General features: G+C 22.8%; 78 protein-coding genes (1 of these 78 only partly in view). 29 read left to right on the forward strand and 49 right to left on the reverse strand.

The features are described from left to right. Positions 1–367: 367 nt before the first annotated feature. The 3 genes from AAHM89_RS09575 to AAHM89_RS09585 form a co-directional block, all read right to left on the reverse strand. On the reverse strand, positions 368–1,543 hold the full coding sequence (locus tag AAHM89_RS09575) for a hypothetical protein (RefSeq protein WP_342266191.1): 1,176 nt from the start codon (positions 1,541–1,543) through the stop codon (positions 368–370). Positions 1,544–1,560: 17 nt separating this feature from the next. Continuing rightward, positions 1,561–3,549 (reverse strand): hypothetical protein, encoded by a 1,989-nt coding sequence (locus AAHM89_RS09580; RefSeq protein ID WP_342266192.1) that lies wholly within the window; start codon positions 3,547–3,549, stop codon positions 1,561–1,563. Positions 3,550–3,999: 450 nt separating this feature from the next. Beyond that, complete coding sequence (locus AAHM89_RS09585) at positions 4,000–4,284, reverse strand: HNH endonuclease signature motif containing protein (RefSeq protein ID WP_252319983.1); 285 nt, start codon at positions 4,282–4,284, stop codon at positions 4,000–4,002. Between the two features lie 450 nt (positions 4,285–4,734). Here AAHM89_RS09585 and AAHM89_RS09590 point away from each other — a divergent pair, with 450 nt between their 5' ends. The 12 genes from AAHM89_RS09590 to AAHM89_RS09645 all read left to right on the forward strand — a co-directional run bounded on the left by AAHM89_RS09590 (position 4,735) and on the right by AAHM89_RS09645 (position 9,884). Next, a complete protein-coding gene (locus AAHM89_RS09590; protein ID WP_342266193.1) occupies positions 4,735–4,962 on the forward strand; it encodes a hypothetical protein in 228 nt (75 codons plus the stop codon). 18 nt (positions 4,963–4,980) lie between these two features. Beyond that, the gene (locus tag AAHM89_RS09595) at positions 4,981–5,103 is read left to right on the forward strand and encodes a hypothetical protein (protein WP_342266084.1); all 123 of its coding nucleotides are present in this window, start codon (positions 4,981–4,983) and stop codon (positions 5,101–5,103) included. Then, positions 5,096–5,746 (forward strand): PD-(D/E)XK nuclease family protein, encoded by a 651-nt coding sequence (locus AAHM89_RS09600; RefSeq protein ID WP_342266194.1) that lies wholly within the window; start codon positions 5,096–5,098, stop codon positions 5,744–5,746. The genes AAHM89_RS09595 and AAHM89_RS09600 overlap by 8 nt, the downstream gene beginning before the upstream one ends. Further along, the gene (locus tag AAHM89_RS09605) at positions 5,739–6,029 is read left to right on the forward strand and encodes a hypothetical protein (RefSeq protein WP_342266195.1); all 291 of its coding nucleotides are present in this window, start codon (positions 5,739–5,741) and stop codon (positions 6,027–6,029) included. Before AAHM89_RS09600 ends, AAHM89_RS09605 begins: the two co-directional genes overlap by 8 nt. Positions 6,030–6,124: 95 nt before the next feature. Next, positions 6,125–6,313 (forward strand): hypothetical protein, encoded by a 189-nt coding sequence (locus AAHM89_RS09610; protein WP_342266196.1) that lies wholly within the window; start codon positions 6,125–6,127, stop codon positions 6,311–6,313. A gap of 9 nt (positions 6,314–6,322) precedes the next feature. Then, a complete protein-coding gene (locus tag AAHM89_RS09615; RefSeq protein ID WP_255495922.1) occupies positions 6,323–6,451 on the forward strand; it encodes a hypothetical protein in 129 nt (42 codons plus the stop codon). A gap of 151 nt (positions 6,452–6,602) precedes the next feature. Then, positions 6,603–7,025 (forward strand): transposase family protein, encoded by a 423-nt coding sequence (locus AAHM89_RS09620; RefSeq protein WP_339045912.1) that lies wholly within the window; start codon positions 6,603–6,605, stop codon positions 7,023–7,025. A 23-nt stretch (positions 7,026–7,048) separates the two neighbouring features. Further along, positions 7,049–7,456 (forward strand): transposase family protein, encoded by a 408-nt coding sequence (locus AAHM89_RS09625; protein ID WP_339045908.1) that lies wholly within the window; start codon positions 7,049–7,051, stop codon positions 7,454–7,456. A gap of 196 nt (positions 7,457–7,652) precedes the next feature. Beyond that, entirely contained in the window at positions 7,653–8,429 is a 777-nt protein-coding gene (locus AAHM89_RS09630) for a RecT family recombinase (protein ID WP_342266197.1), read from the forward strand. 16 nt (positions 8,430–8,445) lie between these two features. Beyond that, positions 8,446–8,616 (forward strand): hypothetical protein, encoded by a 171-nt coding sequence (locus tag AAHM89_RS09635; RefSeq protein WP_342266198.1) that lies wholly within the window; start codon positions 8,446–8,448, stop codon positions 8,614–8,616. Positions 8,617–8,798: 182 nt separating this feature from the next. After that, positions 8,799–9,056: a hypothetical protein gene (locus AAHM89_RS09640; protein WP_342265893.1), complete on the forward strand. Its 258-nt coding sequence runs from the start codon at positions 8,799–8,801 to the stop codon at positions 9,054–9,056. A gap of 3 nt (positions 9,057–9,059) precedes the next feature. Further along, positions 9,060–9,884, forward strand: coding sequence for a hypothetical protein (locus tag AAHM89_RS09645; protein WP_342266199.1), 825 nt, complete (start codon positions 9,060–9,062; stop codon positions 9,882–9,884). 37 nt (positions 9,885–9,921) lie between these two features. Here AAHM89_RS09645 and AAHM89_RS09650 read toward each other — a convergent pair whose 3' ends face one another. The 14 genes from AAHM89_RS09650 to AAHM89_RS09715 form a co-directional block, all read right to left on the reverse strand. Further along, the gene (locus AAHM89_RS09650; protein ID WP_342265895.1) at positions 9,922–10,128 is read right to left on the reverse strand and encodes a hypothetical protein; all 207 of its coding nucleotides are present in this window, start codon (positions 10,126–10,128) and stop codon (positions 9,922–9,924) included. A gap of 17 nt (positions 10,129–10,145) precedes the next feature. Beyond that, positions 10,146–10,268, reverse strand: coding sequence for a hypothetical protein (locus AAHM89_RS09655; RefSeq protein WP_338973392.1), 123 nt, complete (start codon positions 10,266–10,268; stop codon positions 10,146–10,148). 4 nt (positions 10,269–10,272) lie between these two features. Further along, positions 10,273–12,027: a hypothetical protein gene (locus AAHM89_RS09660; protein WP_342266200.1), complete on the reverse strand. Its 1,755-nt coding sequence runs from the start codon at positions 12,025–12,027 to the stop codon at positions 10,273–10,275. After that, positions 12,011–12,787: a hypothetical protein gene (locus tag AAHM89_RS09665; protein ID WP_342266201.1), complete on the reverse strand. Its 777-nt coding sequence runs from the start codon at positions 12,785–12,787 to the stop codon at positions 12,011–12,013. Before AAHM89_RS09665 ends, AAHM89_RS09660 begins: the two co-directional genes overlap by 17 nt. A 5-nt stretch (positions 12,788–12,792) precedes the next feature. Then, entirely contained in the window at positions 12,793–13,170 is a 378-nt protein-coding gene (locus AAHM89_RS09670) for a hypothetical protein (RefSeq protein ID WP_342266202.1), read from the reverse strand. 179 nt (positions 13,171–13,349) lie between these two features. Beyond that, a complete protein-coding gene (locus AAHM89_RS09675) occupies positions 13,350–13,982 on the reverse strand; it encodes a hypothetical protein (RefSeq protein ID WP_342266203.1) in 633 nt (210 codons plus the stop codon). A 20-nt stretch (positions 13,983–14,002) separates the two neighbouring features. Continuing rightward, positions 14,003–14,188: a hypothetical protein gene (locus AAHM89_RS09680; RefSeq protein ID WP_342266204.1), complete on the reverse strand. Its 186-nt coding sequence runs from the start codon at positions 14,186–14,188 to the stop codon at positions 14,003–14,005. A gap of 1 nt (position 14,189) precedes the next feature. Continuing rightward, positions 14,190–14,702: a hypothetical protein gene (locus AAHM89_RS09685; protein ID WP_342266205.1), complete on the reverse strand. Its 513-nt coding sequence runs from the start codon at positions 14,700–14,702 to the stop codon at positions 14,190–14,192. Positions 14,703–14,718: 16 nt separating this feature from the next. Further along, positions 14,719–17,586, reverse strand: a complete 2,868-nt coding sequence (locus AAHM89_RS09690) for a hypothetical protein (RefSeq protein WP_342266206.1) — start codon at positions 17,584–17,586, stop codon at positions 14,719–14,721. Next, complete coding sequence (locus tag AAHM89_RS09695) at positions 17,549–18,874, reverse strand: hypothetical protein (protein ID WP_342266207.1); 1,326 nt, start codon at positions 18,872–18,874, stop codon at positions 17,549–17,551. The genes AAHM89_RS09690 and AAHM89_RS09695 overlap by 38 nt, the downstream gene beginning before the upstream one ends. A 3-nt stretch (positions 18,875–18,877) precedes the next feature. After that, positions 18,878–19,078: a hypothetical protein gene (locus AAHM89_RS09700; RefSeq protein ID WP_342266208.1), complete on the reverse strand. Its 201-nt coding sequence runs from the start codon at positions 19,076–19,078 to the stop codon at positions 18,878–18,880. Positions 19,079–19,141: 63 nt separating this feature from the next. Continuing rightward, positions 19,142–20,230: a phage terminase large subunit gene (locus AAHM89_RS09705; protein WP_342266209.1), complete on the reverse strand. Its 1,089-nt coding sequence runs from the start codon at positions 20,228–20,230 to the stop codon at positions 19,142–19,144. After that, positions 20,224–20,619, reverse strand: coding sequence for a terminase small subunit (locus AAHM89_RS09710; protein ID WP_174480004.1), 396 nt, complete (start codon positions 20,617–20,619; stop codon positions 20,224–20,226). Before AAHM89_RS09710 ends, AAHM89_RS09705 begins: the two co-directional genes overlap by 7 nt. A 163-nt stretch (positions 20,620–20,782) precedes the next feature. Beyond that, complete coding sequence (locus AAHM89_RS09715) at positions 20,783–21,043, reverse strand: hypothetical protein (protein WP_338958565.1); 261 nt, start codon at positions 21,041–21,043, stop codon at positions 20,783–20,785. Positions 21,044–21,262: 219 nt separating this feature from the next. Between AAHM89_RS09715 and AAHM89_RS09720 the strand changes: the two genes are divergently transcribed. The 4 genes from AAHM89_RS09720 (at position 21,263) to AAHM89_RS09735 (ending at position 23,598) form a co-directional block, all read left to right on the forward strand. After that, on the forward strand, positions 21,263–21,556 hold the full coding sequence (locus AAHM89_RS09720; RefSeq protein ID WP_342266210.1) for a UPF0236 family transposase-like protein: 294 nt from the start codon (positions 21,263–21,265) through the stop codon (positions 21,554–21,556). 87 nt (positions 21,557–21,643) lie between these two features. Beyond that, a complete protein-coding gene (locus tag AAHM89_RS09725; protein WP_339046404.1) occupies positions 21,644–22,081 on the forward strand; it encodes a transposase family protein in 438 nt (145 codons plus the stop codon). 7 nt (positions 22,082–22,088) lie between these two features. Next, a complete protein-coding gene (locus AAHM89_RS09730) occupies positions 22,089–22,496 on the forward strand; it encodes a transposase family protein (protein WP_339045908.1) in 408 nt (135 codons plus the stop codon). Between the two features lie 196 nt (positions 22,497–22,692). After that, positions 22,693–23,598: a hypothetical protein gene (locus tag AAHM89_RS09735; protein ID WP_342266211.1), complete on the forward strand. Its 906-nt coding sequence runs from the start codon at positions 22,693–22,695 to the stop codon at positions 23,596–23,598. Positions 23,599–23,714: 116 nt separating this feature from the next. Here AAHM89_RS09735 and AAHM89_RS09740 read toward each other — a convergent pair whose 3' ends face one another. The 3 genes from AAHM89_RS09740 to AAHM89_RS09750 form a co-directional block, all read right to left on the reverse strand. Further along, positions 23,715–23,936: a hypothetical protein gene (locus AAHM89_RS09740; RefSeq protein WP_342266212.1), complete on the reverse strand. Its 222-nt coding sequence runs from the start codon at positions 23,934–23,936 to the stop codon at positions 23,715–23,717. Positions 23,937–24,209: 273 nt separating this feature from the next. Beyond that, entirely contained in the window at positions 24,210–24,605 is a 396-nt protein-coding gene (locus AAHM89_RS09745) for a hypothetical protein (RefSeq protein WP_342266213.1), read from the reverse strand. Beyond that, positions 24,556–24,795: a hypothetical protein gene (locus AAHM89_RS09750; protein WP_342266214.1), complete on the reverse strand. Its 240-nt coding sequence runs from the start codon at positions 24,793–24,795 to the stop codon at positions 24,556–24,558. Before AAHM89_RS09750 ends, AAHM89_RS09745 begins: the two co-directional genes overlap by 50 nt. Before the next feature lie 96 nt (positions 24,796–24,891). On the opposite strand from AAHM89_RS09750, the gene AAHM89_RS09755 reads away from it, so the two are divergent. After that, positions 24,892–25,314, forward strand: a complete 423-nt coding sequence (locus AAHM89_RS09755; protein ID WP_339045912.1) for a transposase family protein — start codon at positions 24,892–24,894, stop codon at positions 25,312–25,314. Between the two features lie 23 nt (positions 25,315–25,337). After that, positions 25,338–25,745 carry a transposase family protein gene (locus AAHM89_RS09760; RefSeq protein ID WP_339045908.1) on the forward strand — a complete coding sequence of 136 codons (408 nt, stop codon included), beginning with the start codon at positions 25,338–25,340 and terminating at the stop codon, positions 25,743–25,745. A 187-nt stretch (positions 25,746–25,932) separates the two neighbouring features. Here the strand turns inward: AAHM89_RS09760 and AAHM89_RS09765 are convergent, their stop codons facing one another. Genes AAHM89_RS09765 through AAHM89_RS09780 form a run of 4 tightly spaced genes read right to left on the reverse strand, consistent with a single transcriptional unit; the run spans position 25,933 to position 27,570 of the window. Next, positions 25,933–26,517 (reverse strand): hypothetical protein, encoded by a 585-nt coding sequence (locus AAHM89_RS09765; RefSeq protein ID WP_342266215.1) that lies wholly within the window; start codon positions 26,515–26,517, stop codon positions 25,933–25,935. After that, positions 26,505–26,798, reverse strand: coding sequence for a hypothetical protein (locus tag AAHM89_RS09770; RefSeq protein WP_342266216.1), 294 nt, complete (start codon positions 26,796–26,798; stop codon positions 26,505–26,507). The genes AAHM89_RS09765 and AAHM89_RS09770 overlap by 13 nt, the downstream gene beginning before the upstream one ends. 2 nt (positions 26,799–26,800) lie before the next feature. Next, positions 26,801–27,265 carry a hypothetical protein gene (locus AAHM89_RS09775; protein ID WP_342266217.1) on the reverse strand — a complete coding sequence of 155 codons (465 nt, stop codon included), beginning with the start codon at positions 27,263–27,265 and terminating at the stop codon, positions 26,801–26,803. A 2-nt stretch (positions 27,266–27,267) separates the two neighbouring features. Next, entirely contained in the window at positions 27,268–27,570 is a 303-nt protein-coding gene (locus AAHM89_RS09780; RefSeq protein WP_342266218.1) for a hypothetical protein, read from the reverse strand. Between the two features lie 228 nt (positions 27,571–27,798). On the opposite strand from AAHM89_RS09780, the gene AAHM89_RS09785 reads away from it, so the two are divergent. Further along, a complete protein-coding gene (locus AAHM89_RS09785; RefSeq protein WP_342265776.1) occupies positions 27,799–28,776 on the forward strand; it encodes an IS3 family transposase in 978 nt (325 codons plus the stop codon). A 4-nt stretch (positions 28,777–28,780) separates the two neighbouring features. Here the strand turns inward: AAHM89_RS09785 and AAHM89_RS09790 are convergent, their stop codons facing one another. From AAHM89_RS09790 to AAHM89_RS09820, 7 genes are all read right to left on the reverse strand, one after another. After that, positions 28,781–29,401 carry a transposase family protein gene (locus AAHM89_RS09790; RefSeq protein WP_342266219.1) on the reverse strand — a complete coding sequence of 207 codons (621 nt, stop codon included), beginning with the start codon at positions 29,399–29,401 and terminating at the stop codon, positions 28,781–28,783. Positions 29,402–29,555: 154 nt separating this feature from the next. Beyond that, a complete protein-coding gene (locus AAHM89_RS09795) occupies positions 29,556–30,560 on the reverse strand; it encodes an NAD(P)-dependent oxidoreductase (RefSeq protein WP_342266220.1) in 1,005 nt (334 codons plus the stop codon). A gap of 29 nt (positions 30,561–30,589) precedes the next feature. Next, positions 30,590–31,801 carry an AEC family transporter gene (locus tag AAHM89_RS09800; protein WP_342266221.1) on the reverse strand — a complete coding sequence of 404 codons (1,212 nt, stop codon included), beginning with the start codon at positions 31,799–31,801 and terminating at the stop codon, positions 30,590–30,592. 182 nt (positions 31,802–31,983) lie between these two features. Continuing rightward, the gene (locus AAHM89_RS09805; RefSeq protein ID WP_342266222.1) at positions 31,984–33,255 is read right to left on the reverse strand and encodes a hypothetical protein; all 1,272 of its coding nucleotides are present in this window, start codon (positions 33,253–33,255) and stop codon (positions 31,984–31,986) included. A 174-nt stretch (positions 33,256–33,429) separates the two neighbouring features. Further along, the gene (locus AAHM89_RS09810) at positions 33,430–33,747 is read right to left on the reverse strand and encodes a hypothetical protein (protein ID WP_342266223.1); all 318 of its coding nucleotides are present in this window, start codon (positions 33,745–33,747) and stop codon (positions 33,430–33,432) included. A gap of 555 nt (positions 33,748–34,302) precedes the next feature. Continuing rightward, on the reverse strand, positions 34,303–34,560 hold the full coding sequence (locus AAHM89_RS09815; RefSeq protein WP_339047950.1) for a transposase: 258 nt from the start codon (positions 34,558–34,560) through the stop codon (positions 34,303–34,305). Between the two features lie 23 nt (positions 34,561–34,583). Next, positions 34,584–35,006 (reverse strand): transposase family protein, encoded by a 423-nt coding sequence (locus tag AAHM89_RS09820; RefSeq protein WP_339045912.1) that lies wholly within the window; start codon positions 35,004–35,006, stop codon positions 34,584–34,586. A 487-nt stretch (positions 35,007–35,493) separates the two neighbouring features. Between AAHM89_RS09820 and AAHM89_RS09825 the strand changes: the two genes are divergently transcribed. The 3 genes from AAHM89_RS09825 (at position 35,494) to AAHM89_RS09835 (ending at position 39,528) form a co-directional block, all read left to right on the forward strand. After that, a complete protein-coding gene (locus AAHM89_RS09825; protein WP_342266224.1) occupies positions 35,494–37,038 on the forward strand; it encodes a hypothetical protein in 1,545 nt (514 codons plus the stop codon). Between the two features lie 91 nt (positions 37,039–37,129). After that, positions 37,130–38,140 (forward strand): hypothetical protein, encoded by a 1,011-nt coding sequence (locus AAHM89_RS09830; protein ID WP_342266225.1) that lies wholly within the window; start codon positions 37,130–37,132, stop codon positions 38,138–38,140. 26 nt (positions 38,141–38,166) lie between these two features. Then, positions 38,167–39,528, forward strand: coding sequence for a Sapep family Mn(2+)-dependent dipeptidase (locus AAHM89_RS09835; RefSeq protein WP_342266226.1), 1,362 nt, complete (start codon positions 38,167–38,169; stop codon positions 39,526–39,528). Between the two features lie 52 nt (positions 39,529–39,580). Here AAHM89_RS09835 and AAHM89_RS09840 read toward each other — a convergent pair whose 3' ends face one another. Beyond that, positions 39,581–40,738, reverse strand: a complete 1,158-nt coding sequence (locus AAHM89_RS09840; RefSeq protein WP_342266227.1) for a hypothetical protein — start codon at positions 40,736–40,738, stop codon at positions 39,581–39,583. Between the two features lie 239 nt (positions 40,739–40,977). Here AAHM89_RS09840 and mnmA point away from each other — a divergent pair, with 239 nt between their 5' ends. Together mnmA and AAHM89_RS09850 are read left to right on the forward strand one after the other, a co-directional pair. Then, on the forward strand, positions 40,978–42,093 hold the full coding sequence (gene mnmA / locus AAHM89_RS09845; RefSeq protein ID WP_342266228.1) for a tRNA 2-thiouridine(34) synthase MnmA: 1,116 nt from the start codon (positions 40,978–40,980) through the stop codon (positions 42,091–42,093). 297 nt (positions 42,094–42,390) lie between these two features. Further along, the gene (locus AAHM89_RS09850; protein ID WP_338957197.1) at positions 42,391–42,663 is read left to right on the forward strand and encodes a hypothetical protein; all 273 of its coding nucleotides are present in this window, start codon (positions 42,391–42,393) and stop codon (positions 42,661–42,663) included. Between the two features lie 73 nt (positions 42,664–42,736). Here the strand turns inward: AAHM89_RS09850 and AAHM89_RS09855 are convergent, their stop codons facing one another. After that, positions 42,737–43,201, reverse strand: coding sequence for a hypothetical protein (locus tag AAHM89_RS09855; RefSeq protein WP_338979743.1), 465 nt, complete (start codon positions 43,199–43,201; stop codon positions 42,737–42,739). 186 nt (positions 43,202–43,387) lie between these two features. Beyond that, positions 43,388–44,266 carry a hypothetical protein gene (locus tag AAHM89_RS09860; RefSeq protein ID WP_342266229.1) on the reverse strand — a complete coding sequence of 293 codons (879 nt, stop codon included), beginning with the start codon at positions 44,264–44,266 and terminating at the stop codon, positions 43,388–43,390. A gap of 298 nt (positions 44,267–44,564) precedes the next feature. Here AAHM89_RS09860 and AAHM89_RS09865 point away from each other — a divergent pair, with 298 nt between their 5' ends. The 3 genes from AAHM89_RS09865 to AAHM89_RS09875 all read left to right on the forward strand — a co-directional run bounded on the left by AAHM89_RS09865 (position 44,565) and on the right by AAHM89_RS09875 (position 46,184). After that, positions 44,565–44,906: a transposase family protein gene (locus tag AAHM89_RS09865; RefSeq protein WP_339046214.1), complete on the forward strand. Its 342-nt coding sequence runs from the start codon at positions 44,565–44,567 to the stop codon at positions 44,904–44,906. Between the two features lie 23 nt (positions 44,907–44,929). After that, a complete protein-coding gene (locus AAHM89_RS09870; RefSeq protein WP_342266230.1) occupies positions 44,930–45,106 on the forward strand; it encodes a hypothetical protein in 177 nt (58 codons plus the stop codon). Positions 45,107–45,206: 100 nt separating this feature from the next. Further along, positions 45,207–46,184 (forward strand): IS3 family transposase, encoded by a 978-nt coding sequence (locus tag AAHM89_RS09875; protein WP_342265776.1) that lies wholly within the window; start codon positions 45,207–45,209, stop codon positions 46,182–46,184. 516 nt (positions 46,185–46,700) lie between these two features. Here AAHM89_RS09875 and AAHM89_RS09880 read toward each other — a convergent pair. The 3 genes from AAHM89_RS09880 to AAHM89_RS09890 form a co-directional block, all read right to left on the reverse strand. Continuing rightward, positions 46,701–47,558, reverse strand: a complete 858-nt coding sequence (locus tag AAHM89_RS09880; RefSeq protein WP_342266231.1) for a hypothetical protein — start codon at positions 47,556–47,558, stop codon at positions 46,701–46,703. Positions 47,559–47,814: 256 nt separating this feature from the next. Next, positions 47,815–49,575 (reverse strand): APC family permease, encoded by a 1,761-nt coding sequence (locus tag AAHM89_RS09885; RefSeq protein ID WP_342266232.1) that lies wholly within the window; start codon positions 49,573–49,575, stop codon positions 47,815–47,817. Between the two features lie 332 nt (positions 49,576–49,907). Then, positions 49,908–50,147 carry a hypothetical protein gene (locus AAHM89_RS09890; protein WP_342266233.1) on the reverse strand — a complete coding sequence of 80 codons (240 nt, stop codon included), beginning with the start codon at positions 50,145–50,147 and terminating at the stop codon, positions 49,908–49,910. Between AAHM89_RS09890 and AAHM89_RS09895 the strand changes: the two genes are divergently transcribed. Next, the gene (locus AAHM89_RS09895; protein WP_342266234.1) at positions 50,125–51,411 is read left to right on the forward strand and encodes a YfcC family protein; all 1,287 of its coding nucleotides are present in this window, start codon (positions 50,125–50,127) and stop codon (positions 51,409–51,411) included. The two genes, AAHM89_RS09890 and AAHM89_RS09895, sit on opposite strands and share 23 nt — an antisense overlap. A 6-nt stretch (positions 51,412–51,417) precedes the next feature. On the opposite strand, the gene AAHM89_RS09900 is transcribed toward AAHM89_RS09895, so the two are convergent. After that, the gene (locus tag AAHM89_RS09900; RefSeq protein WP_342266235.1) at positions 51,418–51,948 is read right to left on the reverse strand and encodes a hypothetical protein; all 531 of its coding nucleotides are present in this window, start codon (positions 51,946–51,948) and stop codon (positions 51,418–51,420) included. Between the two features lie 347 nt (positions 51,949–52,295). Here AAHM89_RS09900 and AAHM89_RS09905 point away from each other — a divergent pair, with 347 nt between their 5' ends. Continuing rightward, positions 52,296–53,228 carry a hypothetical protein gene (locus AAHM89_RS09905; RefSeq protein ID WP_342266236.1) on the forward strand — a complete coding sequence of 311 codons (933 nt, stop codon included), beginning with the start codon at positions 52,296–52,298 and terminating at the stop codon, positions 53,226–53,228. A gap of 117 nt (positions 53,229–53,345) precedes the next feature. On the opposite strand, the gene AAHM89_RS09910 is transcribed toward AAHM89_RS09905, so the two are convergent. From AAHM89_RS09910 to AAHM89_RS09960, 11 genes are all read right to left on the reverse strand, one after another. Further along, on the reverse strand, positions 53,346–53,501 hold the full coding sequence (locus AAHM89_RS09910; RefSeq protein WP_342218902.1) for a hypothetical protein: 156 nt from the start codon (positions 53,499–53,501) through the stop codon (positions 53,346–53,348). A gap of 689 nt (positions 53,502–54,190) precedes the next feature. Then, on the reverse strand, positions 54,191–55,168 hold the full coding sequence (locus AAHM89_RS09915; protein WP_342265776.1) for an IS3 family transposase: 978 nt from the start codon (positions 55,166–55,168) through the stop codon (positions 54,191–54,193). Positions 55,169–55,276: 108 nt separating this feature from the next. Then, positions 55,277–55,615, reverse strand: coding sequence for a hypothetical protein (locus AAHM89_RS09920; RefSeq protein WP_342266237.1), 339 nt, complete (start codon positions 55,613–55,615; stop codon positions 55,277–55,279). A gap of 29 nt (positions 55,616–55,644) precedes the next feature. After that, positions 55,645–55,809 (reverse strand): hypothetical protein, encoded by a 165-nt coding sequence (locus tag AAHM89_RS09925; RefSeq protein ID WP_342266238.1) that lies wholly within the window; start codon positions 55,807–55,809, stop codon positions 55,645–55,647. 209 nt (positions 55,810–56,018) lie between these two features. Further along, the gene (locus tag AAHM89_RS09930; RefSeq protein WP_342266239.1) at positions 56,019–56,342 is read right to left on the reverse strand and encodes a hypothetical protein; all 324 of its coding nucleotides are present in this window, start codon (positions 56,340–56,342) and stop codon (positions 56,019–56,021) included. A gap of 12 nt (positions 56,343–56,354) precedes the next feature. After that, positions 56,355–56,615: a hypothetical protein gene (locus AAHM89_RS09935; RefSeq protein WP_342266240.1), complete on the reverse strand. Its 261-nt coding sequence runs from the start codon at positions 56,613–56,615 to the stop codon at positions 56,355–56,357. A 34-nt stretch (positions 56,616–56,649) separates the two neighbouring features. Next, positions 56,650–56,850 (reverse strand): hypothetical protein, encoded by a 201-nt coding sequence (locus tag AAHM89_RS09940; protein ID WP_338988462.1) that lies wholly within the window; start codon positions 56,848–56,850, stop codon positions 56,650–56,652. A gap of 64 nt (positions 56,851–56,914) precedes the next feature. Then, entirely contained in the window at positions 56,915–57,040 is a 126-nt protein-coding gene (locus tag AAHM89_RS09945; protein WP_342266241.1) for a hypothetical protein, read from the reverse strand. Continuing rightward, entirely contained in the window at positions 57,040–57,168 is a 129-nt protein-coding gene (locus AAHM89_RS09950) for a hypothetical protein (RefSeq protein WP_342266242.1), read from the reverse strand. Before AAHM89_RS09950 ends, AAHM89_RS09945 begins: the two co-directional genes overlap by 1 nt. A gap of 16 nt (positions 57,169–57,184) precedes the next feature. Then, positions 57,185–57,604 (reverse strand): hypothetical protein, encoded by a 420-nt coding sequence (locus AAHM89_RS09955; RefSeq protein WP_342266243.1) that lies wholly within the window; start codon positions 57,602–57,604, stop codon positions 57,185–57,187. 1 nt (position 57,605) lies between these two features. Further along, positions 57,606–57,671: the end of a hypothetical protein gene (locus tag AAHM89_RS09960; protein ID WP_342266244.1), read on the reverse strand. 795 nt of this gene lie beyond the right edge of the window; the window shows 66 of its 861 coding nt (coding positions 796–861); its start codon lies beyond the right edge, outside the window; the stop codon is at positions 57,606–57,608.

Here is a 57,671-nt window from a genome sequence, read left to right on the forward strand (position 1 = left end):
GTTAATATAAAAATATTATTAACAATTTTTTGTTTAAAATGTAAACTCATTTTTTAAACTATTTTTTCAAAAAATATTTATTTCTATATTCAATAACACTAAATAGTTTTAAAACAATTTTATTGACAATTAATTAAATTTAATTACGGAATATGTCTACAATACCTTCTTTTACTTTTTACCATTTTTAAAATCATAATTAAATTTAATAATAAATAATTAATTTGAAAAAACATATTTATTTAATTCATAATATTATTAAATGTTATATTATTTAATTTAATATCAGAATATGAAGTTGATCCTAAAAAAGTAGCTGTCATTATATGTCATTTTCAATAAATATTATTATCATCATGTCAAAGTTCTAAATAAATGGTGGTCACGTACTAATATTGACTTGAAAAATTGAATTATCAATATCTTTTTGTTGATTAGTTTTTATATTTGTTGTTGTGACTTGAGAATTTAGAGATTTATAGTCTTCTTTACCACTTCCCGTTGAAACTTTTAAATATGAATTAGCATCAAAATTAAAAGTTGGATATTTATTAGTAAAAGTATTTCAATCACTTGCATAGTCAGTTCATTTTACTATTGTATATGTATTAGAATAATCACTATAATTTGAACTAAATCAATTATATGAGTCATTTCATTTATAATTTAAGTTATTTTCTATATTTGATTTATCAAATTCAGTATAATAAACTTCAATTAAATTATTATCTTTATCAAAAATATAATTAATTGAATAATTTTTATCATTTACGTTCATTGGTGCACTATATATAAAATTAAAAACATTATTATTGCTACTAATTAAATTAATAATAATATTAATTAAATTATCATTAATTTGCCCTTTTAAACTACTTTGTGTCATAAAATATTGACCTATTTTATTAGCAATAGTATTATCAATTAAATTATTTTTTGCTGCTTTTGCAATATAATATAAACCTAATGTTTCACTTAAACTACTACTATGTTCAACTTTATCAGCAGCTACTTGTTGGGAAATATCAATATGTTTTTCAACTCCACCAAATTGAATATATTGTCAATCAGTATTATCACCACTAAAATATTTGTTAGAATATTCACTTTTACTATATGGATTATAAATATTATTAATACTATCAATTTTTTTATGACTAATCATTTCTTGTTTAGTATTATTAACATCAACTTTATCTTTTGCTGGTATTATAGCATCTTTTTTATAAACTAATTCACCTTTATCATTAACAATAAATAATGTTCGTGCTGATGTCTTACCATCACTTAATAAATAATTAGCATGACTAGTATCATAACTATAATATTTATGTTCTATTATTGATTGATTAGTTATTATATCACTATCATTTAAATAGCCATATTGATTATTGAATAATGAAGTTACAGAATCACTTATTGATGATTTATTTACTAATAATTTATTAATGGTAGTATTAGTATCATCAATAGTATTAATAATACTATTACTTGCCAAAGTTAATGTTGTTAATGTACTTAAAATGATTAATAATTGTTTCATATTACTTTTTCCTTTTTTTAACTTACTAACTGGTAATTAAAATTAAAATTAAAATCAGGGAATGTTAAAGTAGCACGATCACTAATAGTTTTGCCAGCAAACCTTTCTGATAAATCAAGAGTATAAAGTGTATTATCTTTAGTTGGTTGTGTTTCGCTGTCAGTAAATACTAGTTTTACAATATTTAACTCTCAACCCGATTTTGTTGTTACTGCAACATCGGTTTCTAGAAAAATACTTTTTGTTTGAGTAATTAAATCTCAGAAATTATTTACCTTACCACCTTTAATATCTTTACTAATATCAACTGACATACCACTTGGTTTTGTGTCACCATCTAATAAATAATTCATAGTGAACTGTCCAGTAAATGCATTCTCAACTGGACGATAAGAATTGTTATTAATTGTATTTAATAAACTATCTTTATTAGTAATTCAATTACCTAATAAATTATCTTGTTCATAAAAATGTTGACCTTCTTGTAAAATATTTGCATCTTGACCATCTTTTAATCAAATACCTTTTAATGCAAAATTTTTTGGTGAAGGATAATTACCAGTAATATTATTTTTATTATGACCATGAACAATAGCTTTAGCACTTAAAGAACCAACTAATTTATAACTATTATCAGCAGCTTTTATTGTTATTTCAATATTTTTACCTAATTTATTATTAAAAATATTATTACCAACATTTAAATTTGTTGATATTGTATAATCACTATCTTTAATATTAAGATCTGAATAATTTTTTTGGAAATAAGATTGACAAATCTTCTTTACACTCTCAATAATTTGACTATTAACAAATTTAACATCTTCTTCTGATAATTTACTATCGGCATTAATAAAATTACCATTTTTATCTTTTTGATTATCTAAAGTAATTTGAAAGTTTTTATTATCTTTATCATTATTATATTGTGTTTCAATTTCATTAGTTAATTCTTTCATGCTACTTAAATCAGCAATATCATTTTTAACATTTATAGTGCAATTATCTTTTTTTCCTGTAAAGTTTCAAGGATTATTATCTAAAGACGTAATTGAAAATTGAACAGGAACAGATGTAGTAAAATTTTTTGGTTCTGAACTATTTTGAAATTCAATTTCGTAATAATTATGTTTAATTTCTTTTTTGGGTACATTTAATGCTTTACTTAAAGTTGTTTCAAATTGATCTTGAATTGTTGGAATTAATCATTTATCTTTTATTGAATCAATAGTAGCATTTTCAGGATTAGTAATATTAATAATTTTATCAGGAAAGTTAACTGGTAAACTAGCAATATTAATTGCAACTTGATTTATAATATTAATATTAATTTCGATATTAACGTTAGTATTTTCAATACCAAAAATTGATACTTGATCATTAGTTGTTAAATTTAAAACATAACTTTTAGACTCATTAAAGTTCTTTGGCAAAATAAAAGAAGTATTAGTTATCGGCTTTTTATCCTTACCAACAGTAAACTTAACTGCTGGATTATAATTAGCATTTAAGAAAAAATTAATTGGTAATAAAGTTGAATTATCATTATCAATATCACTTTCAATTTTAGGATCAGTTTTTTGTAAATTATTATCAATACTACTTAAAACATTTGTAAAATCAATATTACCATTATCAGCAGCATTTTCAATAACATTAAAATTAACAATATTTGTTGATTTACCAAAATAAGCAATAGTAGAATTTAAACTAATAGGTTTAGAGTTACGATGATGCTTTTGATAATAATCATCTCATAATTTATTATTAGAATTCGGATTAAATTCAGAATTATTGAAAGCAGCAGTAGTATGTAAGAGTAATATCGTAGTAACTGTTGTAGAACCAAATGCTAATAAATACAACGAAAATAATAAGATTCTTTTCTTCTTATTTTTTTTAAGATTAATTGTATATATTGAATTAGATCCTGTTTTTATTTTTTTATGTTTATCCTGATTAACCATATCTTTACTCGTGCTATTACTATTTATTTTATATTTCATTTTAACAATCCTTTCCTAGCATTATTTTTAAAATAATCTAAAGTGAAAAATATAGCTTAACGCTTTAACTTGCTATTTTTAACTAAAATATTAAAATAGGAAAAAATATTAAAATAGTTTAAACCTTAGTTTTAATAAAATAAAACTAAGGTTTAAAGTAAACCAATTAAATTTAGTTTTTATATTTTAATATTAATAATTTTAATAATCATATAAACTTTGCTATACACCTATTAAAATTATAAGGAAAGAAATACTCTGTCCTTAAAAATAATATTACACTTATTATAAAAAAAGACAATATTCTTTTTAAAAAAAGATTGAATATTTTTAATTAAAAAGAACACTAATAGTAAAATAATTTTCAAAATAATTTTTCTTAATTAAGATAAAAATTAAATTAAAAATTCAATGATTAAATTAAATATTCATTGAATTTTTAAATTATGATTAATTTTTTTTAATATTACATTCAACATGCATTGGTTGTAAATTTTCTAAACTATTATTATTTGGATCACCATCAATGTGATCAATATTTCAAGCAAATGCTGAAGTTGGTTGTTCACCTTGATAAGCACCTTTTATCATTGGCAAACAACACCACGGACAAGGAGCTTGCACATTCAATGTTCAAAATTCAGATAATCCTTTAAAATATTTCTCCATTTTTTGAATAGAATAGTTTCATATTTTTTCTTTGTCTTCTTTTTCTCACTTTTTACGACGTGCCACAATGAATTAACCCCTTTCGTATTAAATTATACTATAAGTTACAATATTTTTTTATATTTTTTTAAACTTAATATTACAATGGGCGCATCACTTTAACCCTTAGATTCATAATTGGATAACAAAGAACGATATAACTATCGTTCTTTTTTTGTTAAAAGATTAAAACTTCATAAAACTGTCGTAGAAGTCTAATAGTGAGTACTTTATGTAAATACTTCTATATCAGTATAAAAGAGCATTTAATGTTAAGCAAGTTAAAATGTTACACTGTATCGCTTAATGTAATTATAGATTAATTTGAATAGCCTTATTATGGCTCAGTAAATAACCCATTAATCTATATTAATAATTACATTTGTATTATTTAAAAAAATAGGGGGTTTATATATAAATACATACCTCATTAACAATATCATAACACAATATAAAAAATAAAGGAGAAAAATAAATATGAAATATGTTTACTTATTAAAATATGAAGTTAATTATACTGGTCAAATAAAATACAAAGTCTTTTCTACAATTGAAAATGCTAATAATTATCATCGAAATTATAAACATCATTTAATCAAAGATGCTTTTATTGAAAAATATGAAATATTAGTAATGGAATTAGACATAAATTTAAATAATGATGATTATATTGCAAAAAAGCCACTAAATAAAAAACTTAATTAATGAAAGGAAAAAATATTTATGGAATATAGAGAATATAGAATGGTTGGTTCTTGTGATAAATGTAGAAAACAATCTTCTTTTGGTAATAGATTATGTAATAAATGTTTTTGAATATTAATAGGTAGAAATAAATATGAGTAAATTAATTTTTAAAAAAGAAACACATCAATATTTTTTAGAAGATAAAGAATTAATTTCAGTTTCTAGAATTATTGATAATTATTTAGGTTTTGGATATAGTCATATAGCACCAGAAGTATTAAAAAATGCTTCAGTTCGTGGTAAATGAGTTCATAAACTTAATGAATTATATTTACAAAATATTAATCAAGAAAATATTATTAATAATTTATTAAAAAAATTAAAACCAGTAACTAATAATATAAATTATTCTTATTGTAAAAAATCACTTATTTTTTTAAAAGAAAAATTTAAAGATAAAAATAATTATGAATTTATTATTGAAAAACCTATTAATGATAATTTAATTGCAGGAACTCCAGATTTAGTTTATTTAAATAAAAAAGAAAATAAATATTATTTAGTAGATTATAAAACTTATGCTTCTATTGATGAAGATAAATTAAAAAGAATTAAATTACAATTAACTGCTTATTATTGTATGTTACTTGCTAAGGGTATATGACCATCTAATAAAACTTATGTTTATTTAACTAATAAAAATATTCAAAAAGAAATAGAAATTGAAATAACTAATGAATTATTACTTGAATGATTTAAGGTAAAAACAAAATATTTTAAAGGAGAAAATAAAAATGATTAAAAAAATACCTGAGAATAAAGAAAAAATGAGAATTTTAAAACAAGATTTAAAATATAAAGAAATGTGTTTACATAAATATTTTTTATTTACTTTTCAAGATAATGAACCAGAACAAAATATATTTATTTGAAATATGATTAAAGATTTACAAAAAGATATTAAGTTTATTAAAAGTCAAATAAACCTTTATAGAGAAAGAATATTTATAGACTTTAATAATGATTGTGAAGATTTAAATTGACTTAAATTCAAAGAAATGCAAAAAGAAGAAAATAATGAATAAATGTAAATATTGTAATAAAAGAATTTTATTAAGTAAATATTGATGTCTGAAATGTTTAGAAAAAATAGTTAATGAACTAATTAAGGAGAAATAAAATGATTAATGAAAAAACAATTAAAAAAACTATTTATTCTTGTAATTCAATTGAATTTGATAAATTACCTAAAAAATTAGACAGTAATCTAAATAATTGAATTGAGATTAATAGTCATTTAATAGTTAATCCTAGTAAAAATATTGAAGTACATTTAGATAATAGATTTAAAACAATTAAAAAATGATAGGAGTAACTTATGGATAAGAAAAGTTCTGGTATGGATAAATCAATTTTAATTTTATTAAAACATATAGGAAAAATTAATAAAAAATTAGATGAAATTTTAGAATTATTAAATAAAAAAGGAGAAGAAAATAATGAGTAATAATAGTAAAAATGAATTAAAAATTCCTAATTTTATTAAAAGTAATAAAAGACATATTCCGTAATTATTTTTTTGAAAAATCAAGTAATAATTTTAAAATTTATTTTATAATTTTGTTATTAACAATAAATTTAGAAAAGTGTTGATAAAAATGATTTTTGAAAATTTAAAAAAATTAAAAAATGAAGAATTTTACAGATATTTTGGTATAAAACGTTTTCATTTTAATGAAATGTTAGAAAAATTAATTGAAATAGAAAAATTAGAAAAAAATAAAGGTCGAAAAAATAAACTTTCAGTAGAAGAAAGATTAATGATGACTTTATTATACTGAAAAGAATATTATACTTTTTTTCAAATGAGTATTAAATCTAAAATGAGCCCATCAAGTTGTTTTCGAAATATTACTTGAGTAGAAAATAAACTTAGTAACCACAAAGATTACCAATTTTTAAAAGAAAGATATAAATTAAAAATTGATAAAAAACAAGAAAATTCAAATGAATTTCAATTTTATTTAATTGATTCAACTGAGATTGAAATTGAAAGACCAACTAAAAAAAACTACAGTTAGAATATTTTTCTGGTAAAAGTTGAATGTATTCTATAAAATTTCAAATTGTATATGATTTTTTTAATAAAAAAATTGTTGATATTTTTGCTGATAATGGTAAAGTGCATGATTTTCAAATATTAAAAAATTCAAATCTTGAATTTTCAGAAAAAACAATAATTATTGGTGATTTAGGATATCAAGGTATACAAAATATTTATAAAAATACAATAATACCAATTAAAAGAACTAAAAATAAAAAATTAACTAAACAAGAAAGAAAATACAATAAGATTGTATCTAAAATTAGAATTAAAGTTGAACATGTCTTTGCTTGATTGAAAAGATTCAAAATTTTAGTAAATAAATGTAGAAAATCTAAATTTAGACTTATGTACTTAAGATTTAACTTACTTTGTGAAATTTTTAATAAAATAAAACCATTAAAATAAAAAAAATATTAAAAATATTTTTTTAAAATTTAAATTTTTATCGAGTTAATATAAAAATATTATTAACAATTTTTTGTTTAAAATGTAAACTCATTTTTTAAACTATTTTTTCAAAAAATATTTATTTCTATATTCAATAACACTAAATAGTTTTAAAACAATTTTATTGACAATTAATTAAATTTAATTACGGAATATGTCCAAAGAAGAATTATTAAAATTTAGAAATTATTATGAAATGATTAGAAATTCTAGTAAAGATTTAAGAAATATGAATCAACAAAGTTTATTTAATGCTTTATTTAATTTATATAAATTAAATCTTTCAATTAATCCTATTAAAAAAGAATTAGCATTAATACCTTATGGTGATGAATTACAAGTGCAAATTCAAGAAGATGGTTGATTAACATTATTACAAAGAACTGGATTAGTAGTTGATTTTCAAAGAGAAAAAATAACAACTGCACATAAATTTAATCAAGAAAATAATAAATGAGAAATAAATCCAGCATTAATTTTTGAAAGAAAAACTATTAATACAATTGGTTATTATTGTTATATTTCACTTTTAGATAAAAATGGAAAAATTAATAATTTTTATAAAGGAATGACTGTTGAAGAATGTCAAGAATGAAGAAAAAAATTTAGTAAAACTAAGCGTGAAGATAGTCCTTGAAATACTAGTTTTGACCAAATGGCATTAAAAACAGTTGTAAAAGCATTAATTCGTGAAATTAATAAAACACCAATTATAGTATTAAATAATCAAGATGATATTAATTTAGCACTTCAATTAGACCAAAGTGTAGTAATTGATGAAGAAACAATTGCTTATAAAGATAATACTGGTGATGAAGTTAAAATTATTAATTCAAATAATAATATTGATAATACTGATATAAATTCTACTTTATCTAAATTAAAAGAATTAGAAAAAGAAGAAGAAATAATAGAAAATTTTGAAGTTTAATAAGGAGTAAAAAATAATGAATAATCATGAAAATTGTATTAATAAAGAAAAATTACTTGAATATATTAATGAAAGATTAAAAAATGCTGAAGAACAATATAATGATGAATTTTATTTGCAAGCTAAAATATTTGAAATAGAAGATTGAATTGAAAAAATAGAAAAAGGTGAATTTGATAATGAATAATTCTAAACAGAAAAATATAAATTTAGGAATTAATTATAAAAATGCATAATGACTAAATGAGATTTAGCAAAATGATTAATGGAACAATGATTAGAAGCCAGAAAAAATAATGATAAAGAATATATGCGAATAATACAAGATAGTTTTAATGAATTTGATTGAGAATAAAAGGATGTGAAATAATGAGAAATATTAGAACTGAATGATTTTATAATGAAAAAAGTCCAAAAGAAATAAAATGTCCAACAGTTGGATTATTAAAAAATAAAGAAGATGCTTTATGTTATTTATTAGCATTAAATTTATATCCAAAATTATATCCACAAGATATTTTTTATTCATGAATATTAGAAAATAATCAAACTGGATATTTAATTATAGTTGGTAATAATAGAGATACTATTGGAAATATGCAATTTAAATTTATAAAAGGAGAATAGAAAATGCCAAGTATAGAAAATACACAATCAAATTATACTTTAACTAAATTAATTAGAACTGGTATAAGTCCTATTTGTGCAATGATTGGTACAAGTGCTTATTATGGTCAAGTGATTTCAAATCCAGTATTAGGTTCAATTAATAGTTTATTATTTGGTAAAAAATTAGGTTTAGATATTTGAAATTTAAATCAAAGACCAAATACTAAAACTAAATTAATTAATAGTAGTAAAAAAATCTTATTAGGATTAGGAACAATTGGCTTAGCAAATTATGCTAAATTTACTAATTCTTCAATTAACCCTAATCCAACTGAAAGTCCAATAACTACTACTATTGACCCATTTCCACCAGATTTGAGACAAAACATAATTTTTATGGGACAAAATAGTGAATTTATGGGACAAATGGATTGAGATACATATATTAGTTTAAATGCTTATGGTATTTCAAATCTTATTAATGGAATTCTAGAATTAATACCTAATAAATTTGAAGCAATAAGAAAGATTTGTAATATGGCAACTGGTGGATGTTTAATATCAAGTGGTGTAGCAATGGGTATTAATAATGATTTTAATAATGCTTATGCAGTACCTACCATAATTGCTGGTGCTAGTGAAATAATCCATAATTTACTTCCAATAGAAACAAATCATAGTAGAGAAATGCAAGAAACTTCATTTACAAATGAAACTGCAAGATTAATTAATGATAATAGATTTACTATTAATAGTGAAACAAGTAGTCAATATGGAACTAATATGAGTGATGTAATTTTAGATAATGCTTCATTAAATTGAGATTATAATCACATGAGTTTATAAATAAGTAAAAATGCCTATTAAAGGTATTTTTTTATTATTAATAAATACTTTTTACTTCTGGTTGTTTATTAATAGAATTTAATTTAGTTTGTAATTTATTAATTTTATTTTGTTTTTTAAGTGCTTTTTTATTAGGGTCTGTTAAAGATTTACCAAAAGCAATAAATGCTTTTCCTAATTTAATTAAAACATAACCCCCATTAATACATAAATTAGCAACTATAATAATTGTTGTAGTATCCATATTAAATCACCACCTTTCTAAAATATTTGATTAATTTTTAATACAATTTTTACAATAATAAATATAATTAAACCAGCAGTTGCAGAAGATAATAAAACTCCAATTAAACCTAAAATAATTTTTATAATTTTAAAAAACATAATATTATTCCTGTAATTCTTCTAATTTTTTAAAAATATAATCTCTACCCATACCCCACATTATTCTATTGTTATAAATATTAATTTCAGTTTGTTGGTTATTGTTATTATTCGCTATTCATAAACTACTTTTTACAACGCTTGTATCTAATTGATAATAAAAATTAATTATTTGTCAACTATAATTTTTATTATTTTCTTTACTTGTATAATCACCATAACTTATATATATTCTATAATGTGTTTTATCTTTAAATATATATTTTATAAAATTTTGATTATTATTATTTTTATCTGTTATAACTTCTCCTACTTCTTTTCATTGTGGAATACTTGGACTTGGTGTTGGAGTATTTGGTAATTCAATATTAATCTCATTATTTTTTAATTCATTTATTTTTAAAGTATGACTTGTAATTTTTATAGGTTGAATAATATCTACTTTAACTGTATTTTGTAATTCTTCTAATGAAAAAATATTTGCATATTTTTCATTTCCACCTTCTAAAATTAATTGTCATTTATTAATATCTAATAATTGTAAATATAAAATACCTTCTTCATTATTAATTAAACCTTTTGTAAGAAATATTTTACTTCCATGTATTCCACCTAAATAATTACCTGTTTTAAATTCTACTGTTATTCTTGTATTTACTTGATGAAATGGTGGAGATTCCCATGTAATAATTACTCTATAAAGAGTATTAAAAGCAAGATTAAAATCACCATATTTACGATTATTTATACTTTTACCTATTATTTTTCAATTTTCTTTAACTTGTTTTTTATTTATTTCATTAATAGCACCAACAATATTTTTATTATTAGTTTCTAATCTTCCATAAGTATTATTAAGCAATAATGAGATAGCAAGAGAACTATTTGAACTATCATTTATTCATAATTGGTCTCTATCATCTTTATATGTAAAATATCCTTTCATAAAAACAGATTTTTTATAATAATTAGTTAAATCTGGTATTTTATTATCAACATATTCTTTGTTAGTTGCATCAGTTTCAAAAGTAGGTGTTCCAACATCAATAATTCTTTTATTATTAGCAATAATACCTTTATCATCTTTTAATTTAACAAAATTAATATTATCTTTATCAACTTCTCATAATGAATCAATATTACTATCAACATGAATTTTTAATTTAGGTATAGTATCACTAACATTATCTATTTTTATACCAGTACCTTCAATTAAACTCATTTTTTGTAAAAATGTTTTATTACCAGAATCTCAAGTAATTAGTTTAGTATCACTTTCATCAAAAATACTAGGAGTATTAAAATTATCTGTATTACATGAAATAGGATTATTAATTGCTTTTCTTGGAGTATGTAAATTTGCTTGTTGTAATAAATTATATACTTCCATTAAAACATAATCTGGTTCACTTGGTGGACTAATACTACTTGATAAACCATTACCACTAATAGATACTGAACTTCTTATAAATGCCATTCCATCAGTTAAATAATATATAGTCATTCTTGCAGTTGCTCTTTTAACTAATTGTTGTTGAGTTTCATTAAGATTTTTAAATCCTATTACTTCAATTTGATTACCAGTAATAGTATTAATTCTTTCACTTGATATAGCAATAGCCATAATAGTAAAATCAGTTTTAGTATTATCAGTAGTAGTTTGGTCAGCATCTGGTATAAAACCATATATAGTTTTTAAATCATCTTTTGTAATATAATTTAAATTTACATTTCAATCAATATTATTTTTGTTTTCCATAATCTTTATACCTTCCATATCCTTGTACTACTTGTGATTTATTAACTACAAACTTATTAAGTTTTTTATCAGTTGCTCTTTCATTTAAAAGGTTGACTGAATATCTTGTTCTTTCTTGTCTTTGTGGTTTTTTAACTTTTCTAAGTCCGCCATAATAATAATCTCCAAGAATACTTCATGCACCATGACCATCTATTGTTTTAGTTTTTACCATTTCTTCTCATACTCTTAAAGGTATATTAAAAAAATCATAAGTTTTACTTGATGTTTTAAATTCTACTGTGGCAATTCCATAAGTTTCACCTTTTAATTGAATAATTGGTACTCACATTCCACCCGATAATGCTAAACTTGTTAAATTAACATGAACACCAATTATTTTTTGATAGTCTTGTTCAGTTAAATCTTCCATAATAATTTCTTTACCTTGTTGCATAAATTTTTGACCAGTTAAATATTGCTTTTGTAATTGTTGAATTTTAGCAATATTTTTACTAGTAATATGTGTCATTATTTTTTTATGAATTACTGGTAAATTAGTAAGTGTTTGAAGATTTTTATTAAAAGTATTTAATTCTTCTTGTAACTTTCCTTTTCCTAAAGTTTTAGAAAAAATTCTAGTTTTTAATATTCCTGCTGGTTTTTTTAAAAAACTATTAAATAATGAATTATTTTTTTTAAATTTTTCTATTAATTCAGCAGTTTGAATATCACTAACAGCAGTTTCTAATATTATTCTTAAAAGTAAAATAATAGGCATTTAAATTACTTCTTTGTAAAAGTTACTTGTAAAGAACCATCATATAAATTTTTACCTTCAACATTAGCACTTGTTGCTGTTAAATCTGAAAAATTAGCATTACCTTTTCGATAATTAGGATTTTTAGCAATAACTGCTTTTTCTACTTCATCTGCAGTTGGTGTTGCACCAGCCATAGTAATAGCACCTAAATTAGTAAATTCAATTGCTGTTGCAATATCTATACTTGAAGTAACTGTAAATCCTTTAACTAAATCTGGTCTTAATGCTTTACCATCACTTACTAAAAACTTATGAAAGTTTTTAATATTACCATTAGTTTGTAAAATAAATGTATTATCAAGACCACGATTAAACGGAAATGCCAATGCTTCTTTATGCACTAATACAGCATCACAACCCCTAAAGTCAAATCCTTCTTGTTTATCAATAACTCCAGCTGGATAATTTCTTCCTAATCATGGACATTCTATAATTTTAATACCACCAATTTCTAATACTTTACCACTAGCTAATGCTTCACTAGAACTTTCACTACCTAAATTAGCATTTGCTAATAAAACTAACGGTTTAAAAAACTAGATACTCATAATGTATAATCTTCTTCATTTGTACCAATATATTCATCAGTAATTCTTGCTTTTAAAGTTGCTAATGTAGTTGAGATTTTTAATCATAATAATGCTCTATAATCATCTGTTTTAGGATTAGTTGGTAATGCTATATTAATAATGCCATTATCTTTTGCTGTTTTAACTGCTAATTGAAGTAATTTAGCAACTAAATATACTTCTACTGATTTGGCTTTTGCATCAATTCAACCAGAAACATAACTATCACCCATAATAATGCCACCATCTTCAAATTTAGCACCTAATCTTTTTAAATCTAATGTTTCAATTTCATAATTAATTTCTTTTGATTTATTTAAAAGAATTTGTTCTGTTCTAATTGCTGTTACATCATTTTCACCAGCACCACGTTTATAATCTTGTGTAATATTACGTTTTGTAACATCATAAATAGCAGTACCAGCATCTAATTGCTCTCTATTTTCTACTGTTGCATTAATTAATGCTACTCTTTTTGATAATAAAACTTTTAAATTTTTAAGATATTTAATTGATAAATCTGCTTTACCACTAGGTGTACTAGGGTCATTAATTGTTGTTGATTGTGTTGTAATAATTGCCATTTTATTTTTCTCCCTCTATATTAGCCTAATAGTCAATCTTTAACTAATTGTGGCATTTCATTTAATAATGTTTGATAATCATTAATTGCATTTTGTAATATATTAATATCAGTAAATTTAAAACAATTATCAATATGTAATTCAAAATCCCTATCAATTCTGATATCTTGTTTTCTATATTTTTCATTAAATTCAATTTTTGTCATATTAACCACCTACCATTCCAAATTTATTAGTATCTACATCTTCTTTTTTTTCTTTAAATTTATCTTTTACATCTAAAGAATTACTAATATTTGTATCTTTATTTTTATTAAATAAATGTGGAAAATCTTTATTTAATAATGATAATTCTTCTTCAATATCATCTTTATCTCCAAGATATCTTTTTAATAAATTAATATTTTCTTGTGATAAATCATATTTTTTATAACTTTCTGAATGTCTAATTTCTCTATCTTTATCAGTTTTTTCTTTATATAAAGCATTATATTTTTCTTCTAATTCTTTATATTTTTCTTCTAAAGTTGGTTCTTTAGACTCTTCAGTTTCATTGTCTTTTGATTCACTTTCTACTGGTTTTGATTCATTTTCTTCGGGTTTTGATTCACTTTTTGGCTCTTTTGATTCATTATCTGTTGAATTTGATTCACTTTCTTGTTCATCTTTTTCTTTTTCTTCCATAGTATTACCTTCTTTCATTTCATTTTCATTTAACATAATTATCACCACCTTTCTAAGTTGAACTTTTTGGATTAATCACCAATGACGTAGTTTGAAGATTTCAATTAGCAGATGAGGCTGCCATATAAAGTTTTGGTACTAATGTTGTTATAAATTGGTATTGAACTACGATTAAGTTATAATCTTGACTTTTATATGCTTTTGTTTTAAAAGCCATTATTTTAAATCAAATACTATTTGGTAAATTTTTACCACTAGTTGTTTGATTATCATTAGTTCATATTAAATCATTAATATATATATTATTTAATCTTTCTGCATTTGTTAAAGAAGCAGTTTGATTAATTCCTGTACCACCATAATCTTCATTTTTTATATTAAATGTTCAATTATTATTACTATCATTATGATTTCCAGAATCATTGTTATAAGTATTATCATTATCTTGAAAAAGAGCAGTATCATTTTGGTTATCTGGTAAATTACCAATATCAGTTAAATTAATTTTTATAGGTGTAAATCAATTTTTATTATTTATATATTTTTCTGCAAATGGTCTATCATCATATATTGCATTCATATTAAAATTAAAATTAAATGTTAAACTTTCATAATCTTCTTTAAATTTATCAACATTATCATAACCATATTGATTTACATAAATACCAATACTATTATGAAATTTACCTTTAACATCTTCTAAAATATGGGGTCTCATTTGATAATTTAAACTTGCATTTTCTAATGGAGAATTAATATTATTATTAATTCCATATTGACTTTGATTACTTAAATCAATAAATATAGGATGTGCTCTTTCTATTAATGGTGGTGGTTGTATTGCTTGTGGATAATTAAATGGTTGGTCAAATTTAAAAGTATTATTTGCTAAAATAAATGTATTTTGAATTAATCTACTATTATTACTTGCTTTACCAACTGTTTGATAAGTACCACTTCAAATACTAAAATTATCATTAACAGCACCATTTCTATTATCTGGCATACTATAAAATGTTATTTTAAAATTACTTTTACCAACAACCTTAATATCAATCATATCAATTGCTCATTTAACAATATTTGTATCAGTAAATTTAGGTTCATTTAATAATGGAATTAAACTATTTTCTTTTGGTAATAATGAAACTGTATCTTTACCACCAGCACCATTTAATTGACCTAAATTTACAGTATCATAAATTCCTTGTGAAGAAATACTTGCATCATTAATATTAAAATTTTGTAAATTAATCTTATCTGTTAAATTAAATGTAAATGATGTCATATGACTTGCTGTACCTAATACAGATTGAATAGTATCTGGTGTTTCATTTCTAAATACATCTAATGGAATTAATGCTGGATTAGTACTTTGTGAACTATATAATAATGTTGTATAAAAATTATATAATTCAGCAGATATTAAGCCATTTATATAAGGAAATTGTGGTATTAATAAATTACTTGATAATTTAGCACCAATATCTAATCCACCAACAAAAGCATTCATAAATGAGCCAAATACAGGTATAGTATTAAGATTAATTTTAATAGTTTCTCTAACTGTTAAAGGTATTTCACTAATAGGATTATAAATAAAATAATGTAAAGCATTAATAGTATTTAATTGCTTAAATTTATTATTATTCATATTATAATGAGTATTACCAATAAATTTTTTATTATTTTTATTATAATATTGAAAATATGGATTACCAGCAGTTGCATAATTATAATCTTCTATTTCAGCACCATTTAAAAAATTATTATCTCAATAATTTACTAATCTATTTGATACATCAACTTTATTAGTATTTTTAGTTTTTTCAACATTAGTTCTTAAATGACCTTCATAATGTTTTGTTGCACCATCATCATAATTTGGAGAAATTACTTTTTGTCAATCTTGATAACTATCAATTGTACTTTCACCACGTACAGTTAATACATAATTTGTTTCTGGTAATGCTTGAAAACTTACTGGGTCATAAGTTGAACATTGATATTGTCATGGAAATAATAATTTACTTGGATATTGTCTATATTTATGTTGTTTAGTATTAATAGGATTATTATCAATATCTCTACCTCATAATGCTATTGAAATAGGTTTAACTGAACCATAAAAAGATATTTGACAATGTGTTACTGGTAATGGAGTTAAATAATTATCATCTAAAATAATATTATTATTTTCATCTAATGCTGGTAATGCAACTGGGTCGCCCGGGGCACCTAATTGTACATATTGATTAATTGCTAATCCACTATGTGCTAATTTATCATTTAACGAACTAAAAGTACATTGAATAAAAGCAAGTTCTTTATTTTCGGGATTATAAGTTTTAGTTGCTACTTCAAGAATATATCATTGTCTATCAACTTTAATTGATTTATCAGTATTTATAACTTTATTAATTTCTGGAATCATATATAACTTATATAAATTTGAAACAATATTATTAATAAAATTAAAATTCTTTTTTTCATTTGGAATATTAATAACTACATTTTTAATTGCTTGTTCTTGAATAAAAGCATTATTTGCTGGAGTTGCTGAATAAGTAATACCTAATTGGTCACTTACAATATTTCCATAAAATACATCTCCAACTTGTAAATCTTTATATGCTTCATCTGGATTATCTTTTTCTTGACTGGGATAATAAGAATGGTCTCAAACTGCTTGTATTGCTTCTCTTCCAGTAAAGATTTTACTAAATGAAGTATAATCATTAGGAATTGAAGTTGGTGGTTTATATCCAGTTTCCGTTGAATTTATAGCACCTAAAATAATAGTAAAAGGACATACACGAAATTGTAAATCTTTATTTTGTGTAAAATCTTTTTCAATTTCACCTGTACTTTTTCATACAGTTTTAATTAATTGATGATTTATTTTCGGTATCATTCCCATTTTTAGTTTCTCCTAAAAAAGTATTATTAAATTCAATTTCTTCTTTTTGATATTTTCTATTTTCATTAATAATTTGTTGTGCTTCTTCTTCACTAACACCATATCTTTTAACAATAATTCTTTTAATATTAGTAATTCCTAATCTTAATTCTGCTTCATCAATTTCAAGTGATTTTAATCTATCTGTAATAGTATTTTCTTTAATTTCAAATGTTCATTTAGATTTATCACCATCTAATCCCATTAATATAAAACATCTTTGAAATATTTCATTTCAATCACTTTGATTTAAAGTTCTTTTAATTCTTGTAGTTTCCATATCACGAGAATTAGTAATTAATACTTCTGCTTCAGTTTTTTGACTTGTAGTATCATTTACTGGACTATATCCATTTGCTTCAAAATATTTATCAATAATAAATTGTATAAATTCAACATATTTATCTAATATTGGTGTTCCTTGAATTACTGCAATTGGTAATGTACCACTAGTACTTCCTACACTTCTTAAATTTGTTTGTAATATAAAATCACCAAATAATTTTTTAAAATCAAATGCAGTTTTAGATTGATTTACTTCTTGTTGAGTAATATTAGCAAATACTCTTGTACGATTATATTCAAGTTCTTTTCATACTATTTCAAAAGTATGATTTAATAATTTTTGTAAACCTTTACAAGCAGTATTATCTGGATAATAATCACCAATAACTCCACCAAAGAAATTCTTCTTAGGTAAATTTTGCATAAATTTAACTGGAATAATACCTAAATTATGATTTTCTATTAATGGTAATTTTAAATCATCACTTATTTCTTTTTGTAAACCATCTAAAGTAACAGTATCACTAGTAAAATATCTAATTATTTGATTTGGAGTATATGTTGTTTTAACATAAATACTTTGGTCATCATATTGTAATCTTGACCAAGTACTAGCACTATATTCAGTTTCCAATACTCTTGCAACTCTTGATTGAGCATATGGTTGAGCAAAATTTAATGCTATTCTTCCAGCTTTACTTTTATCAATTTGAATAATACTATAACCATAACCAGATTTAATATGACAATCTTGATAAAATAAACTATCAAAATTATTTCATTCTTTTAATTTTTCAATTGCTCTTTTATAATCATCATCTTCACTTGTTAAAGTATAACCATTACCTCATAATAATTTACTCCCATGATTTGCAACCATTTCTGATAAATTTACCAAACATCATTTAGATGATAATAATTCAGTATTATTAGATTCAGATATTAATGTTTCATTATTATTCATATGTTACTTCCTTTCAAAATAAGGATTTATATCTGCACTTAAATTTCTAATATATGGTTCTATAGCATAATCAAAAGCATCTCGTAAATGGTCATTACCCGCTAATGGTATTTGTTTAATACTTTTAGGGTCTCATACAGCCAATCTAAATTCATCTAATAATGATTGTGCATTCATACTAATATTTAAGCGTTCTGATGCCATTAAAGCAACATTCTTACCTATTCTAAACTCAAGTCTTAATTTCACACAATCTTTAAAATATAGTTATGAATTAACTTGATATTTAATTGCTGTATCATTTAACATTTCAATAAATGTATAATTACTAAAATCACAATATACAGTTAAACCATATTCATATAACAAATTATTTTCTTTTGCTAATTTAATATAAAACTCTACTACTAATCTTGCTAATTGCTTATTATCATAACGTATTAATTTATTTTCTATTTTTAAACAATCAATAACATTAACAAATTTAAAATTATAATCAAAACCTATTAATACACATGCTAAAGCATCATCTTTAAACCCATAATCTAATCCAGCACTAAATCTATAACTTGGTTGTAATAATCTACTAATCTTATGAATTAAATGTGAATATATTCCACCAGATTCATAACCTACTAATCCATGACTTCTTACTCTTGCAGATATTGGGTCTAATTTTTCTATTTCTAATAATTGATGCTTATCACTATCTTTTAAATGAGTATTTAATTTTCAATTTTGATAATGATAAATAGTATTATCAATAATAGTAAATTGTTCATATTCATTAATAATTTGTTTTTCATTTTGTGGACAAGCATTTATAGTTTTTTTAATAAATTCATTTAAAATACTTCAAGGATTACAACTTTCAATTTCTAATAATTGATTTGCACCACGAATTGCATCTTTTAAATCTTGATAATCATTTTCAGTAATTTCATATCTTTCATCACTTCATATAATTACATAATCATATAAATAATTACTTGCTAATCCAGTTAATTTAACATTACTATTATCTTGTGAATGTAAATATTTACAAGTTATTTTACTACCATTAAATTCAATAGTTTTTTTAGTTTCACTAATAATAAAATTAATACTAGGATATGTTGCTTTAATAATTTGTTTTAATTCTTGTCAACTATCATTTAATTGTTTTGACATATTACGAATTAAATAAGCATGAATATTAATATTTTCTAACATTAATAAAATACCAAGAAATTCAATATCACTAAATGTTTTACCAGATTTACGACTACCTAATTGTTTAATTTTAGTAATATTTAAAGGTTGTTTTAAATACATTCTTTTAGCAATATCTAATAAATAACCAAAATTACTTAACATTTATTCTTACCTTTATTTTCTAAACTAATTGCTATAGGGGCTGTATTATCACTACTTTTTATATCAATTTTTGTAGATAAATGATATTCTTTCACAAATGCTCTTTCTAAATATCATGCAGTATTATTTGCATTTGCTTTTAAATATCTTTGTGTATTAATATGACGTATTTGTAAATATGCTCAATTAATTTGTTGTAAAAAAGTATTTCTCTTTTTTTGTTTTCAACTATAAAGAGTATTTTCTGTAATATCTAAATAAACTAACATACCAATTTTAGTTGGTACTTCTTCAGTTTGTTTACAATGATTAAAATATTCTTCTAATTTTTCTCTTAATGCTTTTGCATCATTAAAAATTGTTCTTATTTTTATTTTTTCTTCTTGCACATAAAAATCTCCTTTCATATGCTTTAAAAACACAAAAATTTATGATATAATTAATATAATCTTTAAGTTAAGTGACCGAAAAAAACTAACTTATTAACTTTATTAATTACTTCATATATTCTTTTATTTAATTTTTATAATATAATTATAACAAAAAATAGCATTATACTGCTATTTTTTTATTTCTTTTTTTAAATTTAAAAATTTTACTACATTTATTTTTTCAAAATTTAAATTCTGGATTTTGTTTTTTGTATATAATCATGCAACCAATAAAAGCGCCAATTATATTTAAAGAAATTGTTAATCTTAAAATACCAAAAATATTATTTTTTTGACATTGTTTTATACCATCAAAAGCAAGTAATCCCAAAACAATAGTAATTGGTAAACAAATACCAAATATAATTACTCAAATGTCCATTTTTATTTTCCTTTTCTATTTCTATTTTTCTTTATTGTACATTATTTTATTAAAAAAGAAAAGATAACTAATAAAAGTTATCTTTTAAACGTAAATAGAATTTGCAGTTTATTTTATCGTTCACTAATATTATACTCTAAAACCAAACATTTTTCAACAATATTTTAATAAATTTGATACAATTTTTGAGTTAAAAAATAAATAGAAAGGTGTTAAAAAATGTTTAGTTTTAAAGGATTTCTAAAATCTGAAATCAGTAACATTTTAGCAAAATATTTTCAAAAAATCCATAATTTTGATGAATATTTTTTTCTAAATAGAGATAAAAATCAATATAAAGTTGCTTGAACATGTAATAGAACAGTAAATACTCCAATTGGAATGGATACTTTTAGACAAAGAGTTTATTGAGATAAAATTAATAAAAAAACTAATTATCCAATTTATGAAGAATTTGGTATTAAAAAAAGAGCAAGAATTACTAATGATTTATATTTTAGACATATTCCGTAATTAAATTTTTTAAAAGTCAATTAATAATTTTAAAATTTATTTTATAATTTTGTTATTAACAATAAATTTAGAAAAGTGTTGATAAAAATGATTTTTGAAAATTTAAAAAAATTAAAAAATGAAGAATTTTACAGATATTTTGGTATAAAACGTTTTCATTTTAATGAAATGTTAGAAAAATTAATTGAAATAGAAAAATTAGAAAAAAATAAAGGTCGAAAAAATAAACTTTCAGTAGAAGAAAGATTAATGATGACTTTATTATACTGAAAAGAATATTATACTTTTTTTCAAATGAGTATTAAATCTAAAATGAGCCCATCAAGTTGTTTTCGAAATATTACTTGAGTAGAAAATAAACTTAGTAACCACAAAGATTACCAATTTTTAAAAGAAAGATATAAATTAAAAATTGATAAAAAACAAGAAAATTCAAATGAATTTCAATTTTATTTAATTGATTCAACTGAGATTGAAATTGAAAGACCAACTAAAAAAACTACAGTTAGAATATTTTTCTGGTAAAAGTTGAATGTATTCTATAAAATTTCAAATTGTATATGATTTTTTTAATAAAAAAATTGTTGATATTTTTGCTGATAATGGTAAAGTGCATGATTTTCAAATATTAAAAAATTCAAATCTTGAATTTTCAGAAAAAACAATAATTATTGGTGATTTAGGATATCAAGGTATACAAAATATTTATAAAAATACAATAATACCAATTAAAAGAACTAAAAATAAAAAATTAACTAAACAAGAAAGAAAATACAATAAGATTGTATCTAAAATTAGAATTAAAGTTGAACATGTCTTTGCTTGATTGAAAAGATTCAAAATTTTAGTAAATAAATGTAGAAAATCTAAATTTAGACTTATGTACTTAAGATTTAACTTACTTTGTGAAATTTTTAATAAAATAAAACCATTAAAATAAAAAAAATATTAAAAATATTTTTTTAAAATTTAAATTTTTATCGAGTTAATATAAAAATATTATTAACAATTTTTTGTTTAAAATGTAAACTCATTTTTTAAACTATTTTTTCAAAAAATATTTATTTCTATATTCAATAACACTAAATTGTTTTAAAACAATTTTATTGACAATTAATTAAATTTAATTACGGAATATGTCCTTTGATATATTAGATAATTTAATTGAAAATTTAATAAGTAAAAAAGGTTATTTTAATATTCAATCAGAATTTAAATATACTTCTTTTTCTAAAAATCTTATTTCAAGGATTTTTAAAGAAGCAAAAATTGAAAAATGAATACCAGAAGAAAAATTTAAAGTATTAGATAATCAAAAATTAAATATATGTGCAGATGATGCTTTTGTTACTTGTTGAGATGAAAATGGTATAAAACAACAATATTGTTGTAGACTTTTAACTTTTAATTTAGGTAAAAAAGAAATTTATTCATATAGAAATAAATTAGATAAAAAAATAACTTCATTTATGTTATTTAAAACTGGTAATGGTTTAAATCAACATGAATTATATCAATTTACAACACAAACTATTCTTAATCATTATGATATTAATTTAAATATATTAGGTGTTCAATGAGATTATCATAATTATAATTTAGTTGCTGCTGGTGATGGTGCATTGTGAATTAAAGCAATGGCAAGTTGATTGGGATGTTATTATATTTTAGATAAGTTTCATGCTTTAAATTATTTATGAAAATCTTTTGTTGGAGTTCGTGGTAAGAAAAAAGAAACTCATGATTGAACTAAATATATTGAAGGTGCTACTACTTTTTCAAGTGGTGATTGTAATCAATTACTTAATTTTTTAAAACCTAATGTTAATGAAAAAACTTATAATTATTTTAAAAATAATGCTCATGGTATTGTAAATCAAAATGCTTCTTGAAATATTGGTTGTAGTGCTGAAAGTGATGTTTATCATTTTTTAAAATCTTTAACTAATGGAGCAAAAATATATAATTATCAAACATTAAATAATATGTTAATTGCAAAAGCAAATTATTTAAACACTAGAAGTTATATTAATAGTACTTAATAAGTTAAAACTTCATATTTTTTAATTCTAATTTTAAGATTAGGATTTTTGTGTTATTTAAATGTAATTTTGAAATTATATTTTTAACTATTTATACATTTTATGATATAATTTAATTAACAAATCATAGAATTTGCAGTTATATTGTTAATGTTACTCATAATTCTAAGGGTTAATCTCATACGTCCACTAAATCATTGTTGTAATATTCTAACTTTTGGTTGAGTTTCAATAGGCATTGATAATAGCGGAAATGCTATCTTATCTTTAACAAATAACTTTGGGTATACTTCCATATTGTCAACTTCACCAAGTACCTTTATATTGCCAAAAATCATGCTTCTAGGGGCTTTAATTTTTAAACCAATTACTTTTGTATCTTTATCTAATGGTTTTTATAATTTAATAATAATTGGATAACCATCTCTTGTTTTAAAATCTTTAATTTTAATAATAGTTATACTTTTAGTACTTCTTGTTTTTGGATTTTGATAAGGTTGTGAATAATTATTAATGATATATAAATTATCAATATTATTTTCAGTTAATGGTTCATTTATACTAACTGCATATAATTTAAATTGATTTAATAAATTTATTTCTTGAAAAATTTAATTTTTAATATCAGTCATACTATATTCAATTGTATTATCATTAATATTAGTACTTGCTCTTTGATTTAATTGCATAGTAAAGTCTGATGTTTCAACTGCAATAGTTTTTAATACTTTATCAACATCAATAAATCCAATTTTAATAGTATTTGCTGAAAATTTTAAACTATTATTTTCATTATTTTTAAATAAACGTTCAATTTCATAAATATAAATTGTTCTTTTTTTAAATTCATCATATGCTCTATTAATATCGGGGTCACTAGTAGCAGCCATCATATTAGTAAAGTCATAAGGAATATTATCGATTAAATAATCATTTTCTACTTCTGCTTGATTAAGTTTAGTTTGTTTCTGTGGAAATTTCGTTTGTGGTTTGTTGTTGTTTTCCATTGTTCTCTCCTATTAATTGGTTATTTTCGGGATTAAATAATTTTAATTTAACTATTAAATTATTAATTTCTTGTTCATCATTAATATTAAATGTTTTACTATTTAATAAGTCTTTATCTAAACGTACTAATATTTGAATAAATTTAATAATATCAATATTAAATTGTCATAACTTTTGTTCAATAGACATATTCCGTAATTATTTTTTTGAAAAATCAAGTAATAATTTTAAAATTTATTTTATAATTTTGTTATTAACAATAAATTTAGAAAAGTGTTGATAAAAATGATTTTTGAAAATTTAAAAAAATTAAAAAATGAAGAATTTTACAGATATTTTGGTATAAAACGTTTTCATTTTAATGAAATGTTAGAAAAATTAATTGAAATAGAAAAATTAGAAAAAAATAAAGGTCGAAAAAATAAACTTTCAGTAGAAGAAAGATTAATGATGACTTTATTATACTGAAAAGAATATTATACTTTTTTTCAAATGAGTATTAAATCTAAAATGAGCCCATCAAGTTGTTTTCGAAATATTACTTGAGTAGAAAATAAACTTAGTAACCACAAAGATTACCAATTTTTAAAAGAAAGATATAAATTAAAAATTGATAAAAAACAAGAAAATTCAAATGAATTTCAATTTTATTTAATTGATTCAACTGAGATTGAAATTGAAAGACCAACTAAAAAAAACTACAGTTAGAATATTTTTCTGGTAAAAGTTGAATGTATTCTATAAAATTTCAAATTGTATATGATTTTTTTAATAAAAAAATTGTTGATATTTTTGCTGATAATGGTAAAGTGCATGATTTTCAAATATTAAAAAATTCAAATCTTGAATTTTCAGAAAAAACAATAATTATTGGTGATTTAGGATATCAAGGTATACAAAATATTTATAAAAATACAATAATACCAATTAAAAGAACTAAAAATAAAAAATTAACTAAACAAGAAAGAAAATACAATAAGATTGTATCTAAAATTAGAATTAAAGTTGAACATGTCTTTGCTTGATTGAAAAGATTCAAAATTTTAGTAAATAAATGTAGAAAATCTAAATTTAGACTTATGTACTTAAGATTTAACTTACTTTGTGAAATTTTTAATAAAATAAAACCATTAAAATAAAAAAAATATTAAAAATATTTTTTTAAAATTTAAATTTTTATCGAGTTAATATAAAAATATTATTAACAATTTTTTGTTTAAAATGTAAACTCATTTTTTAAACTATTTTTTCAAAAAATATTTATTTCTATATTCAATAACACTAAATAGTTTTAAAACAATTTTATTGACAATTAATTAAATTTAATTACGGAATATGTCTAATATAATTAATAGTTGAAATATTTACAGCTGTACTTTCGGGTACTGATTGTTGTGCAGATTTCTTTTGACTTGGTATATGAATACCACAACGTTTAAATATTTCATTAACATTTCAATCGTATATATCAGTTAAGTTTTTACCTTTAAAGTTGCTATTTGTCATATTGATATTTTCGTTTTGTTCATTATTATCTCCACCGCTTTTAAATATGTAATTTTTAGTAACTAATGTTCTTACTGCTTCTTCTAATGTTGATTGAACATTACCATAAGTTTGACTAAATATAAATTTAGGTGAATTTAAAATGGTATCTAAAACAATTTGTTCATAAATGACATCTAATGCTTTAATTTTATCCATTACTTTATTACAATCTGCTAATTCATTTGCTTTATTTCGCATAATTGCTATTGGTATATAATTAATATTTAGTGTTTGTTCTTGTTCTAAATTTGGATTATTAATGTATGATTGAAAATCTAATGGAAATTGTTTTTTATTATTACTAATACTATAATTGGTGCTATTAATAAAATTTTTCATAATATCATTTTTTACTCTTTTCATTTTTTAAATCATTTAACATTGATTGAACAAAATGCACGATTTTTAGTCATATTTCAATTATTAAAAATTTGACCAGTTACTAAAATTTCATCATTTTTGTTTAATAAAATACATCGATTATAAAGTTTTGGGTTATTAAAAATTAAAGTAACATAGTTTAAACCATTTCATTGACCACGAACACTATAATATAATTCTTTATTACCTTTTTCGTAATATTTTGCTTCAATAGTGTTACTTAGTTTTACTGTTAATTTGACATAATTTGCTTTATCTTTCATGTTTATAATTTCCTTAAATAATTATCAAAAATTAATATTTTTTTATGATTTTTTAAATAATATTGAATATGCTTATAAGCATCTTGTTCATGTTTTGTTAATTTTATATTTCCTTTATAATTTGTTATTTTATTTTTATTTTTTGGGTGGTTTTCTAGATAATCTCAGTTGAAAACATCTTGTACTAATACCATTAATGCACCAATAATTTTAGGTGTTGCTAATGGATTAGTTAATAATTGTTTTGAACTTAAAAAGAAATTTTCTACAATAACTAATATTTTTTTATCAATAAATTTTTCTTTAATTAATTGCATTTTTTCTTTATACATATTTTTAGTTCATAAAACAGTTAATGTATTAAATGTTTCATTAAAAACAATATTATTAGTTTCACTTGAATATATAACAATTCCATTACTACCTATTCCTGCTGGGTCAATACCAATAATTAAGTCATATTGCATTATTAATCAAAATCTTTGGATTTTATTTTATTAATTAATAATTCAATAGTATTAACTGAACCTTGTAATTGATTTCGATAAAATGTTTCTTTTTCTTTTTTGTATTGTTCTATATAATGACCTAAAAATATATTTAATGAACAAATTAAATTTTTCTTATATTCATTAATTATTTCTTTTTTAAAATCTTCTTTTAATTTTTCTATATTATTTAAATGTTCTTCTGTTATTTCTTGATTACGTTTTTTATTATATTTATTAATAATTTCTTGGTCTTTATAAGAAAATATTTTTTGTTTATTCATATTTATATCTCCTACTTAATCTAACATTTAAAATACAGTCATAACAAATTGCTTTATTATTTTTGTCTCTTAAAAAGTTTTGTCTTGTTTTTATATCATTAGTATTAAAGAAGCCACTTGCCACTTAGCCCTTTTTACTAGACCATTAATTTAAAAAACCTGAATGTATTCTAAAAACAATTGTGTTATATAATTAACACTAATTTTAACCTGAAAGGATTTTTATTAATGGATAAAATTAAACAAATAGCATTAGTAATTAACAAATTAAATATCAAAGAAAAAATTAAAATTATTGATGATTGTAAAAATCAATATTCAATTAGAAACCTATGTCAATATCTTCAATTAAACAGATCAACATATTACTTTTTAAAAAATAAACAAAAACCTATTAAAAAAGAAGAAAATCATATTATTAAATGCAATCATAAATATCAAAAAATATGCCAACTTTTAATCGAATTTCATTCTACAAGAAAAGGCAGAATTTATGGATATTTAAGAATTTTTTCAGCTTTTAAAGAGTGATTAAAACAAGAAAAAAATATCATTTTAAATATAGAATTATCAATAAAACAAATGCGAAAAATTATGAAAGAACACAATATTCAAGGATTAAAACAAACTAAAAATAACTATCCTAAAAACAAAAAAAATCCAAATAAGTGAATACCTACAATGGATAAAGTAAACAAAGATTATAAAAGTACAACCTCTTCAAATCAAATTTGATCAATGGACACTAAACAAATAAATACTAAAGAAGGATGATTATATCTTTTTGTAATTATTGATTTTTATTCAAATAATGTTGTTAGTTATAATATTGCTCCTAATAAATCATATCAGGATTTAATTCTTCCTGCTCTTGAAAAAATCAACAAACAATTTTCTTGAAATCAAGTAAAAAATGTTATTTTACATTCAGATAACGCCAACGAATTTTATTGTCAGGATATCACAAAATGAGCAGAGGATAAACAAATAATTTTAAGCAAAAAACAACCTTATGATATTGGTGGTAATGTATTATCTGAAAACTGATTTTCTCATTTATCTCAAGAATGACTACCTAAAGGATCAAATCAATATTTATCCATCAATGAAGCTATAAATGATGTAAATCAATATGTTATGTTTTATAATTATGAAAGAATACATTCTAAATTTCTAAAACCACCAATTTTACAAATTAAAATTTAGAATTTTATATCAAAAATGGTCCAGTAATTAAGGGCCAACCACCATTAAGGGCCAACCACCATTTATTTACTAAAATTTTGAATCTTTTCAATCAAGCAAAGACATGTTCAACTTTAATTCTAATTTTAGATACAATCTTATTGTATTTTCTTTCTTGTTTAGTTAATTTTTTATTTTTAGTTCTTTTAATTGGTATTATTGTATTTTTATAAATATTTTGTATACCTTGATATCCTAAATCACCAATAATTATTGTTTTTTCTGAAAATTCAAGATTTGAATTTTCTTGTTTTTTATCAATTTTTAATTTATATCTTTCTTTTAAAAATTGGTAATCTTTGTGGTTACTAAGTTTATTTTCTACTCAAGTAATATTTCGAAAACAACTTGATGGGCTCATTTTAGATTTAATACTCATTTGAAAAAAAGTATAATATTCTTTTCAGTATAATAAAGTCATCATTAATCTTTCTTCTACTGAAAGTTTATTTTTTCGACCTTTAGTTTTTTCTAATTTTTCTATTTCAATTAATTTTTCTAACATTTCATTAAAATGAAAACGTTTTATACCAAAATATCTGTAAAATTCTTCATTTTTTAATTTTTTTAAATTTTCAAAAATCATTTTTATCAACACTTTTCTAAATTTATTGTTAATAACAAAATTATAAAATAAATTTTAAAATTATTAATTGACTTTTAAAAAATTTAATTACGGAATATGTCTATATTATTTTTTTCATATACAATATGTAAAATAACTATAATCAATTATTAAATTAAATTTTATTTTTACATTCTTGACCAGATAAAATTACTTTTAAATTTTCATAAGTAATTTCAATCATATTTTTAACAGCTTCATCAGTATACGATCCAATATGTGGTGTCACAATAACACGTGGATATAATGATAATAATTTATTTGTAATATTATCAGGAGTTGGTTTTCCAACAAAATCTTTAAAAAAAACTTTGCTTTCATTTTCTAAAACATCCAAACCAACACCTTTTAAATGACCACTTTTAACTGCATCATAAACTGCTTGTAAATCCATTAATTCACCACGAGCTACATTAATTAAAACTGATCCAGGTTTCATTTTTGCTAAAAAATTCTTGTCAACTAAATGGTAATTTTCTTCTTTAATATATGGACAATGTAATGAAATTAAATCCGATTCTTTAAATAAAGTTTTTAAATCACAATAAGTTAGAATACTTTTTGCTTGATCACTTTCATAAATATCATATCCTAATACCTTTGCTCCCATTCCATGTCATGCCTTAGCTGCTTGATAACCAATGCGGCCAGTTCCAATAATTCCTATTGTTGAATTACGAATTTCTTTGGCAAACATAAAATCATCAATTTTAAAATTATGATTTTGTTGATGATTAGCACTATAAAATAAATTTCGAAGTAAGCCGTTTCCCATACTTACTGCTAATTCACTAACAGCATTGGGCGAATAACAAGGTACATATGCCATTTCGAAACCTAATTCATGAGCTTTTTTTAAATCAATATGATTATAACCAACAGTTCTAGTTAATAAATATTTAACGCCATATTCTTTCATTTTTAATAAATTTTGCTCATAACAGTCACAATTAGCACGAACCATTACTGCTTCATGTCCCTTTGCCGTTTCAATATTATCCTTTGTTAAATACTCTTCAATTAATGTTAAATCATATCCATAATTTTTATTTAATGTTTCAAAAAAAAGCTTTTCTGTTTTACGAACACCATAACAAACCATTTTAATTTTTTTTGCCATATTTTTATTCCCTTTCTTTTGTTTATATTTTAACTAAATAACGGTGTTGCGCCAATCGCTGTAGTAATAATTACTCAAAATGGTAATGAAATAATTGAAAATAATGTAGCAATTAATGTTAAATTACTTGTTAACAATGGCTGTTTTTTGTAAGCAATTGAATAGGCAACAATAACTGATGCTGGGGGGGCTGCTAACATAATTACAATAACGCCTAATCCAACAGTATCTAATTTTCATGCTCCGGTTTCTTTTCCAATTGCCGCAACTGCACAAACTAATGCTAATCCAAATAATGGTGCAAAAATAATTTTCATTACCATTCCAAATCATACTTTTTTATCTTGTGCAGCATCTTTAAAATTACCTTTTGCTAAAGTAATTCCAATTGCCAATCATGCTAATGGCGTACATAATGCCTCTAAAGTTTTTGTTACTTTAAACAATGGTGGAAATGTATTATCTAATCGTAATGGTGAAAAATATTGACCACTAGTAATATCATTTTGATCAGGAACAATAGCAATTCCAGGAATTAATTGTGTAACTCAAAAAATAAATCCAACCATAGTTGCAATTAAAATTGGATTTAAAAAAATCTGTTTTACATTCTTTATTAAATTTTCTCTTTTTATTACTTTCATTTCTGATCTAATTTGTGCATATCCATCAGTATTTAGTTTTGTATCAACAATAAAATCAGCACCAGTTTGTCCTTTTGTTACTACTGCTGCTTTAATAGGTTTGCTCATTACAATAAACCCTAATGAATATAAAAATATTCGATATGGAATATTAAAAATATTAGCTGGTAAGGTGGCAGCTCCATTATCAAATAGTGCTGTTACTACAGGAATTCCAAAAAATGTTGTTGAAGCAAATACAGTACACATTGCTAATGTATCTTGAATATCCTTATCATATTTAATATAAAAATATTTAGCAACTATTCCCAGTATCATATAGAATAAAAAACCAACTAGTAAAATTGCAACTTGCGTTTTAACTTGCTCTGTTGTTGTATTTGTCATAAAACCATCAAAAGCTAAAGATGGTAAACCAACAACCATAACAATTTTAATTAAAACTGCTTCTCAGTCTTTTTTAAATATCCCTCTCTTCGTTAAAAATCAACCTAAAAAAATTACAAATATCGTTGCTAAAATTGCACTTCAAAATCCTCAAGCTTTTAATGTATTTATAACAGCTTGACCAACATCAGCTTGTAAATAAAATTGCATATTTCTTTCTATTTCTCCCTTCTTTAATACTTTCTCCTTTCTCTAAAATCTAAGTATTTTGTAACTACTTATGTGTTATTATATAACTTTCAAATAAAAAATAAAACTAATTTACCAAATTTTCAATATTGTGTATAGAGTAATAAATTTGGTAAATTAAAATTATAATATTTTTTTTAAAGTTATAGACCCATTCTTTTCATAGTTCTAGCTGGTGATTTTTGTCTATTATCTTCTTCTGGAATAAATCCATTTACTCTAGTTTCACTAGCTTCTTTTTCTAACTCTTTTAGTTTATTTTTTCATTCTTGAAATTCTGATCATATTTCTTTTGTTTTTTCTTCGGATTCAATTTGATACTTTTCTTTTTTATTTTCAGTAAAAACATCTTTTATTTTTTTTATATGTTTAGGTTCTAAATATTTTGAAAATGCAATATTTTCTTGTCATTTTTCGTTTCATTGATTAATTGATTGGTAATATTTTTTTGAAAACTTATTTCTTTTAAACTTTCGATTTAATTCTTTTTTTAAAGTTTTAAAAGTTTTTGGTTCATTTTTTTCTCTAGTTTGTTGCAAACAATTTAAAATTCTTTTTTCTATTGCTTCTTTTGAATTTAAAGATATGTCTTTTAAAAATTGAACTTCTTCTTCTAAATTATTTGATCTATTTTCTAGTTTTTTTATTTTCTGTTCTAATTCAAGTTGATACTTGTCTTTTACATTTGAAAACATTACTGTTCTTAATTTTTTAGCACATTCACATAAAATTTTGTAACAAATACCAGCAACAATACCAGCAATAGTAAAAGGTAATCAACCCATAATAGCACTTGACACAACAAATGTACTAATTATCGGTGTGATAATTATTTTAGCAATAGGAGATGTAGCACCCCACGCAATAAAAAATATTAAACCATGAAAAATCTTTCATATAAACCTTTTAAAAATTCAATATTTATCTTGTACTTCTTCTATAATATTTTCTTGTTTTTGATTTGTAATAGTTCTTACAAATTCTAAAAATGGTGTTCTAATGATAGTTGTATGTTTAGATTCTTTTTTTATAAGCTCTTCATTATTTTTAATTTCATTTAAAAATTGCTTATAACGTAAATGTCTAATTTGTTGAACAATTTCATTATTTTCAAAATAAATTAATAATTCTCAAACTTTTTTTCTTTTATCATCATGTAATCTTAATAAAAAAAAGGTTTTATCTTTTATTTTTACTATTTCATCATAAATAAAATAGTTTTCATTATTTGGTTTTTCGATAATTGTTCTAAATTGAAAACATTTTTTATCTTTTTCATCAAAATGATTTTCAAATTTACATGTTTCACCATGATGTCAATTTTTATGACACCTAATAAAATTTTTAGTAAATCATGTTAAATCTTCTATATTTCTTAATTCTTCTTCAATAATAGTTTTTGTTTGTAAACTCATTTTGATTCCCCCTTATTTAAATAAAAACCCATTATTTTAAAAATAAAAAACAATAGGTTTATTTAGTTTACACTTATTTTTGCTAAAGTTTTAAAATTATGCAATAAACTTTTTAATATTTTACAAATATGGAAAAAAGATTTCAATTGAAATCTTTTTTCCATATAATATTTTTTACAAGTTTGGTAAGTTTAATTTAGATTTAACTGTTGATGATTGAGTTTGTAAATCAATTGCACTAATTTCTTTTTTTTCGATGTCATCAAAATCACTATCACATTCTAAATTACTTTCTAATTCATTAATTTTGTATTTTAATCTTTCTGCCAAATTCATATTGGAACTTTCAATATCATTTATTTTAAATCATTTTCCATCAAATAATAATTCATATACTATTGTTTCTTCAGATTTATCATTTGTATTTAATAAACCAGAATAATTAGATTCCTCTTTATTTGGATTTTTCAAAGTAACACTTAATTTATACATACCAAATGATAAACATAGTTCATCAAGGGGTAAAGAAATATTTTTAGTTCAAATTATTTGCTTAGAATCTTTATTAATACAGTTCAATACTACTGATTGTAAACATTCTTTTTCTAATCCTAATAATTGCTTTGAAATAGTTATTTCTGTTGTTAATTCTTTACGAAATACTTTTGTTGCTGCTACTCAAAGTATTTTTAACGCAGCCGCTTTTTTATTAGGTGATGTTTTTAACTTTAATCTATCTAAATGACTAATCTTTGGACATATTCCGTAATTAAATTTAATTAATTGTCAATAAAATTGTTTTAAAACTATTTAGTGTTATTGAATATAGAAATAAATATTTTTTGAAAAAATAGTTTAAAAAATGAGTTTACATTTTAAACAAAAAAATGTTAATAATATTTTTATATTAACTCGATAAAAATTTAAATTTTAAAAAAATATTTTTAATATTTTTTTATTTTAATGATTTTATTTTATTAAAAATTTCACAAAGTAAGTTAAATCTTAAGTACATAAGTCTAAATTTAGATTTTCTACATTTATTTACTAAAATTTTGAATCTTTTCAATCAAGCAAAGACATGTTCAACTTTAATTCTAATTTTAGATACAATCTTATTGTATTTTTATAAATATTTTGTATACCTTGATATCCTAAATCACCAATAATTATTGTTTTTTCTGAAAATTCAAGATTTGAATTTTTTAATATTTGAAAATCATGCACTTTACCATTATCAGCAAAAATATCAACAATTTTTTTATTAAAAAAATCATATACAATTTGAAATTTTATAGAATACATTCAACTTTTACCAGAAAAATATTCTAACTGTAGTTTTTTTTAGTTGGTCTTTCAATTTCAATCTCAGTTGAATCAATTAAATAAAATTGAAATTCATTTGAATTTTCTTGTTTTTTATCAATTTTTAATTTATATCTTTCTTTTAAAAATTGGTAATCTTTGTGATTACTAAGTTTATTTTCTACTCAAGTAATATTTCGAAAACAACTTGATGGGCTCATTTTAGATTTAATACTCATTTGAAAAAAAGTATAATATTCTTTTCAGTATAATAAAGTCATCATTAATCTTTCTTCTACTGAAAGTTTATTTTTTCGACCTTTATTTTTTTCTAATTTTTCTATTTCAATTAATTTTTCTAACATTTCATTAAAATGAAAACGTTTTATACCAAAATATCTGTAAAATTCTTCATTTTTTAATTTTTTTAAATTTTCAAAAATCATTTTTATCAACACTTTTCTAAATTTATTGTTAATAACAAAATTATAAAATAAATTTTAAAATTATTAATTGACTTTTAAAAAATTTAATTACGGAATATGTCTTTTGTTTGACTTTTTTCTTTATTCATAAATTTTCTCCATTCAAATTAATAATCTTATTTAATTTTATTATATGACCAAGTTCTCCATTAATGCCTAATATTTTAACTTTTAATAAATTCATTATTTAAATAACATAGTTATTCGAAAATTATTATTTTTATTTATTTTACTGTTTTATTTAACATATCTTTTTATCTTCCTTTTCTCTAAAACTTTAATTTAATAAAAACACTTTCATTTTATTTAAAAACTAATATTAATAGTCAATAATATATTAATATTATTCATTTTTCCAGTCCAATTAATTACACGACACTATCTTAATTTTTAATTTGATATAATTATAAAAAGAGTAAGTATATTAAAAATAGATTGGGGTATTTTTATGATAGAGGAAATAAATTCTAGTTCAATGAAAGAACCAAAAATTTATCGTATTGGTCTATATAGCAAATTAACAATTCTTATTAATGGCCTTCTAATTACTACGAGTTTAATGATAGGTTGGGCTTTATGAGCAACTATTGGTCGAGATGCAATTGATAACTATATTAAATGATTCAATAATCCACAACAACCTAATTCTAATTTACAAATTAGTTTCAATATAATAAGTATTATTGTTTTCATAGTCTCTGGTTTATCTTTAGCATTAGTAGTCGTACCTTTTATTTTTTTAAAAACTAAAAATAGTGTATCAGCACTTTTTTGTTTAATAAGTTTTATTTTTTCAGCAATATTTGTTATCTTTCTTATTGTATTTTTTATTTTTAGATTTAAAACTTTTACTTTCTTAGCTAATAAAAAAGACGGCGAAAAAATAAATACAACTGGTAACTTTCTAATAGCTTTTTTACCATGAATGTTGGCTGAACTATTTGCAATACTTTTATTAATCCACAGTCTCTGATTAATTATTAATATTACCTCTAAATACAAATCAAATACACTATTAATGCCTATTGCTAAACCAAAAGCAAAACAAGAAACAGTAATAGCAAAACAAGAAGTTGATGATACGATAACGCTTCCTAACGTCGTACCAATACCAGTACCTCAAAATAATGAAGAACAACAAGTAGCAAACCAAGAAACTAACAATACTGTTCTTAAGCAAGATCTAACACAAGAAAAAATAATCACTAACCCTTCAACATCAACTGTCCATTATACTAATCATGAACTATCACAAACACCAACGCAAGGTGCCTATCATGCCGAAACTGTTTCGCCAACCCCAGGTACTCTTACTAATCTTAAATCCGAATCTATTACAAATGAAGAAGAAATAAATGATAATATCGAAAATGCAACAATATATTCAGAACCAACAGTTGAAAAAACAAGTGTAGAAGATACAACAATATATTCAAAATCACCAACAACAGAAAGTAATATTAATAGCGAAACTAATTACCAACCAAAAAATCAAGGTGGTTTTGATGTTAAAGACAGTAGTTATTGTGAATCTGAAACATCTAATTTTAATGAACAAGCAACAACAATAACTGTTGAAGAAACACAACCAATAATAGAAAAAACAAATACAAAAAAAGAAACAATCGAAGTGCAAAAAGTTACTACTCACCATTGAACATTAGAACAAATTGAAGCTGTTTGAGAAAAAGCGGAAATAATTGATGGTGTTAGTGATAAATTATATCGTAAAGATTATGGTGGTGCTTGAATGTTTCGTGATTCATTTACCACTGATTATAGCGCAGCAGATAACTTAGAAACTTACTCTTGAACTATTGTTCTACATCGTCCTACTAGTCAACAAGGAACAACTGAATTATATAATCTAGATCCAATGAATATTGTTAATGCAAAAAGTAAAGGTGAAAATTACCCTTCTTGAAAAACTAAAATTTCTTCAAAAGGAAATAAAAATATTGCAAAAGAACAACATTGAAAAGCACGAACATAAATATAATAAAAAAGATTTATTTTAAAATAAATCTTTTTTATTATATTTAATATTTAATAGTAATTTAAAATAAATATAGTATCATTTATTTATGAATACACAAACTACCATTGAACATTTATATATAGAAATACCTAATTTTAAACATGAAGTAAATACTAACTATTCTTATTTTATAGAAAGTATTAAAAAAGAATTAACAAAAATAATAAATAAATACCAATTAAACTTAAAAACAATTTATCTTGCTAACAAAAATAAGTCAGTTTTACCAATTAATTTTTTAGAGCAATTATTAATAATACTTAAACCATTGACAACCACTATCAAAGAATACAACTTTGAATGTACTATTAATAATACCAATTTCACAACTCTACAATTATTTTCCAAATTTCAAATTAATCGTTTAATTTGAAAAATAATTAGTTTTCAAAATCAATTAAATAACAAATTTAATTATCAACAAAGTATAAAAATTATTAATGATGCTATTAACTTAAAAATTAATAATTTCTCAATTGATTTAAAATATAATCTTCCTCATCAAACAGTAATTGATGTTAATAATGATTTACAAATATGTATGCAATTAAAAACACCTCATATTAGCTATGATAGTTATAATCACAAACAAAATCTTACTATTAAAAGATACATTAATAATTTCTTAAAAAAGCACAAATATGATAACTATGAATACTATAGTTATAGTAAAAATACTAATAATCAATCAAAATATATTATTGCATATTGTTTATTAGAAAACTATTATGGAATTGGTCCAAATGCTGTTTCATATATTAAAACAGAAGATAAAGCAATAATAATTACTAATAGCAATAACATTAATAATAACAATCAAAAAAATAGTATTTTATCAACAAATGAAATTTTAATCCAAAAATTAATACAAGGTTTATTACTAAAAAAGGGAATAAAATTTAACAAAAATGATAATATTCTAGAGCAGCCACTGATTAGTAAATTAATCAAAAATAAACAAATAAAAATAAAAAATAATCATTTATCTTGCACAAATAGTTCCTGATTATTGTTAAATGATTTAATAGTTGATATTATAACTAATACTACTATTTAAATTTATATATCAAGGAGTGAATAAATATGGAATTCAATGAAAAATTGCTAAAAGAAAAATATTTTCCGCAAGCACTAACAAAAATAAAAGAAATTGTTAAAATTCAATCATATGCTCAACCACCCACAACAGCAGCACCTTATGGGCCTGGTGTTAAGGAAGTATTAGATTATGCTATTAATTTAGGACAAGAATTAGGTTTTAAAACTTATCGTGATAAAAACAATAAGTATGGATATTTAGAATATGGTGATGGTAAAGAAATATTTGCCATGTTAGGTCATCTTGATGTTGTACCACCAGGTAATTTAGAAGAATGAAAAATTCCACCTTTTTCGCCAGAAATTATTAATGATATTTTATATGGACGAGGTGTATTAGATGATAAAGGTCCAACAATTATTATTCTATACTGTTTAAAATATTTAAAAGATCATGGCTATCAACCAAATCGTCGAATTAGAGTTATCTTTGGTTTAACTGAAGAAACAACATGAGATTCAATTAACACATATATGAAGCAAGAAGGTACTCCAACTTTTGGTTTTACTCCTGATGGTATGTTTCCGCTAGTATATGCTGAAAAAGGAATTATTAACTTAGCTATTATTGGTACAGGTCATAAATCCATTGTTATTAATGCAGGTGATGCTTACAATGTCACTTGTTCTACTAGTAATATTAATGGTGTTGATATTGAATCATTTGTTAAAATTGGGAAAAATAAGAAATATCGAATTGAAAATAATAATCAACAAATTACCATTCATGGTAAACCAGCACATGGGTCACGACCAGATGAAGGAATTAATGCAGGATTAAGAAGTTTATTAATTTTAAATGAACTTAAAGTTGAACATAATCTAATTAAATTTGTTGGTGATATTTTACAAGAAGATACTGCTTTAACAAAATATTTTGGTGATTTAGATGATGAATCTGGAAGTTTTACTATTAATGTTGGCATTGTTGAAATTAATAGCAAAAGTTCAAAATTAGGATGTAATATCCGTATTCCAGTTAAAACTGATTTACAAGAAATTTTAAATAGATTAACAAAAATATTAAAACCTTATAATTTAACAATAAAACAACAACATTATGATAAACCATTATATATGCCACAAGAATCAACAATTGTTATTAAATTAATGGAAATTTATCAAGAAGTTACTGGTGATAAAAAAGCAAAACCAATTGCAATTGGTGGTGGAACTTATGCTAGAGCAATGCCAAATTGTGTAGCATTTGGTGCGATATTTGATCATACTAACTCAACTGAACATCAATATAATGAATGTATTAAAGTTGACGAATTATGAAAATCAATGTTAATTTATGTACGTGCTATTAGTACACTGGGAAGTTTAGAAATTGGTAAATTATAAAAAAAGTTAGAATAAACTATTCTAACTTTTTATATTTTCATTCAAATAAATTTTATGCAATTGAAGGAGTTCTAGGACAACCAACAAAAGCAGGACCATTAATACTATTAATAACACTTACCAATTCATCATTAAAGTTATTACTTAATTGTCGTTCATCACTACTATTAATACTCATATAATTACTATTAGTTACTATTTCCTCTAATTCATTATTTGGAGTAGACGTAAAAAATTTCTGTCATTGTTTTTTAGCATATTTATTTAATACTTTATTACCAATAGTATCATTGATAATTAAACCAAACATAATAGCAAACATTGGAACTTGAAAAAATGTAGATTCAAATTCTGGTAATCTATCAGCAGTATACATAACAGCTGCAGTTTTAATTGCATTATCTATTATAGTTGCTATTACCATTGCTGTTAAATAACCACCACTTTTTAAAAGACTCATACATTTTGATTGTTGAGAAAGTAATGATTCTAACTCATCATTTTCATTATTATTATTTAAACAATTAAAATATCTTTTGAAAGCAAACCACATATGTGTTTTTGTTAAATATTCTATACCCTTATCTATTAAGATAGAAGTATAACATAAAACTTCTGCTCGTATAATTGTTGATAAAATATTTGGGCCATAAATAATTTTACTTCAATATTCAGCTAAACTAGTTAAAGAACCAACTGAATACATACTAGAAGCCGTAATCATAAAATGATTCGAAATTCAATATCCAGCTTTTGCTATTAGCATTTTTCCAAAGATAGCTGTTTTTGAAAGACATGAATAACCTTCTTCAACACCAATTTCGGGATATAAAGATAAAAGTGGACTCATTTCTTGATCAGCAGTTCTATTAAATATTGCTCTTCCCTCTTGTCAAATTTTTTCTGCGCCCCATTTTCATAAATTCATTGCTTGTGTACTAATTACCAATTGTACTGGAGTTACTCCAAAATCAACTAAATTATTTAAAGGATTTACTTTATTTCAATCAATTGATCCAATACTAGTAACTGCTACCTGAAATACTCGTTGTACAGTTTTCAAACCAACTGCTGCTGTTAATAAACTAGCTGTTCCAATTATTTTTTTAGTATCTGATCATATTAAACTACTTCAACTATTATTAATAGTATTTGCTTCTATATTGCTATCTATATCATTATTTATTAATAACTCTTCTTCTTGTGGCATTTTTTCTCTTCTCTCTATTTCTTTATTAAAACATAAAAAACACATTAGTAACAAACTTTACAAAAGTGGTTATAAACCATATTTTGTTAAATTGCTTTTATGTGTTTTAACAATAGTATAAAGGATTATCACTTAATAATCAATATATAAATTCAATAATTTAAAAATATTTATTTGGGTATTTATTATATATTTGTTACAATTATTAAGCATTTATGAAAAGTATTAAGGAGTAAAAAATGACAGAAAAAAAACGCATTGTTGTTGGTATGAGTGGTGGTGTTGATTCATCAGTAACAGCAGCACTTTTACAAGCAGAAGGCCATGAAGTTATTGGTCTTTTTATGCGTAATTGAGATTCACTTTTAAATAATGATTTACAAGGTAACAATAATCAAGATATTTGTCCACAAGAACAAGATTATCTTGATGCTTTAGCTGTTTGCCAAAAATTAAATATTAAATTAGAAAGAATTGATTTTGTTAAGGAATATTGAGATAATGTTTTTACTTATTTTCTTGAAGAATTTAAAAAAAGTCGTACTCCTAATCCCGATATTCTATGTAACAAATATATTAAATTCGATGCTTTTTTAAAATATGCACAAAAAAATTTACAAGCAGATTATATTGCAATGGGGCACTATGCACGAATTAACTACAATCCAATTACTAAACAATATCAGTTATTAAAAGGAATTGATGATAATAAAGATCAAAGTTATTTTTTATGTCAATTAACACAAAAACAATTAAAATATAGTTTATTTCCTTTAGGTAATAAAACTAAAACTGAAGTTAGGGAATTAGCAAAAAAATATAATTTACCAACAGCAACAAAAAAAGATTCTACTGGCATATGTTTTATTGGTAATCGTAATTTTCAAACATTTTTAACAAATTATTTACCAGCTAATCCTGGCAAAATTGTTGATATTAATACCAAAACTACTATTGGTAATCACAATGGTGTTTACTACTATACACTTGGTCAAAGAAAAGGTATTAATCTTTCAGGAATGAAAGTTCCATATTTTGTTGTTGAAAAAGATGTTACTAATAATATCCTTTATGTTGCTAATGATAATGAAAATAAATGACTAATGAATAGCGGTTGTACTGTTAAATCATTGAATTGAATTAATAATAGTACATTAAAAAACTCTTTAAAATGTAATGCAAAATTTCGCTATCGTCAATCTGATATTGCTGTTATTATTAATTTTATTAATAATGATGAAATTAAGGTTGAATTTTCAGAAAAGATACGCGCTATTACGCCCGGTCAAACTGCTATTTTTTATGATGGTGATATTTGTCTTGGTGGTGGAGTTATTGATCAAATATTTCGCTAATCAATTATTAAAAAACTAATATAAATAATAAAATTTTTAATTGCATATTTTTTTATAATTTTCAAGATTCAAAAATTACTATTAAACTATTTTTTTAGTTTTTAGATACTTTTATTGCATTTTCTTTTTTACGTTTTTAAAATATAAAACAACCAATTGTTATAAAAGTTATAGAAAAAAACAAAAAGAGATTTTAATGAAAAAAATATTAACAATATTAACTATCTTAGCATTTACAATAACTATTGAAAATTGTATTAGTAATTTTAACTTAAGCACAATCACATTACAAAATGATTGTTTAAAAAAAATAATGTTCATCAAAGCAATAATGATTTTATTTTTTCTGATTTATATAAAAATAATAAAGGCAAAATATATGTAATAACTAATGATGGTATTTATAAATATACTAATGATAAAAATACATTCATAAAAATGAAAGGCATAAATGGATTAATAATAAGTTTAAAATTTGATGCAAAAGATAAGATTAATGCTTTAAAAACTAATGACATTTATAAATGTCTAGTCAATAAAAATGATAATATGGGAATATTTAATCAGTAAAACCTAATTATAATTAAGCAATATTTAGTTTTTATTTTGATATTTTTTTCTAAAATTAAATTTTAAAAAAATATTAATTTAAAATTCGTGGTTTAGATTGAAAAGTATTACTAATACCATTATTACTACTATTACTATCAACAGTATTATTTATAATTGGCTTAATACGCATATCAAATATAGTAATAGCAACATTTTTAATACTAATAAAAAATTGCTTTAAAAAATCTAATTGTTCAAATGTAAAATTTAGTTCTTGATTAGTAATCAAATCATTAATTTTTTTAATATCATAATTATTTTCATAATACACAGCAAAATTATCACATTGATTTTGTTTGATCAACATAAAAAAAGAATTAATAGTATTATTATCCAACTCTTCAATTGGTAATGCTTTTAAAATTTTAGGTTCAGTATCATTATAAGTTGTTGTTACTTTATATAAAATTTTTAAATCATTATCAATTTTATATTTTTCTAATTTATAATTTTTTAATTGATTGTTATCATTAACATAATATGATTTGTTTGCCATTTGATTACCACCTTTAAATAAAATAAATCCTTTTTCAATTTAAATAAATGAAAAGAGATTTAAAAAATCAAGTATTAGTTCTTATTTAATTTTACAACTAAATTATTTAGAAATAAAGTAAATCTATAATAAAATAATATATTTTATTATAGATTTAAATTTAATTTATATTAATTAGAAAATTTATTATTTACTTGGAGTTCCAACAGCCATTTTTTGTGCAAGAATAACACTATCAAAATGTAACTGTAAAAATGCGGGTTCACCATCATTAAAAGTTTTTATTTCTTCTGTGCCGGTAGGTGAACTAAAAAAATGAGTTGTAAAAGATGTATTTAATACTTTAAGTAAAGACTCAAACTTTGTTTTGTTTAATTCATCAGTAAACTCTAATTTAAAACCAGAAGTTGGCTGATCGGCCTTGAATCCTTGATCAGCAGTTAGTTTTAAATCAGTTAAAGGTTCTTTTATAATATTACTTGTTATTACCTTTGAAACATTTAAATTTGCTGCCTTTATATTAATATTATAAGATTTAACAAGCTTAGCAGCAGTTTTGCTACTCATAATATCAATTTGACAAATACCATCCGCTACTTTAAAGTCAGTTGTGTCAGCAACTGATATTTCACTTGGAGCAGCAGTTTTAATTGTTACAATTAAATTGGTAATAGCATCAACATCGGATTCTGAATAATCATTATCTTGATTACCGGATGTAAATCCCAATTCCCTTAAAAAGGTTGCAGCATCAATATCTTTTGCTTTCCATTTACCAGCAGCAGAACCTTCAACTAATAACTTTTCTTTAAACAAATTATCTTTAATAAGATTAGTAGAGTCAGCAGTGATAATACAAGTTCCAAGATTATCAAAATTTATTACTTCATCAATTATACTTGTATTTTCATCACTATATCATCCTAATAATTCTGCATATTTCCCATTTAATTGCGGATTATTAGGAATATTTGAACCATTATTACCACACGCAACAACTGAAGGAGTTGCTCCTACTGTTAATGCAAGGGCACCCATTAATCTTAATATATTTTTCATATTCACATATACCTCCAATAATATTCTTTAAATTTATTATAATAACTATAAATCAATAACTTAGTTACTTTTTTTAATATAACATAGTATAATAAGTTCTCCAATATTTATTATATACTAGACATATTCCGTAATTAAATTTTTTAAAAGTCAATTAATAATTTTAAAATTTATTTTATAATTTTATTATTAACAATAAATTTAGAAAAGTGTTGATAAAAATGATTTTTGAAAATTTAAAAAAATTAAAAAATGAAGAATTTTACAGATATTTTGTGGTATAAAACGTTTTCATTTTAATGAAATGTTAGAAAAATTAATTGAAATAGAAAAATTAGAAAAAAATAAAGGTCGAAAAAATAAACTTTCAGTAGAAGAAAGATTAATGATGACTTTATTATACTGAAAAGAATATTATACTTTTTTTCAAATGAGTATTAAATCTAAAATGAGCCCATCAAGTTGTTTTCGAAATATTACTTGAGTTGAAAATAAACTTAGTAACCACAAAGATTACCAATTTTTAAAAGAAAGATATAAATTAAAAATTGATAAAAAACAAGAAAATTCAAATGAATTTCAATTTTATTTAATTGATTCAACTGAGATTGAAATTGAAAGACCAACTAAAAAAAACTACAGTTAGAATATTTTTCTGGTAAAAGTTGAATGTATTCTATAAAATTTCAAATTGTATATGATTTTTTTAATAAAAAAATTGTTGATATTTTTGCTGATAATGGTAAAGTGCATGATTTTCAAATATTAAAAAATTCAAATCTTGAATTTTCAGAAAAAACAATAATTATTGGTGATGCCACTTGCCACTTGCCACTTGCCACTTAGCCCTTTTTACTAGACCATTAATTTAAAAAACCTGAATGTATTCTAAAAACAATTGTGTTATATAATTAACACTAATTTTAACCTGAAAGGATTTTTATTAATGGATAAAATTAAACAAATAGCATTAGTAATTAACAAATTAAATATCAAAGAAAAAATTAAAATTATTGATGATTGTAAAAATCAATATTCAATTAGAAACCTATGTCAATATCTTCAATTAAACAGATCAACATATTACTTTTTAAAAAATAAACAAAAACCTATTAAAAAAGAAGAAAATCATATTATTAAATGCAATCATAAATATCAAAAAATATGCCAACTTTTAATCGAATTTCATTCTACAAGAAAAGGCAGAATTTATGGATATTTAAGAATTTTTTCAGCTTTTAAAGAGTGATTAAAACAAGAAAAAAATATCATTTTAAATATAGAATTATCAATAAAACAAATGCGAAAAATTATGAAAGAACACAATATTCAAGGATTAAAACAAACTAAAAATAACTATCCTAAAAACAAAAAAAATCCAAATAAGTGAATACCTACAATGGATAAAGTAAACAAAGATTATAAAAGTACAACCTCTTCAAATCAAATTTGATCAATGGACACTAAACAAATAAATACTAAAGAAGGATGATTATATCTTTTTGTAATTATTGATTTTTATTCAAATAATGTTGTTAGTTATAATATTGCTCCTAATAAATCATATCAGGATTTAATTCTTCCTGCTCTTGAAAAAATCAACAAACAATTTTCTTGAAATCAAGTAAAAAATGTTATTTTACATTCAGATAACGCCAACGAATTTTATTGTCAGGATATCACAAAATGAGCAGAGGATAAACAAATAATTTTAAGCAAAAAACAACCTTATGATATTGGTGGTAATGTATTATCTGAAAACTGATTTTCTCATTTATCTCAAGAATGACTACCTAAAGGATCAAATCAATATTTATCCATCAATGAAGCTATAAATGATGTAAATCAATATGTTATGTTTTATAATTATGAAAGAATACATTCTAAATTTCTAAAACCACCAATTTTACAAATTAAAATTTAGAATTTTATATCAAAAATGGTCCAGTAATTAAGGGCCAACCACCCTCTTGAAAAAATCAACAAACAATTTTCTTGAAATCAAGTAAAAAATGTTATTTTACATTCAGATAACGCCAACGAATTTTATTGTCAGGATATCACAAAATGAGCAGAGGATAAACAAATAATTTTAAGCAAAAAACAACCTTATGATATTGGTGGTAATGTATTATCTGAAAACTGATTTTCTCATTTATCTCAAGAATGACTACCTAAAGGATCAAATCAATATTTATCCATCAATGAAGCTATAAATGATGTAAATCAATATGTTATGTTTTATAATTATGAAAGAATACATTCTAAATTTCTAAAACCACCAATTTTACAAATTAAAATTTAGAATTTTATATCAAAAATGGTCCAGTAATTAAGGGCCAACCACCTGTTTAAAAATATGAAAAAATAAACATTTTTTAAAAATAAATTACTCCTTTTAATTTAAAAGGAGTAATAATATTATTTTTATTTTATAAAATTATGCAACTGTTAATGTAGTTTTTACAGTAGTAGGATCAAAATTAACATCACCTGTTTTATAACTTATTTCTAATTTTTTACCTTCTGCTCATGTTCCTTCAGCATCAGTCGATTCCATTTGCGCAGAAATTTTTAAGCCAGTTAACGTATTTAAAACCATAAATTGTTTTCCATTATCTGTTTTATCAACAATATTTATTGTTGCTCCTTGTTTAGCACCTGGTGGAATAGTTCCATCTTTTACAAATAAAATATTTGAATTTGTAACAACATCAGTATCTGCTATTGTAATTTTACCAGCTATTGCAGTAAGACCAGCAGCAATAACACCTTTTGTTTTATCAGCTTTTAACTTAATGCCATAAACATCACCAAGTGCCTCTTCACCTTTTTTAAATTGGAAGTTAAAAGTACCACCAGTAATAGCATAATCTTTACCATCATCCATTTTAGCTAATTCTGGTTTAATATTAGTAACTTCAGCAGTTATTGCATCTAATACAGCTTTATCAAAAACTCCATCAGCTAAAGTAGTTCCCTCTTTTGGTTTAACTTTTAATACATTAGTAATAAAATCAAAACATGCTTGATTTGCCGCTTTATCTCCCTCTCCTAATAATTTATCAGCTTTAATTGCTGATGCTTCAGCAACAGCTCAACTAACATTATCATTGACAGCTGTATCAAGTGAAGCTGTTTGTACACCTTCTCCTTTATTATCTGTTAACCCTAATTGTTTTGATACTTCTACGTTCATGGCTACACCAGCTTTATCACCACAAGCAACAACTGAAGTAGTAGTTGCTGTTGTTAATGTTAATGCACCCATTAATCTTAATATATTTTTCATATTCATATATAGTACCTCCAATAATATGACTTTTGAACTACAAATACAATAACCACAATTTAGAATTACTTCTAAACATAATATTGAAATGAATCCAATTAACATTATACATCATATTTTACTTTCTACCATCAATATACTTTATAATAATATAAAAAAATATTCATTATTAACACCTTTAATATTACTATAAAAAATTTTCAAAAATAATAAATACTAAAAATGTATTAGTTATAATAACCAATACATTTTTAAACTTTTTTTATTCTTCGTCTTCACGCCATTCGCCTTCTGACATCAATAATTCTTTACGTACATTTTTAGCAATCGTATAATTAGGGTTTTTATCATCACCATTAATTAAAACATTACGTACTAAATAATTTTCAATTTCATTTTGTAGATTTTTTGCAACAAAAGGTCAATCATCTTTCACTCTAAATTCGCTATCCAATTCTTCTTGTAATTTAGGATTTGTAAGCATTCTTTTTCTTTGAATTGGTTTATAATAAGCAAAGTATCAAATTAGAGCAAACGCAATGCTAGCAATTAAATAAACTAATTGTAAAACATTAGAAGTTATATCAGATATTCCTTTTGTAGTATCAGTTCCACCTTTACCAATAAGACTTGCACCCGAAATTAAACCATTGATTAAAGATCTTAATCATTCTTCAAATTGTCAAACTAAGAAAAGTGTTGCTGCAAGTCAAATAATAATTTCAAAAATATTTTTTTTCAATTTCTTTTCTATAGACAGTTTAATTGCAATGGAAAGTACAAAAACATAAATAATAACCATAATAATACCGGCTTCAGCAGTTAATGTTCCATAATTAACAATCGAACTTAAAACTAATTGTTCATCCTTATAAACAGGATGTAACGTATCAACTATTACTCCAATAATATCAGGTAAAATTAATCATACAAAAGCTGAAGAAAAAGTAATAATTAAATTTAATCTAGAAGCTTTAAATGGAATGTTATCTTTTGATAATTCTTTATATTTAGGTGAAATATACCCCTCAACAGATAATGGTTCTAAAATAGCACCACTATATAAAGCATTTTGCATTCCAGCATTAGACTTTAATGAAATAGTACAAATTAACATTACAAGGATACCAATTATTCCTAATCATTGTGCATGAGCTTTATCACCTAAAATTTTAAAAATACTTAAGTTGGGATTATCTGAAAAATTACCAGCAACAGCACCAATCATAAGGATTGTTACTGCCATATAAAAAATAGTAGATAAAATCATAACAATAACTAATGAACGACTAATATTTTTTTCAGGATTTCTAACATTTTTACCAATTGTTGAATAGGTTTCAAATCCTAAAAAGAAAAAGAAACACATGGCAAAAGCTTGTGAAAAGTTATTGGCAGTTAATTGTTGATGAGAAGTAGTCATATCTCAATTTGAAGTTCCTGCCATCACAAATAATATAATAGTTGCTATGATTAATAAAAAAGTTGTTCCTCATTTTAAATAACTAGAAATATTAACAAATTTTTTAAATGCAGCCATTCCTAAAAATAATACACAAGAAGCTAAACCATAAATTAGAATTCCAATCAAATCTAATCCTAAATGTTGTCATACTCCTCAATTAGCATATAAAAAAGAAGATGGATCAGTAAAGTTAATTCTAATCATTGATACAATTTGTGAACTAACTATAACAGGTAAAGTAGCATACTGTAAAAAAGAAATTAATCAACCTCAGAAGCGACCATAACTACTTCTAACATAAATATAAGCAGCACCATTATTACCCGGATGTACTCTTGAAAGTCTTGAGAAAGCTCAAGCACAAGTTCCTGCAATTAATCCTTCTACTAAAAAAATTCAAATCATATGAGAACCTAAATTTAAACTATCTTTATTAATTAAAATTGCAAAGTTAGCAGTAAAAGTAATTCCAACAGTATAATTAAAACCAAACCAGACTAATTCTGATAAAGTTAATTTATGATTTGTCCTTTCTTTTTTCTTAAAAAGTTTTAACATAATATTCTCCTTTCAATTATAATAATTATATACCTTTAAAGTGATTTCATTAATTAATGAAATAGTCAATAAAATCAAAAAAATAAAAAAATATATGTAATTTATAATAACTAATTTTATTTTAAAATACTACTAATATTTAATTAAATTTTCAAATAGTACTAATAAAAAAATAACATTTTTTTAAAAACTATTATTATAATAATGTTACTTAAATAAAAATACTACTTTTTTAATAAGTTATTTTAAAAAATAAGCTTAAACATCTTTTATTCTACATGATAAATAGTGTATTATATAATAATACTTTTAAAAAAATAAAGAAGGAGGTATTAATCATATATGGGAATTACCAAAAAGAAAAAATTTCGTTTATTTCCATTTAAAATGCCAACAGCAATTACAGTCTTATTCTTTATTATTGCTCTAATTATTATTATTTCTTGGATTCCAGGAACAACAGGTAAATGATTAGAAGATGAATCAAAGCCTGTAAGCACTGATAACCCCTGACAAGACGGTGGGCCATTAGGTATCATGGACTTATTTTTGGCTCCAATTAAAGGTTTCATTGGTAGCAGTGATATTATTGTTTTTGTTTTAGTAATTGGTGGATATATTGGCATAGTTATGAAATCAGGTGCACTAGATGCAGGAATTGGTCGTTTAGTTAAACGTCTAAACGGAAAAGAAATTTGAATTATTCCTTCAATTATGACTATCCTATCGATTGGTGGAACAGTTGAAGGAATGTGTGAAGAAACTATTCCTTACTATTTAATTATTATTCCAGCAATGTTAGCTGCTGGTTTTGATGTTGTTACAGCTGTATTAATGATTTTATTGGGTGCTGGTGTTGGTGTTATGTTTTCAACACTTAATCCCTTTGCTATTGCCACAGCTTCACAAGCTAGTGGTTTAAATCCCGGTGATGGAATCATCTGACGTTTAATTTGTTGATTTTTAGCAACTATCGGTACTATTGCTTTTGTTATGTGATATGCAATCCGTGTTAAACGTAATCCTGAAAAATCAGTTGTTTTTCACTTACATAGTGAGCATCATGAAGAATTTATTAATAAAGAAGAAATACCTGAATTTACTAAACGTCGTAAAATTATTTTAGCACTATTTGGATTAACATTTTTAATTATGGTGCTTTGTATTATTCCATGAGGTAAAATTACAGGAACAACTATTTTTGATGATTTTCACAATACATTAATTAAATATTTTCCATATTTCACAAGTCAAATTAATGCATTTGGTGACTGAAATATTGAAATGTTAGCTTTCTTATTTTTCTTTGTTTCAATTATCATTGCAGCAATTGATTGAAAAGGCGAAGAACAATATGTTCGTAATTTTATTAGTGGTTCTTCAGAATTATTAGGTGTTGCTTTAATAATTGCTGTTGCTGGTGGAATTGGCTGATCATTACAACATTCAGGAATGCAACATGTTGTTGTTGGTCAATTGCAAAGTATTGATAAATTGCCAAGATTTGCTATTGTTATTATTGGTTTTTTTGCTTTTCTTTTGATTGCCTTTGTTATTCCTTCAACATCAGGATTTGCAAAAGCTGTTTTCCCTATTGTTTCAAAAATAGTAATTCCTTTAGGATTAGGTTCAGGAATGATTACTACTTTTGTTATGGCTAGTGGTTGAATTAATTTATTTGCACCAAGTGCAGGTGTAATGATGGCAGGACTTGCCATTGCTAAAGTTCCCCTAACAAGTTTTTATCGAGCAATCTGACCATATACTATTGGTATTACTGTCTTTGCCTTAATAATGTTAAGTATTGGAACTTTATTACCTCAATCAATATTTTAGTAGAATTTAAAGCACTATGTTAATTAAAAAACTTTTGGGAAAACATTCACTTTCACGATCTGTTTGCGTTTGTTCATTATTTAGTAGACTTAATTGATCATCTGCTAATTCTGAAATTTCTACAACTTCATCTTCTGGTAAAAAAATTTGTTCTAATATTTTATTAATATTATTTCAATCATTTACAAAATTTTCACTCATTTTACTGTCTCTAATTATTTTTCCAGTAGCAGGATCATATTCTGTTGATTGACAAGAATTTAACAACATTTCTTCAACAAAAGCAGAAACTTTATAAATAATTAATAATTTTTGGTTAATATTATCATCACTTTTTTCTTTCTGTAATTGCTGTTTATACTTACTTAATTCATCTCATAATGATTTAATATTTTCCTTTTTTGCTTCTATTTTTCTAAAAATTTCTATAATTTCTTTATAATCAACTTTTATTTCAGATAGTAAAGATTTTAAATTTATATTTTTCCCCTTTCAAAATAAAAAACCTACTTGCTTAAAACTTAAACAATAGGTCAAAAACTTATATTTTTTTATTTATAGAAATATTATACTTTATTATTTTTATTTTTTTCAGATATTACTTTATAACAATAAATACTAATATAATTTTAATTTTTAATTAAAATCTTAAATATTTTTAATATATTTTGATTATATTAAAAATTAAAATTATAAGTGTTTTTTATTTAATTTTACTATTAATAATTTACAAATACACTCTTAAAGGTTTAAAAAAACCATAAAATTTTTTTATGTATTATAATAGTGTTAGTGAGTTATTTAAAATAATATGTTTTACATAAGATTATTGAAGATAATTTCTCACATCTATTCTAGATTTAACTGAGGAGGTTAAGAGAAAAATGAGGAATATGAGAACATTATTAAAGTTATTAGGTGCTAGTGTCATAACAACAGTACCAGTAACTACTGTTATAGCTTGTGGTAACAACAAAGAAGATCAAGTAAAAGTATTACTAGATCAAGTATCAATAAATTTAGGTTTAACAAATGATGAAGGAAACGGTTTAAAAACTATTAGACTTGATTGAGAAAAAGATACATCCTTTTTCTTAATTGATAATTCCGATATTTTGGTTACTAAATTATTAGAAAAAGAGGCAACTACTGGTCAAGCCAAAGCTAAAGATAAAGACAGTTTCTATTTTTTAAAATCTGTTTTACAACAGAAATTAACATCAGGAACAACACCTGAAGATGGTACTTTTGATGCAGCGGAAGTTGCTAAAATTAAAAATAAAATATCTAATATAAAAGTTTCTGCTAGTAAATTTGTAGAACCAAATGATGATGAAAAACTTGTAGTTGGTGATGGGACATATAATTTACAATTCTTTAAAGAAGATGGTAAAACAAATTTAGGGGATAAATATACAGTAAAAGTAATGACTGGAACTGATGCTTTATTTAATATTTTTGCAAGTGATAGTCCTGCTAAGTTAAGTTATAATGAATTTGTTTATGAAGGAAGTTCTATTGAGCATTTCCAAGCGGGTTATAAATTAGAAGAAACTGTTAATAAATGATTAAAAGATAAAACAGAAGTACCATTAATAAGCAAAAGCAGAACTGAAAAAGCTATTAAATTTAATAACTTTGAACAATTAGTTGGTTGAAAAGCAAAATTTAATGTTATAAGTTTTGAAAGAAGGGGAGCATTCCCTCGTCCAAATGATTTAACAGACGGAGATGAACTAACACTTTCTATTGCTTTAGTAAAAAACCAAGAAACTATTTCTTTAAAGTCAACAATAATAATAAGAATAAACAATTAATAGTAAAATAATAATGATATGATTAGCATAAAATCATTATTCAATTTTTCTAAAATATATTAATTAAGGTAATACTAGTCTAGTATTACCTTATTTTTTACTTCAAAATAATATATATTATTTTAATTCTTCGCTATTAACTTTCATTGCTGAAATTTGTTTTAATTGAAATTGTTCATGCACTACTGCTTCAAATTCTAAAACAACACCTACTTTAAACTTAAGAAAAGCATCATTAACATATTTTTTATTATTAAAAATTAAAACTGCCAATTGTTCAAAAGCATAATTTAAAATTTTATCAGAATTTGGCTCTAAAGAAAGATAACAAAATATTTGTTCATTCCTTAAATATTGCGATATCTCAAAACTATTATTTAATTTATCTAATTGTTTTCATAAACATGGTGTTAAAATAATTTTAGCAATACCATTAGCACTATACTTAATATCATCTCTTTCGTAAGAAAAACGGTGGTTGGCCCTTAATTACTGGACCATTTTTGATATAAAATTCTAAATTTTAATTTGTAAAATTGGTGGTTTTAGAAATTTAGAATGTATTCTTTCATAATTATAAAACATAACATATTGATTTACATCATTTATAGCTTCATTGATGGATAAATATTGATTTGATCCTTTAGGTAGTCATTCTTGAGATAAATGAGAAAATCAGTTTTCAGATAATACATTACCACCAATATCATAAGGTTGTTTTTTGCTTAAAATTATTTGTTTATCCTCTGCTCATTTTGTGATATCCTGACAATAAAATTCGTTGGCGTTATCTGAATGTAAAATAACATTTTTTACTTGATTTCAAGAAAATTGTTTGTTGATTTTTTCAAGAGCAGGAAGAATTAAATCCTGATATGATTTATTAGGAGCAATATTATAACTAACAACATTATTTGAAGGTGGTTGGCCCTTAATTACTGGACCATTTTTGATATAAAATTCTAAATTTTAATTTGTAAAATTGGTGGTTTTAGAAATTTAGAATGTATTCTTTCATAATTATAAAACATAACATATTGATTTACATCATTTATAGCTTCATTGATGGATAAATATTGATTTGATCCTTTAGGTAGTCATTCTTGAGATAAATGAGAAAATCAGTTTTCAGATAATACATTACCACCAATATCATAAGGTTGTTTTTTGCTTAAAATTATTTGTTTATCCTCTGCTCATTTTGTGATATCCTGACAATAAAATTCGTTGGCGTTATCTGAATGTAAAATAACATTTTTTACTTGATTTCAAGAAAATTGTTTGTTGATTTTTTCAAGAGCAGGAAGAATTAAATCCTGATATGATTTATTAGGAGCAATATTATAACTAACAACATTATTTGAATAAAAATCAATAATTACAAAAAGATATAATCATCCTTCTTTAGTATTTATTTGTTTAGTGTCCATTGATCAAATTTGATTTGAAGAGGTTGTACTTTTATAATCTTTGTTTACTTTATCCATTGTAGGTATTCACTTATTTGGATTTTTTTTGTTTTTAGGATAGTTATTTTTAGTTTGTTTTAATCCTTGAATATTGTGTTCTTTCATAATTTTTCGCATTTGTTTTATTGATAATTCTATATTTAAAATGATATTTTTTTCTTGTTTTAATCACTCTTTAAAAGCTGAAAAAATTCTTAAATATCCATAAATTCTGCCTTTTCTTGTAGAATGAAATTCGATTAAAAGTTGGCATATTTTTTGATATTTATGATTGCATTTAATAATATGATTTTCTTCTTTTTTAATAGGTTTTTGTTTATTTTTTAAAAAGTAATATGTTGATCTGTTTAATTGAAGATATTGACATAGGTTTCTAATTGAATATTGATTTTTACAATCATCAATAATTTTAATTTTTTCTTTGATATTTAATTTGTTAATTACTAATGCTATTTGTTTAATTTTATCCATTAATAAAAATCCTTTCAGGTTAAAATTAGTGTTAATTATATAACACAATTGTTTTTAGAATACATTCAGGTTTTTTAAATTAATGGTCTAGTAAAAAGGGCTAAGTGGCTAAGTGGCTAAGTGGCAAGTGGCATCTGTGGACAAATCACTAACTCGCCTATCAAAATTACCTACAACATCAGAATGAAATTGAATTGAATAAGGAGTAACAGTAGTTTTATGAACAACAGCAGAAACTAATTTTAAATCTGGTTGACCAACATCAAAATAAGCAGAATTTCAAGGAATAGTTGCTCAATCATTAAAATCATTATATTTAACGGGTTTAACCATATCGCTAGTTATAGTGTAATTACTTTCACTAGGTGCATTAGAAACAATTAAACTAGTGGGTGCTTGAACAGTACTATTTACAACAAAAAATAATTTAGCAAACTTAAATCACATAATTATTTACCAAATAAACATTTTAAAATTTACCATGAACCATAAAATATAATAAATCCAATAAAAAACTGTGTTCCATAAACTACTAAATTTCATAAAATAGTAGTAAATTGGTCAACTGGACTTCCTATAAACATGGTTCAATAATCAACTATACATTGATGTATTTTATTGTAAATATCTCAAACACTCATACTTAACACCTACCCAAACAATGACCTAAAAATAAATTTAATACTACGATAAATAAAATTAAAAAATACACCTAATACCAATCAAAAAGTCAAATTAAACAAAATATAAATTTCATCAGTAATATTAGTTTGATTTAAAAATATACCAATATCATTACTAGAAAATATAAAAATTAAATGCAATATACTATTCACAAAATCACTCATAATTAAGTACCTACAAACTTCCCTTTTTTATTTTCAACACCCTTAGCCTTATTTCTTAAACGTTTTCTTTCATGTTGTTTAGCAATTTGCTTACCAACAAATTTCGAACTACCTTTAATATTTCTATAACTTTGCTTTACAGTACCCGATGTAGAAACTGGCTGAATATCAATATTTAAAAAAACTGACATAGCAAACTTTATTAAAAGAATAAAAACAACAAAAGTTCCCAAATTAAAACCTAAATCTGCCATTGGCAAATTTCAAAATTTCATAAAAATTTGTCCAAATAGTTCTAAAACTTTTGAAATAAAAGCAACACCCATAATAAACTACTCCTATATTATTTTTAATAATTTTAAAATTAATGAAAAAATAAAAAGCACTAAAATAATTGCTAACAATGGTGCTGGCATTGAAACTATTTGTTGTGAACTATCACCAAAAATAAAACTTTTAATAACCAAAGACAAATTATGTAAACCAGAAAAATCAGTAATATAACTTTGCAAAATATTTTGCACAATATTATTTAAAGAAGGTAAAAGTTTACCTAATAAAGGAAAAACAAAAATTATTGCAAAAAATAATTTAATCATAACCATTACCTCCTAAAAATAAATTTAATTTTTTCTATCTAAATCCACGAATAATATGTCCTATGAATTCTTTAATAAATACTAAGACCATCATAAATATTGGAATTAATACAGGTCAGTTGGTCATAATTGAGTCACCAGCAAATACTCAATCAAATACATAACTAAAAGATTCTAATAATTTTTGGCCAATACCTCCAATCATTTCTATTAAAGCACTTAATCCTTTTGGCATACTAATCACCTCCCTCCTCTAATTCTTTTCTTGCTCTTTCTTTACGTTTTTGTTCTTTACAATATTAACAATCTGGGTCAACTACATTGTGTTTTTTATGTTTAAATTTTCAAACTAACTTTTTAATAGTACCTTTAAAAGCCCAAGAAGTACCAACCACAGCAATTATCACAACTATTCACTTAACCATTATTTTTTACCCCCTAATAAAAAATCATCATAATTCATATTTTCACTTAATCTTTGGTCAAAATTTCTTTTTGCCTTTTTCTTATGCAACTTTTGTCTTGGCATATTTTTTCATTTATCTTTTTTCATAAAATTAATTCACTCCTTATAAAATAAACATTTTTATTGTTTTATTTTGTTCATTAATCTTTGGAATTTCATTATTAATTTCCAATAATTTATTTTGAAATTCTAATGTTTGTTTTAATTCTTTTACTTGATTATTTAAATTTTCAAACTTTCTTTTTAATTTTTGTTTTTCATATCTTTTTCTTTCAACTTTTAAATCATTTTTTTTAATAAATTTATTTTCTTTTCTCTTAAAAACTCAATCTGTTATTTTATTTTTCATTTTATTTCATGGAATACCAATGTAACCTACAACAATACCAATTAAAATAGATACTGGTTTAATTGCAACAATTCCTAAAAGTATAATGCTAGGAATTAATCCTAAAAATATACTAAATGTAATACATCCAGTTAATGCCATAAATTTTAAAATTCATCACATATATATTTTCACTTTAAACACCACCACCTAATGTATAAGCATAAGAATAATCTCAATTAAAACTTGCTCTATCTAAATT

Source organism: Spiroplasma endosymbiont of Villa modesta, from assembly GCF_964030925.1.
Taxonomy (GTDB): domain Bacteria; phylum Bacillota_I; class Bacilli_A; order Mycoplasmatales; family VBWQ01; genus Spiroplasma_E.